This window comes from Nitrospirae bacterium CG2_30_53_67 (genome assembly GCA_001873285.1).
Classification (GTDB): Bacteria; CG2-30-53-67; CG2-30-53-67; order CG2-30-53-67; family CG2-30-53-67; genus CG2-30-53-67.
Window position 1 is genome coordinate 1 of record MNYV01000104.1, and the last position, 44,024, is coordinate 44,024.

General features: G+C 51.8%; 37 protein-coding genes, 1 tRNA gene and 1 pseudogene. 14 read left to right on the plus strand and 25 right to left on the minus strand.

What is annotated here, in order from left to right; translation table 11 throughout:
* Together AUK29_06465 and AUK29_06470 are read left to right on the plus strand one after the other, a co-directional pair.
* Positions 1-872 (plus strand): annotated as a pseudogene (locus tag AUK29_06465) (deoxyribonuclease HsdR).
* 2 nt (positions 873-874) lie between these two features.
* Complete coding sequence (locus AUK29_06470; GenBank protein OIP63464.1) at positions 875-1,201, plus strand: hypothetical protein; 327 nt, start codon at positions 875-877, stop codon at positions 1,199-1,201.
* Between the two features lie 64 nt (positions 1,202-1,265).
* Here AUK29_06470 and AUK29_06475 read toward each other — a convergent pair whose 3' ends face one another.
* Together AUK29_06475 and AUK29_06480 are read right to left on the minus strand one after the other, a co-directional pair.
* Positions 1,266-2,453 (minus strand): 23S rRNA methyltransferase, encoded by a 1,188-nt coding sequence (locus AUK29_06475; protein OIP63496.1) that lies wholly within the window; start codon positions 2,451-2,453, stop codon positions 1,266-1,268.
* A gap of 85 nt (positions 2,454-2,538) precedes the next feature.
* The gene (locus tag AUK29_06480; protein OIP63465.1) at positions 2,539-3,714 is read right to left on the minus strand and encodes a hypothetical protein; all 1,176 of its coding nucleotides are present in this window, start codon (positions 3,712-3,714) and stop codon (positions 2,539-2,541) included.
* A gap of 489 nt (positions 3,715-4,203) precedes the next feature.
* Between AUK29_06480 and AUK29_06485 the strand changes: the two genes are divergently transcribed.
* The 5 genes from AUK29_06485 (at position 4,204) to AUK29_06505 (ending at position 9,005) form a co-directional block, all read left to right on the plus strand.
* Positions 4,204-4,698 carry a molybdopterin-guanine dinucleotide biosynthesis protein B gene (locus tag AUK29_06485; protein ID OIP63466.1) on the plus strand — a complete coding sequence of 165 codons (495 nt, stop codon included), beginning with the start codon at positions 4,204-4,206 and terminating at the stop codon, positions 4,696-4,698.
* 71 nt (positions 4,699-4,769) lie between these two features.
* Entirely contained in the window at positions 4,770-5,978 is a 1,209-nt protein-coding gene (locus tag AUK29_06490) for a glycosyl transferase (GenBank protein OIP63467.1), read from the plus strand.
* Positions 5,979-6,239: 261 nt separating this feature from the next.
* Complete coding sequence (locus tag AUK29_06495; GenBank protein OIP63497.1) at positions 6,240-7,475, plus strand: glycosyl transferase family 2; 1,236 nt, start codon at positions 6,240-6,242, stop codon at positions 7,473-7,475.
* Positions 7,476-7,497: 22 nt separating this feature from the next.
* Complete coding sequence (locus AUK29_06500) at positions 7,498-8,301, plus strand: hypothetical protein (GenBank protein ID OIP63498.1); 804 nt, start codon at positions 7,498-7,500, stop codon at positions 8,299-8,301.
* Positions 8,302-8,660: 359 nt separating this feature from the next.
* A complete protein-coding gene (locus AUK29_06505; protein ID OIP63468.1) occupies positions 8,661-9,005 on the plus strand; it encodes a hypothetical protein in 345 nt (114 codons plus the stop codon).
* A 32-nt stretch (positions 9,006-9,037) separates the two neighbouring features.
* Here AUK29_06505 and AUK29_06510 read toward each other — a convergent pair whose 3' ends face one another.
* The 11 genes from AUK29_06510 to AUK29_06560 all read right to left on the minus strand — a co-directional run bounded on the left by AUK29_06510 (position 9,038) and on the right by AUK29_06560 (position 26,112).
* Positions 9,038-9,844: a hypothetical protein gene (locus tag AUK29_06510; protein OIP63469.1), complete on the minus strand. Its 807-nt coding sequence runs from the start codon at positions 9,842-9,844 to the stop codon at positions 9,038-9,040.
* Between the two features lie 12 nt (positions 9,845-9,856).
* Positions 9,857-11,605 carry a hypothetical protein gene (locus AUK29_06515; protein ID OIP63470.1) on the minus strand — a complete coding sequence of 583 codons (1,749 nt, stop codon included), beginning with the start codon at positions 11,603-11,605 and terminating at the stop codon, positions 9,857-9,859.
* A gap of 42 nt (positions 11,606-11,647) precedes the next feature.
* Positions 11,648-13,279, minus strand: coding sequence for a hypothetical protein (locus tag AUK29_06520; GenBank protein ID OIP63471.1), 1,632 nt, complete (start codon positions 13,277-13,279; stop codon positions 11,648-11,650).
* Positions 13,280-13,382: 103 nt separating this feature from the next.
* On the minus strand, positions 13,383-15,443 hold the full coding sequence (locus tag AUK29_06525; GenBank protein OIP63472.1) for a hypothetical protein: 2,061 nt from the start codon (positions 15,441-15,443) through the stop codon (positions 13,383-13,385).
* Positions 15,444-15,471: 28 nt separating this feature from the next.
* Positions 15,472-17,001: a hypothetical protein gene (locus tag AUK29_06530; protein OIP63473.1), complete on the minus strand. Its 1,530-nt coding sequence runs from the start codon at positions 16,999-17,001 to the stop codon at positions 15,472-15,474.
* A 365-nt stretch (positions 17,002-17,366) separates the two neighbouring features.
* Positions 17,367-19,403, minus strand: coding sequence for a hypothetical protein (locus AUK29_06535; GenBank protein ID OIP63474.1), 2,037 nt, complete (start codon positions 19,401-19,403; stop codon positions 17,367-17,369).
* Positions 19,404-19,771: 368 nt separating this feature from the next.
* Entirely contained in the window at positions 19,772-21,145 is a 1,374-nt protein-coding gene (locus AUK29_06540; GenBank protein ID OIP63475.1) for a radical SAM protein, read from the minus strand.
* The gene (locus AUK29_06545; GenBank protein OIP63476.1) at positions 21,145-23,064 is read right to left on the minus strand and encodes a methionine--tRNA ligase; all 1,920 of its coding nucleotides are present in this window, start codon (positions 23,062-23,064) and stop codon (positions 21,145-21,147) included. The genes AUK29_06540 and AUK29_06545 overlap by 1 nt, the downstream gene beginning before the upstream one ends.
* A 38-nt stretch (positions 23,065-23,102) precedes the next feature.
* A complete protein-coding gene (locus AUK29_06550; protein OIP63499.1) occupies positions 23,103-24,230 on the minus strand; it encodes a hypothetical protein in 1,128 nt (375 codons plus the stop codon).
* A 115-nt stretch (positions 24,231-24,345) separates the two neighbouring features.
* Entirely contained in the window at positions 24,346-25,350 is a 1,005-nt protein-coding gene (locus AUK29_06555) for a DNA polymerase III subunit delta' (GenBank protein OIP63477.1), read from the minus strand.
* 123 nt (positions 25,351-25,473) lie between these two features.
* Positions 25,474-26,112 (minus strand): dTMP kinase, encoded by a 639-nt coding sequence (locus AUK29_06560; protein OIP63478.1) that lies wholly within the window; start codon positions 26,110-26,112, stop codon positions 25,474-25,476.
* A 214-nt stretch (positions 26,113-26,326) separates the two neighbouring features.
* On the opposite strand from AUK29_06560, the gene AUK29_06565 reads away from it, so the two are divergent.
* Positions 26,327-26,509: a hypothetical protein gene (locus AUK29_06565; protein ID OIP63479.1), complete on the plus strand. Its 183-nt coding sequence runs from the start codon at positions 26,327-26,329 to the stop codon at positions 26,507-26,509.
* Between the two features lie 69 nt (positions 26,510-26,578).
* A complete protein-coding gene (locus AUK29_06570; GenBank protein OIP63480.1) occupies positions 26,579-26,833 on the plus strand; it encodes a hypothetical protein in 255 nt (84 codons plus the stop codon).
* A 207-nt stretch (positions 26,834-27,040) separates the two neighbouring features.
* Here the strand turns inward: AUK29_06570 and AUK29_06575 are convergent, their stop codons facing one another.
* The 6 genes from AUK29_06575 to AUK29_06600 all read right to left on the minus strand — a co-directional run bounded on the left by AUK29_06575 (position 27,041) and on the right by AUK29_06600 (position 33,278).
* Entirely contained in the window at positions 27,041-29,032 is a 1,992-nt protein-coding gene (locus tag AUK29_06575) for a hypothetical protein (GenBank protein OIP63481.1), read from the minus strand.
* An 18-nt stretch (positions 29,033-29,050) separates the two neighbouring features.
* Positions 29,051-29,677: a hypothetical protein gene (locus AUK29_06580; GenBank protein OIP63482.1), complete on the minus strand. Its 627-nt coding sequence runs from the start codon at positions 29,675-29,677 to the stop codon at positions 29,051-29,053.
* A 76-nt stretch (positions 29,678-29,753) separates the two neighbouring features.
* Positions 29,754-31,310, minus strand: coding sequence for a hypothetical protein (locus AUK29_06585; GenBank protein OIP63483.1), 1,557 nt, complete (start codon positions 31,308-31,310; stop codon positions 29,754-29,756).
* A 36-nt stretch (positions 31,311-31,346) separates the two neighbouring features.
* Complete coding sequence (locus tag AUK29_06590) at positions 31,347-31,793, minus strand: hypothetical protein (GenBank protein ID OIP63484.1); 447 nt, start codon at positions 31,791-31,793, stop codon at positions 31,347-31,349.
* 469 nt (positions 31,794-32,262) lie between these two features.
* A complete protein-coding gene (locus AUK29_06595) occupies positions 32,263-32,853 on the minus strand; it encodes a hypothetical protein (GenBank protein ID OIP63485.1) in 591 nt (196 codons plus the stop codon).
* A 104-nt stretch (positions 32,854-32,957) separates the two neighbouring features.
* Entirely contained in the window at positions 32,958-33,278 is a 321-nt protein-coding gene (locus AUK29_06600; protein ID OIP63486.1) for a hypothetical protein, read from the minus strand.
* Positions 33,279-33,555: 277 nt separating this feature from the next.
* On the opposite strand from AUK29_06600, the gene AUK29_06605 reads away from it, so the two are divergent.
* From AUK29_06605 to AUK29_06620, 4 genes are all read left to right on the plus strand, one after another.
* Positions 33,556-33,780: a hypothetical protein gene (locus tag AUK29_06605; GenBank protein OIP63487.1), complete on the plus strand. Its 225-nt coding sequence runs from the start codon at positions 33,556-33,558 to the stop codon at positions 33,778-33,780.
* Positions 33,781-33,810: 30 nt separating this feature from the next.
* On the plus strand, positions 33,811-34,443 hold the full coding sequence (locus tag AUK29_06610; protein ID OIP63488.1) for a hypothetical protein: 633 nt from the start codon (positions 33,811-33,813) through the stop codon (positions 34,441-34,443).
* A gap of 72 nt (positions 34,444-34,515) precedes the next feature.
* Complete coding sequence (locus tag AUK29_06615; protein ID OIP63500.1) at positions 34,516-35,862, plus strand: UDP-N-acetylglucosamine diphosphorylase/glucosamine-1-phosphate N-acetyltransferase; 1,347 nt, start codon at positions 34,516-34,518, stop codon at positions 35,860-35,862.
* A 166-nt stretch (positions 35,863-36,028) separates the two neighbouring features.
* The gene (locus tag AUK29_06620) at positions 36,029-37,861 is read left to right on the plus strand and encodes a glutamine--fructose-6-phosphate aminotransferase (GenBank protein OIP63489.1); all 1,833 of its coding nucleotides are present in this window, start codon (positions 36,029-36,031) and stop codon (positions 37,859-37,861) included.
* A 60-nt stretch (positions 37,862-37,921) separates the two neighbouring features.
* On the opposite strand, the gene AUK29_06625 is transcribed toward AUK29_06620, so the two are convergent.
* The 6 genes from AUK29_06625 to AUK29_06650 form a co-directional block, all read right to left on the minus strand.
* Positions 37,922-38,350: a hypothetical protein gene (locus AUK29_06625; GenBank protein ID OIP63490.1), complete on the minus strand. Its 429-nt coding sequence runs from the start codon at positions 38,348-38,350 to the stop codon at positions 37,922-37,924.
* Positions 38,351-38,354: 4 nt separating this feature from the next.
* Positions 38,355-39,065 (minus strand): hypothetical protein, encoded by a 711-nt coding sequence (locus tag AUK29_06630; GenBank protein ID OIP63491.1) that lies wholly within the window; start codon positions 39,063-39,065, stop codon positions 38,355-38,357.
* A gap of 111 nt (positions 39,066-39,176) precedes the next feature.
* Positions 39,177-39,253, minus strand: a tRNA-Met gene (locus AUK29_06635).
* A 263-nt stretch (positions 39,254-39,516) separates the two neighbouring features.
* The gene (locus AUK29_06640; GenBank protein ID OIP63492.1) at positions 39,517-39,708 is read right to left on the minus strand and encodes a hypothetical protein; all 192 of its coding nucleotides are present in this window, start codon (positions 39,706-39,708) and stop codon (positions 39,517-39,519) included.
* A complete protein-coding gene (locus AUK29_06645) occupies positions 39,695-40,696 on the minus strand; it encodes a hypothetical protein (GenBank protein ID OIP63493.1) in 1,002 nt (333 codons plus the stop codon). The genes AUK29_06640 and AUK29_06645 overlap by 14 nt, the downstream gene beginning before the upstream one ends.
* Complete coding sequence (locus AUK29_06650; GenBank protein ID OIP63494.1) at positions 40,693-41,754, minus strand: hypothetical protein; 1,062 nt, start codon at positions 41,752-41,754, stop codon at positions 40,693-40,695. Before AUK29_06650 ends, AUK29_06645 begins: the two co-directional genes overlap by 4 nt.
* A gap of 188 nt (positions 41,755-41,942) precedes the next feature.
* Here AUK29_06650 and AUK29_06655 point away from each other — a divergent pair.
* Positions 41,943-44,024, plus strand: a 2,082-nt coding sequence (locus AUK29_06655; protein ID OIP63495.1) for a primosomal protein N', incomplete at its 3' end; no start/stop codon positions are given.

A 44,024-nucleotide genomic window follows, 5' to 3' on the forward strand; every position in this document is an offset into this window, starting at 1 on the left:
AGAACATCGAAGTTCTCAAGGGACGCTTCAAGACCCTTATGACAGAACAAGCGTCTGCCTATCTCAAACTTTGCCAAGGATCTATTGACGACAAAGCCGTCGAGCGAGCCATTGACGCTTTTGACGATAAGGATAAACGGGAAGCCTTCTTCAAATTCTTCAAGGAACTCGAAGTGCTTTATGAGATCATTTCGCCGGATGTTTTTCTCCGCGACTATCTGGACAACTACCGAAATCTTTCGATTCTCCACCAGATTGTTCGAAATGCTTTCGGCAAATATATTGTCCCTTGTGCGGATATTGCAAAAAAGACGGAGTCGCTGGTTCGTGAGAGCGTGACGGCCTATGGGCTTACAAACACGATGCCGCTGGTGAAGATCGATGAAAAAACGCTGGATGTCTTGAAAAGCTCGAAATCGTCCACCTCCTCCAAGATCATCAATCTCGGAAAAGGCTTGATCCAGACGGTCATCGACCAGGGGGAGGAGCAACCCTTTTTAGTTCCGATCGGGGAGCGCGCAGAGGCCATTCTGGAAGCCTACGACGACCGACAGATCGAAACCCAGGCTGCTCTCAGGCAGCTTGAATCGTTGCTGAACGAATATTTGCAATCGCGAAGGGAATCTGAGAAGAGCGGTCTTGACATGAACACCTTCACGATTTTGTGGATATTAAAACAGGTGGGTGCAAAGCAACCTGAGCAAGCGGCTCCCCTGATCGACGATGCCTTGAAGCGATTCCCATACCATGCCTATAATGCCGCAGACCGGCGTCGCCTGAAGGCAGAACTTTATAAGATTCTCCTGCCGGCGGTCGGTAAGGAGCGGATGGTGGATTTGGCTGATCGAATCCTCAAACTTCCGAGGAAATGAAGATGTCCAGAAAGACGAGTTTCAACAAGGCTACGGCTTTGAAAGAGAATGTGGGGAAGTGGGCAACTCGAATCGGTGTGCATCCGAATCGTGTTCAAATCCAGCGTATGACAAAAAAGTGGGCTTCCTGCTCGACGGGTGGGCGGATCTGCTTCAGCACAGATCTATTGAAGGAAGATAGAGCTTTCCAGGAGGTTGTTATCGTCCATGAACTTCTTCATCTCCGTGTACCTAACCATGGAAAACTATTTAAGAGTATGATGAATGCGTATCTGCCCCACTGGGAAACAGCAGTAAATGGGCGTGTGGCTCGCATGTGCGGCTATTGAATCCTTTTATTGATTCGATAGAGTTTCGGGAATGAAGACAGCAAGCACAAAATCGGGCCGCACTTTATAACGCCCTGCAGACCAGGCCCTTGAGGTAGCTTCCTTCCGGGAAACTGAGCAGCGTGGGGTGGTCGGGAGCCTGGGTGAGCCTTTGGATAATCTGGGCCTCCCGCCCTGCGTCCAATGCCGCTCCGGCCACAATCTTCTGGAACAGATCCGGCGCCAAGAGTCCTGAGCAGGAGAAGGTGAAGAGCACGCCGTTTGGTCTTAGCAGTTTGAATGCCAGCAGGTTGATGTCCTTGTATCCGCGGCCTGCGCGCTCGATCTGGCTTAGGGACTCGGCAAACTTCGGCGGGTCCAGGACGATGAGATCGAACTCACGGCGTGAATCGCGGTATTGCCGCAGGACCTGGAACACGTCCCCGGCTACATTCTCAACTTGAGCAGCATTCAGACCATTCAGCTCGACGTTTCTCATGGCCAATGTCAGGGCATCGGAGGAGGACTCGACATTGGTCACCCGGGCCGCGCCGCCCTTGAGTGCGCATACACCGAACCCTCCGGTATAGGCGAATCCGTTCAGGACCTCCCTGCCCCTGGCATATTCGGCTGCCAAGGCGCGGTTGTCACGCTGGTCAAGGTAAAAGCCTGTTTTATGGCCGTGCAGGATATCCACCAGGAAGCGGCACTCCCCCTCCTGAATCTCGATCAGGTCGGGCGGCGCATCCCCTGCGAGGACCCCTGTGGATCGAGGCAGACCTTCCTTCTCCCGGACATCGAGATCCGAACGCTCGTAGATGCCTGCACAGGGGATCAGATCCTTGATCTGGGCAACGATCTCCTGCTTCCAGTATTCTGAGCCTGCGGCCATGAACTGGCAGACCAGGAAATTGCCGTAGCGGTCCACAATCAGCCCGGGCAGGCCGTCGGATTCCGAGTGGACCAGCCGGACCGCAGTCAGGTCTTTGGATTCTGTCAGGGTACGCCGGTAGGCGATGGCCCGCTTCAGCCGTTCACGGAAAAAAGCAGGCGTTATCTCTTCATCCGGATTAAACGTCCAGACGCGGACCGTGATCTGGGATCGGGGGGAATAGGCGCCCCGGGCAAGCCTGGTGCGTTCCTGAGCCAGGATTTCCACGGTTTCTCCGGATTTGGGCGAGCCTTCAACCGCTGCAATGGCGCCGGAGAAGATCCACGGATGGCGGCGGCGCAGGGCTTTTTCACGCCCGGATTTAAGAATGACCGAAGCCATGCCCATTCAGACACCCATTGAAAGATCCGATAGAAAAACCGTGACCTCCGGGATACTATAATAAGGGATGATTTGAAATCAAGGGTTAAACGAATTGCCCTGCACAGTAGCCTGAGGACCAGGCCCACTGCAGGTTGAAACCCCCGAGGTCACCTGTGACATCGGTCACCTCTCCTATAAAATAGAGGCCTTTGACTTTTTTGGACTCCATGGTCTTAGAGGAGAGATCATGGGTATCGACGCCGCCCAGGGTGACTTCTGCGGTTTCATACCCTTCTGTGCCTTTGGGTTTGACCTCCCATCGATGCAGGATATTGGACAGATGCTTGAGTTCCTTGTCCGGAATCTGATTTATGGGCCGGTTTTTAATCCAGAGATCACAGATCCGCTGGGCAAGTCGGGCAGGGAGGCGTTCCGACAGGATTGTTTTGATAGTGGTCTTGGGCCTGAGGATCTTTTGTTCTCCGAGATGCTCATAGAGATCGAGGCCCGGAAGAAGGTCGATGACCAGGGTATCGCCTGATTTCCAGTAAGAGGATAGTTGCAGGATGGCCGGACCGCTCAACCCATGGTGTGTGAAGAGGAGGCTTTCCCGGGCCTCCCTTTTGTTGCATGTCACCATCACATCCATGGACAGGCCTGCGAACCCTTTGAAGCGGTCCGCATCCTCACGGCTGAATATCAGCGGCGCCAGGCCGGGCCTCGGTTCTACCATATTTAACCCAAACTGTCTGGCGATCCTGTGCCCCAGGTCCGAGGCGCCCAGTCCGGGATAGGATAACCCTCCGGCGGCCACGACCAGGGATTCGCACTCGAAGTCTCCGAGGCTGGATCGGACCTGGAAGAAACGGCCTTTTTTGATCCTTCGAATGCGGCATCCCAATCGGATGGTGACGCCGGCATCTTTGCATTCTTTCAGTAACATGGTCACAATCTCTCTTGCCGATTTATCGCAGAAGAGCTGCCCGGATGTTTTTTCATGGTAGTGTATGCCGTGTCGTTGGACCAGTGCCATGAAGTCGTGCTGGGTATACCGCGCCAAGGCGGACTTGCAGAAATGTTCGTTACCGGATAGATAGTGTTCCGCAGAGATGTTCAGGTTGGTAAAATTACAATGCCCGCCGCCGGAAATAAGGATTTTCTTCGCGGCCCTGTCTGCGTGGTCCAGACACAGGACATTTCGCCCCCGTTTGCCTGCTTCCATGGCGCACATGAGCCCTGCAGCGCCTGCGCCGATAATGATGACGTCAACATCTGTCATAGGATGACAGCAACTTATTAAGGTTCTCATCATAGAAACGACATCATATCGAATTCCACAAGCGTCCATGTTTCACCTGTCTGCCATAGCCTGTCTGCCGCGCTCGCGGCGCAGGCAGGCACAGGCAGGTAGGTGACGCCGCCGCTCTTCTTGTTGTGACGACGCAGATCCATGTCGCCATTATGCCAAGGTGTGCTCTCCGGTGCAAGGGGGTTTTCTGAACTAACTGGATTTAAAAAGCGGATCGTGTCTGCGACAAATTTATGGGTAAATATTTCTCTAAGAGCGTCATTCCCCGATCCCCCGATCAGGCCTGTCCTCCGATCCCCCGATCAAGCTTGCCCTCCGACTTGATCGGAGGGTCGGAAGGCAAGCTTGATCGGGGGATCGGAGGACAGGCATTTTTGCCGCACACCCAGAGGATCTCTTGCCCTTGACATTGCCCGCCGATCCACCTAAGATACCTTCCGCCCATCAAAAGGAGCTTCTATGATCCCCGCTGTTTCCATCGTGGCCCGGAGCGGCACGGGCAAAACCACTTTCCTGGAAAAACTCATCCCGGTCCTCACGGGCCGCGGCTACCGCGTGGGTGTGGTCAAACATGCCCACCACCGCATCGATATTGATCAGTCCGGCAAGGATTCATTCCGCCTGCGGAAGGCCGGAGCGGACGTGGTGATCATCAATGCCCCCAACCAGATGGCCCTGATCCGGCGACAAAGGCACGAACTCCCCCTCCGTGAGGTTCTCGATTATTTTCGTGACGTGGATTTGATATTGATTGAGGGGTATAAAGGAGAAGACCTTCCGAGAATCGAGATCTTCCGGACCGGGGCAGGGCGCCCCGAACCCTTCTTTATCAAGGGGATGTCTCCCTTTGCCCTGGTCACGGACGGATCGTTTCCCAAAACACCGTTCTCAGTCTTTACCATGGACAATGTCCAAGGGGTTGCCGACCTGATTGAAAAGGAATTTTTAATGTAAGTTCCTTGACAGAAGATCGTTTTTCTGTTTTCATACTTAACCATGAGAGACAAAACCGAGGGACATCTTCTATGAGCGATTTTTATCAGACCGGAGCGGTTGCGACCTTCCACCGCCTCGGCAAAAGCGACTTGGTGAGCCTGGAGTCAAAGCTGCTGGAAGCTTCGACAACCAGAGGGGTGACCCTGGTTCTTCCTTCTCTTTTTTCCGAAATTAAAGGAGAGGCGCTCAAAGAAATTTTAAGTGAGCTCTCGAAAGTCGAATATATCAGGGAAATCGTGGTTACGCTCGGTCCTGCAACTCAAGATGAGTTCCGAGAAGCCCGAAATTTTTTTTCCGTACTCCCCCAGTCCACCCGGGTGATCTGGAACAACGGCCCGAACATCCAGGCCCTGTACGAGACCATGCAGGGGTACGGCCTATTTCCCGGAGAGGACGGCAAAGGGAGAAGCGCATGGATGGCCTATGGGTATATCATCGCGGAGGGAGGAAGCAAGATCATCGCCCTTCACGATTGCGACATCCTGACCTATTCCAGGGAACTCCTGGGACGGCTCATATTCCCGGTCCTCTCCCCCCATCTCGACTTCGAATTCTGCAAGGGATTCTACAGCCGTGTGTCCCATAAAATGAACGGCCGCGTCACGCGCCTATTTGTCACGCCTCTGATCCGTGCCCTGATCAAGACGGTCGGGAGGCTGGACATCCTTCATTATTACGACAGTTTCCGTTATCCTCTCGCTGGAGAGTTCTCTATGCTGACGGATCTGGCCCGTATCAACCGGATCCCCGCCGACTGGGGTCTGGAGGTCGGGGTATTGGCCGAGATCTACCGTAACTGTTCAGTCAAGCGGATCTGTCAGGTCGAACTCTGCGAGAATTATGACCACAAACATCAGGGGCTTTCACCGGCCGACCCTGAAAAGGGCCTCAACAAGATGGCCATCGATATTGCGAAGAATATCTTCAGGACCCTCTCGGGCGAGGGAATTATTTTTACACCGGGCTTCTTCAACACCCTGTGCGCGACCTATCTCCGTATCGCCCAGGATACCATTGCCCGATATCACGGAGACGCCATCATCAATGGGCTGGAGTACGACCGGCACGAGGAGGGGACTGCCGTAGAGGTCTTTACTGAAGCCATCCGGAGGGCCGGCGAGATCATCACTCAGGACCCCCTGGGGCCGCCGCAGATCCCGGCCTGGAACAGGGTCTTTGCTGCTATTCCGGATTTTGCGGAACGAATTCTTGAAGCGGTAAGAACGGACAATCCATAAGACCGGATCAAACAATCCGCCGGTTTTATACATAGAGTAATAAATAAATTCGCATATAGGGCGATAGAACAAAGCAGACCGAGGCGCGACGAAGTCGAGGAGTGAGGCGTACTGATCGTACGCCGCAACGACGAGACGAGGAAGCAACAAAGGTATGCAAAGTTCTGTTGCTCTGTATAACCGGCGTTCTGAAACCAAAGGTATAAACGGTATCAAGAAATGAAGTTTGACACATCACTTCGGCCCTACACGGTCAAGCGGATCGAAGAGATCGACCGGGTTGACATTCTTGTGGGCATTCCCTGCTACAACAACGAAGCTACCATCCAGCATGTAATCCGGATGGTCTCCCACGGCATACGGGACCATTACAGGGACAAAAGAGCCCTGATCATGATAGCCGACGGCGGGTCCACGGACGATACCCGGGAGATGGCCAGGGAGTTCGAGATCCAGCCTTGGCAGGAAAAGATCGTCAGTGTATACCGGGGTCCTGCCGGGAAAGGGACGGCCCTGCGGTCCATCTTCGAGGCCGCGGACCGGCTCGATGCCGCGTCCTGTATGGTGGTGGATTCGGACCTTAGAAGCATCACTGTGGAATGGGTAAAATCCCTCCTGGATCCGGTGCTGAACCACGGCTATGACTTCGTCACTCCCATTTATACACGCTACAAATATGACGGGACCATCACCAACAACATCACCTACAACCTGACCCGAGCCCTGTACGGAAAGCGGATCCGCCAGCCCATCGGCGGGGACTTTGCCTTTTCACCGTCTTGTTTCCGTTACCTGCTGGCCCAGGACGTATGGGATACGGACGTGGCCCGGTTCGGGATCGATATCTGGATCACCACCAGCGCCGTCATCAATCCGTTCAAAATCTGCCAGGCACACCTCGGCGTAAAGATCCATGACGCCAAAGACCCTGCCTCACACCTTGCGGTCATGTTTCTCCAGGTCATCGGGACCCTCTTTTCCCTCATGGAGAAGAATGAACACTACTGGAAGCCAATCAAGGGTTCCACACCCACAGAGATCTTCGGCGCCCCCGGGAACGTCAAGCCCGAACCCATCCACGTGGACAAGGAACTTCTGGTCAGCCGTTTCAAGTCCGGATACCGCAACTTCGGCGTGCTTTACGAAAAGATCTTCACACCCGAATGTTTCCAGATGATCCGCAAGGCTGCCCGTCTTTCACCCAACCGATTCATGTTTGGAACCGACACCTGGGTCCGGACCCTTTATGAACTGGCTTCCACCTATCACAAGTGGGGCCACAACCGGCGCCGTCTCCTGGAACTGGCCATCCCTCTTTACTTCGGCCGCGTAGCCTCTTTTATCAACCGCACCTGGGAAATGGACTCTGAAGAAGCCGAACAGGTGGTCGAGGAGCAGGCCCTGCGGTTCGAGGAGTACAAGGGCTACCTGATCCAGCGATGGGAGGAACCCTTTGAAGAGGACGAGGCAGTCAACCACACGCTCCAAAAAATATAAACCGGCCGGCCCCGGCCCTCGGATCGTGATCTTCACAGACCTGGACGGGACCCTCCTTTCCGCCGAAACCTATGAACCCGGCCCATCCCTGGAAGCGCTCCGGCAGTGCAGGAAACTTCAGATCCCCGTGATCTTTGTCTCCAGCAAGACCCGGGCTGAAATGGAACGGCTCCGCAAGGAATTAGACAACTCCGACCCCTTTGTCTCTGAAAACGGAGGGGGCGTTTTTCTACCCAGGGAGACATGGGAAAAACCGCAGGGATTTGTGGAGGGTGGGAACTACTGGAGTCTTTGGATCGGCGTTCCGCACGCGGCCATCTTGAAGGCCCTCGATGCCGCAGTTAAAAGGTGTTCCGCCCGGATCGAGCGATTCTCGTCCATGAGCATAGACCGGATCATGGAACGGACCGGCCTCTCTCCCGATGAGGCCCGTCTCGCCCGGATGCGGGAATTTGATGAGCCTTTCCTGATTCCCGATCAAAGCGACAAGATCATCACCGGCCTCGAACAGGAAATCCGGAAAGCCGGATTCAATTTAACCCGAGGCGGACGCTTTTATCACGTCATGGGAGGGTGCGACAAGGGGAAGGCCGTGCGCCGGATCATGGATCTCTACAGGGGCCTGAATCCCGACGTCTGCTTTGCTGCGGTCGGAGACGCGGAGAACGACCTTCCCATGCTGCTGGAAGCGGATCTTCCGTTTCTGGTCAGGAAACCCGACGGAGAATATGACAAGGCCGCGGTCTTGAACCGCGTGATTATAACGCAGGGGATCGGGCCGCAAGGCTTTTATGAGGCTGTGAGAAACATCATAACTAATTCTTAAGGATTTGCGGCGGCATGCATCTTGCGAACGCCGTGCAGTAGATCAAAAAATCAGAAGGGGAAAAGCCCGGGACTTCCCCGGACTTTTCCCCCCTCCCAAAAAGGCCTTCTCCCAGGGCTTCTCAGGGTTAGATCCTTCTCTAATTTCTGTTTAGAATTCGCTTTTATTCAAATTTCCCAATAAAAAATTCATTATTCAGGAATTCATCACCCATTAACATATTATCTTCTAATATCTTTCTTTTTCACTTGCGTAAAACACGGACAGATGATAATATGTCAAATAATAATGGTGATCAAGATTATAAAATTGTCAAATTATTTTGTTCTGTTTTTATGACGTTTTGAGGCTTGGATATCATGAAGTTAAAAATCCTGACCTGTCTTATGATCCTATGCCTGTTCCTCTTCCCCTCATCCGGAAAGGGAACCGCTGATCTGGATGGAAGAACCGGTATTTTAAATGCTCGACATAGGCCTGAGGTCTCCCTTCAGGAAACCGGTTTACAGCCTTTTAAAAATGATACCCATGTTTCCGATAGATCCAAGGAGTACATTCCTGGATCCGTCCATGAGATGTCAGAGTCCTTGAGACAGAAGGATGCCCAGCCCGGCCGGATCTATGAACCGGTCCTCCTCTTCTTTCTGGGGTTCGGTCTGATTATCATAGCCGGGTTCGGGCGCAGGAAGCCGCCCTCCGGGTAGATTTTCAAAGCTCCCCTGGAAAATCCTTCCGGCTATTTCCCCTCTTTGTCGTAATCTCTGTAGTAGTAATAAGAATCCTGAAGGGACTCTGGTGCGGAAATCATGTTCAGGCAGATCCCAAGAAGCTTCTCCCTTTCTATCTGGGAGATGGCGCGCAGGACATACTCCCTGGGAGTGACCCCGTCCTGGACGACCATCAGGACCCCCTCTACCAGAGGAATAAGGATAGACGCATCGGTAAAAACATTGATGGGAGAGGTATCCAGAATGATAAAACGATCCTCGTACCGGGATTTGATCTCACGGATCAACTGGGACATCCTCTCCGAGCTCAGGAGTTCCGAGGGATTCTCCGGCGGTTGACCGGATGGGAGGAGGATCAACTTGGGAATCTCCGTCTTCACAAGAAGCTCAGGGATCTCCGCCTCACCCCGTAGAAAATCCACAAGGCCCTTCTTGGCTTCAATGCCCAGATAGGTATGAACGCCAGGTTTGCGAAAGTCGGTATCCATCATCAAGACCGTCTCATTCATCCCCTGAGCCACAGAGACGGCCAGATTGAGCGCCGTCGTGGTCTTCCCCTCCCCTCGGGTGGCGCTGGTCACCATCAGGGTGTTCTCCATTCTGCTTCTCATCTTTTTCATGACCTGCGTTCGCAGCCGTTTAAACTGTTCCGCGGCCAGCGATTTTGAATCGAGAATGGTCACCAGGTATGCGCTCAGCTTGGAAAAATCCAGGGACTTGTCGTTCCATTCCTTCTGCAGTTTGAATAGATCCGGGCTGCTCCTGGATTCCCGCTCGCGGATGGCCTTTTCCAGCCCTTTTTCGATACTTCTCATGGACTTCCCCTTTTAACTTTTACGGACGTTTTCCAGGTCCGAAATATTCAGGACCTCTTCATACGTGGTCACACCGCGGATCACTTTCCGAAGGGCATCCTGATAGAGCGATACCGTCCCTTTTCTTAAGATGGCATCCCGGATCTCTTTCCGTGAAGCCTTTTCCAGAATCAACTGCCTGACCTCTTCATTCAGAACGGAGAGTTCAAATATCCCGGAATGACCGTGGTACCCGGTGAATCCGCAGTCCTTGCAGCCGGTCCCCCGATGAAAGGTGATCTCCCCGGTATTCACAAGAGGCTGGATATCCTCCAGGATCTTCTTGGGAGGGATGAAGTCTCCGGAACAGTTTGGACAAATCCTTTGAACAAGCCTCTGGCTTAGAATGGCGGTGATGGCCTGAGAGATCAAAAAAGGCGGAATCCCCATGTCCATCAGATGAAGAACGGCGCCGGCGGCATCATTGTAATTAAGCCTCCCGAATACCAGGGTCCTCGACAGAGAGGCCTGAAGCACGTATTCGATAGGTTTGGCATCATTCATATCTCCGAGCATCACGACATCCGGGTCCTGCGCCAGGAGGGAACGCACACCGTCGGTCAATGTGAGACCGGCCTTCTCATTGGGCTGGCCTTGAAAAATTCCTTCGATCAGATTCTTGATCGGATTTTCAAAGGTATAGATGCTCCTCTCCTTCGTATTCAAATCATTCAGGACCGCATACAGGGTCGATGTCTTCCCGCTGTTGTTCGGCCCCACCAGCAGGATAAAGCCTCGTTTTAGGCTGATCAGACTCTTGAACTCCTGTAAAACCTCGCTCTCCATGCCGAGGGAGTCCAGATTGACGGCCTCCTGGTATTGCTTGTGAAGACTCAGGACCGCGCTCTCCCCATACCGGGTGGGGAAGGTGGAGACCTTGACATCCACGAAACGGCCCTTGGAACGGACCTGGAAATAGCTCTCCTGCGGAATATGATGTTTGGTGATATCCAGCGAACTGAGGATTTTCAGCCGGTTGATGATATTGACATGGTATTTCTTCGGAGGCGTAATCAAAGGAACCAAAATCCCGTCCGTCCTTAAGCGGATCTGCAGGCTCTCCATGAAGGGCTCGATATGCACATGAGAAGCCTGCTTGTCCAATGCGGTCAGAAGCATGAGATTCACCAGCCGGACAATGGGGGTATCCTCCGAAGACGTGATCAGATCCTCTATGTCGGCGCTCTCTTCATCCTCACGCTTTAAAATTTCTATATCCACTTCCTCCTCGGCTGCCAGTTCGGCCTCCCAATCCAGATCCTTTGCTTCCTCTTCCTCTTTCCGATAGTAAGTATCCAGGGCCCTCTGGATGGATATCTCCGCTGTAACCACGGGCGCGATTTTCAACCCGGTGATGAAGGACATCTCATTGGCCACAACAATGTCATGCGGGTTGGCCATGGCCACCGTAAGGAGCTTGTCTTTGCGCTGGACGGCGATCACCTTGTGTTCTCTGCAATATTTTTCCGGGATCAGACGGACGATATTCAGATCCAGCCTGTACTGTTCCAGACTGATGAAGGCGACATTATGCTGTCTGGCCAGAAGATAGTCCAGGTCCTCAGGGGTGAGAAAACCCATCTTGATCAGCACGGAACCCAGCCTCTCCTTGGTCCGCTTCTGCTCATCGAGGGCGAGACTCAACTGCTGGTCATCAACCACTTCGAGCTCTTTTAAAAGCTCCCCGATCTTCTGTCTTGAGGTTTCATCAACCAAATCCATTCCCCTGTTGCCAAAGAAACCCGCGCCTCACGGCGTGGAGTCTCAGTTTTTTTCTATGTCCATTTTCAGCGACATGACGATCAGGTTGGCCAGTGAGACCATCACCTGCATGTCGGGATCTCTCTCTTGGACTTGGGCGGTATCGGCATACCATAACGCCACAATCCTCCCCATGATCTCCACGGGATAAAGGAAATGCCACGCGGGCCTTTTTTCGAGAAACCGGTTCAAAAACTTATTGTACTCGCGCTCTTCAGGCGGCGGGCCGGCAAATATCCCTTTCCCCTCTGTATAGAGACCTTTCAGCAAGGGGATCTGATCAAACTCCACGGAGACACGTTTGACCTTATCTGCAAAATCGGCGCGTAAGGATGACCTCCCGGCATACCCTTCCAGATATTTTTTCTTCCAGATAAAAAGGGCCGTATGGTCGTATCGTCCGGCCATAAAATCCAGAACTTCTTCAATGGCTCGGTCGACATTCCCCTCTTTCACGAGCATGCTGCTGACTTCATAAAGAATTTTTTGAATCTGGGCATCTTCAATGACCTGCCCCCCGAGACGCATGATCTCTGTTTCTCTATGGTAGAGACCCTCGATCAGATCGTCCTCGACAAATTCGGCTCTCTCGATGAAATATTCCTGATAATATTGATGAATACTGATGTCGAGACAATAGACCAGTTCCGCAAGAAACGACTGGAAGATCTGTTCAAAGTTTTGAGATGAAATTACGGAAAGGTCCGGCTTGACCAGACAGAAAATCCCGCCTGAAAAAAGAATCTTTCTTCGCAGGTTGGAAATCGGATACGAGGTGCAGACCAGGATGGGAACTTCGGGATGCTTTTTATGGAGACTCTCCATGAATGACAGGCCCTCCAGTTTCATGGAGGCCTGTTCATGGGGGAACCCGATATCCGTGACCACAATCGGGCTGTATCCCTTCTCAAGCAGCCGATCGATCTCAAACCGCGCCTTTTCGAGGCTGCTCGTCCCCTTCACCTGAAAATTTCTTTTGGCCAGATCGTCCTTGATCATCATCCTCCATTTTGCATCCCCCTCCACCAGCACGATCATCATCTTCGGTTCAAAGACCTTGGCCCTTGAAAGGGTATGCTGAATCTCCTGATATAACCGGTGGTTGATCCTTGGATTCGGATGCGACTCAATCCTGTCCAGCGGGGTCTTGGCCGGCAACGATTTCAGTTCTTTAACCCGCTTTTTCTTCTCTTTCAGGATGGTGTTCGGCCGGATCAGCACCAGAGGCGGCCGTTTGGGGGGTATCCTTTCAAAAGTGAACCGCCCTTTTTCCCACATCATCAGATGAACGACCGCTTCCTCGATCTGCTGCTCTACCACTTGTCTCACCCGTTCCGGGGGGAGCAGATTTTTCTCAAAAAGGATTTCTCCCAGAGAACCATCATTTCCATTCTCCTGGTCGCGAAGAGCCTGCCAGAGATCCGAGGGATGAATAGCGCCTTCCTGAATCAGCCTCTGCCCGAGCCGTTCCCCGGCATAGGGATAGTCTGCAGAATAGATCAGACCGTTCTCGAATAAAACCTCTCCGATCCCCTGTTCGCTTTTCAGAAAAAGGGCCCCCGTCTGCTCTTCGGCCTCGGCCTGCTCCATGAGCGCATCCAAGGGGATATCCTGAATAAAACCTGCGATTTCCATACTGCCTCATGTCATCCGGCCGTTCCCCGTCAGCCGCTCATCCCTCATCCCTTGGAAACAGCCGGTTCCCGATGGGCCATGCCTGGAGAATTTCAAATTTCTTCTAAGATCCCTGCAAGATCTTCCGTATGATCCTGTTGAATCGTCTCCCAAGAGCCTTGTTTTCTCGATGAGAGTCTTCTGATTCCTGACCCGATGATGCTCTCACCATCGCGTGGAAAAAAACGGGGCCTCGGTCCCCTCGAGTCAAGGGCGCGTCCTTCCCTCCAATTCTCAAGATCATGTTCCTCAGTTCGTCAAGCTTTTTTTCGAGAAGCCGTTCTTTTCCCAGCCATGCCCCTGTGCCCGAGTCTTCTGCCGCGGCCTGAACCTCGAACGCCCTGAAACTTTTCTTGGATGCTTCAATATTTTTAAGGAGCTTCTCTTCCTTTTTTTTGAGTTGGACGTAGTTCTTGTCGATCCGTTCCATTCCGGTCGGGAGATCAGCCTCTTCCGCTCGAATGGTCTCCATGATTTGCTTCTGAAAATCAAGGGAGTCCATATCCGATTTCAAACTGTCAATCTGAGAAATCAGATCCAAAAAGAGTTCCTCCTTCAAATCAAAAGAGGCCTGATCTCCTGGTCCTGAAATTCGAACGGCGCCGGCCGCCGGCCGAGGGGTCCCCTTCTCCAGAAGAAGGATCTTCTCCGTGAGTTCTTCCTCTTTTCTTCGCACGGATTGCTGCTGCTTTTCCAGTTCTTTCAGACGATCTTCTATGGATTTGTCCTGACCGATGGCCTCCAGCAGAACCTTTTTGTTCTCCAACTCCTGAATGATCCCTTTCAGGTCCTCCATCTTTCCATCCAGCTCTTCTTCCCTCTCTTTCAGCCTCGCCTGGACCTCCCCCGGTTCTTCTATTCTCTTCTTAAAGATCTCCTTATCTTCAACACCCCCGCCGGCTGCTTCCGGTCTTCCGGAAGCGGGGTCCTCCTGTTCGCCGGATGGCGCGGGACGCAGCTCGGCCTGCTGTATTTTCTCCAGAACCTCGTTCCTCTTCTCCTCAATGCTCTCTTTCAGGGTATTGATTTCATCCAGCCGTTTGGAAACTTCGGATAATTTCTGGTGGATTTCGCTCTCCTTCCTGAAGAGCATCTGTTCACGATCCTGCAGGTTGAAGAGATTTCCCTTGGCCTGCATCTCCTCTTCCATATTCAGGAGCCGCTCGTAAATCAACTGATTTTCTTCCCCCTTCTGGATATAAACCTTCTGCATCTGATCGTACAGGGTCTGAAACTTCTTATTCAGCTCAATGACGTGCAGATCCAGAGGATCCGTCTCCGTGCTTTTACGGGGCAGGACCTGAGCGGCCGAGGGGCTGCCGATCTCCTGCAACTCTTGAATCACGCCGTCCATGATCTCACCGTCAACGATCTTTTTTTCTTCCACGTATCCGAGCCGGAGACCCGCATCGGATATCACATTGATCAACCGGGGGATCCCTTTTGAGTAGGCATAAATTTTCTTCAACGCCTCAGGCGTAAATATCTCGGATGGGCGTCCGATAGCGACCGATAGACGATGGTTCACATACAGGGATGTCTCTTCTTCGCTCAGGGGCGTCATATGGAATTGCACCGTCACCCTCTGCCTTAATTGTTCCAGATCCGGCAGATTCAGCTTGTACTTGAGCTGCGGTTGTCCCACCATCACGATCTGAACCAGTTTTTCCGTGCTGGTCTCCAGATTCGAGATCATTCGAAGCTCTTCCATGGCATCAATGCTCAGGTTCTGAGCCTCGTCTATGACCAGCAGGACCTCTCTCCGCTCCGAGTAGGCCTTGAGAAGAAGCTGCGTCAGCATGGAGATCATTTTGGGCTTGGTCTCGTCACGGGTTTCGATTCCGAACTCGTTGAGGATATGCTCGATCAATTCCTTGGCATTGAAATTCGTATTGATGATCCTGGCCACCAGACTGGTTCGAGGAAGGCCGTTCAAGAGGACGCGAAGAAGTAAAGTCTTCCCGGACCCCAGCTCGCCGGTGATGACCACAAAACCATTCCGGTCTTCCAGTCCGTACTGCAGGTGCGAAATGGCTGCGCGGTGCACTTCACTCATGTAGAGAAAACGAGGATCGGGAACCAGCTTAAACGGTTTTTCCTTGAGACCATAAAATTTCGTATACATAATCGAGTTGACTCACTCCTACTGCTCTTCACCTCAGAAAAACAGCAACGACCGCCGCCCCGATCAATAAGATAAAAAAAAGAACGGACCCGAAGATCCATCGCTTACGATTCATTTTTCTGATCTCTATCTCCCTTTCAGCCGTGATCACCGGAATCGCAGACAGCACCGGAACCTTGTAGATCTCTTCGGCCTCTCGCACGCCTCTTGTGGACGTGTCAAAATAGTCTTTTAAAAAAATCAAACCGATCCCTGCGGCACAACCTGAAGCAAGACCCGCGGCAAGAAAGTGAAGATAATTCGGTTTGATCGGCTTGAGAGGAACAATGGCCGGATCGATCACCTGAAAGCGCGTTCCCCCGCTGCTGAACTCAAGATACTTCGATATCCTCGCCTCTTCATACCGTCTCAGCAGCATGTCATAAATATTCTCGTTGACATTGTAGTCCCGCTGCAAGGCCGCCAGTTGCTGCTCCTGGCTGGGGATACTGACGACTTTCTGCCCGTACTCTGCGATCTTTTTTTCCAAAGCCCCTTTCTTGGCTTCAAGCGTGCCGATCGTAATACTGATGTTGTTGTAGTCTTCCTTTAATTTCTGGTGCAGGGGATTGAGGGTCGTTAAATCCCCGGACTTCGGCGGCGCTGGATCAGAACCTTTGCTCTGTTTGGCATCGGCTTCCTTCCTGAGATGATCGAGTTCCGTCTTGATCCGGACGACGTCCGGGTGTTTCTCCGTGTAATTGGCCAGAAACTGGCTCAACTGAAATTCCAGGATCTTGATCTTGTCTCCGGTGGATGAGGCCTCCCCGGTTGACATCGAGACCACCATCGGACTTTCGCTTGACATCTGTTTCTCAATAAAGCCTTTTCTCCCCATGGCCTCCTGAATGGCCATATTGGTCTCGGCCAGGGTATCCCTGAGCCGGTCCAATTGAACGAGATTGGTATTCTGCTGACCAGGCATCTCCCCGATATGCTCCTGTTTAAACTTCCGGAGCGCATCCTCGCTTTCTTCCAGTTTCGCTTTGTATATATCCAATTGTTTCCGGATGAAATCCACAGACGAAAAGGCCTCCTCCCTCTTGAGAGAAAGGCTTTCATCAATGAAAAGGTTAACAATGGTATTGGTGATTTTCATGGCCCTCTCGGGATCGGAGTCCTGAAACGAGACGGTAAAAAGTTCCGCTCCCTTCTTCATGATGGAAACGCCATCCCGGATGGATTGGATCAGTTTTTCCATCTCCAGATTGCCCTCCATCCCCTTGTCCAGATTCAGTTTCCGGATGGTCTCGATCAGATGGGGCCGGCTGAGGGCCATCTCCTGCAGGGTCTTGAGCTGCCCCTGAAGGTCTTCGTTGACCACTCTCCGGGTTTCAATAGGATTGGGCTGCGGTTTTTGAACCTTGATGACCGTGCTCGACTCATAGATCTTCGGGAAAAAAAGACTGCTCAATGAAACGAGAGAGAACACCAAAATGAACGGGGCAAAAAAGAACCTCTTGTTTCTGAGAAAGAGCGAATAATATTCCATGAAATCCATATTATGATGCTCGATCATATCCTATGCCTTATGTTTTGCAGTAGAGCTGCCGTCAGCCCGATCATCGGAACTTGAGATCCCGTGCGCTGATCCTAAGTGGTCCTGTTCGTAAATATGGTGACGTACCGAAAGGGTCGTAGGACGGGCTATCCGCGCGCGACTCAGCGCGTACCCCTCCGGTACACCGCAAGGAGCGGAACGCCGATGAGACCGCCCTCTTGTACTCGGTTTACCGGTAACGGCACCTGTCTGCCATGGCACAGGCAGGCTCGAATGCCACCGTATTTACGAATAGGGCCACTAAACCGGAGACAAGATCAAACCCCCTGAAAATACTTAAAAAATCATTTTTATTATATCTTGGAACCCTTTAGAAGTTCAAGTTAAATCTCATGACGGTATCTTCTCTGAGCTTTCCCGCCCTTCCGGTCAGCCGGTTCCACCTCCGGATTCCGGATCGGCAGGAAAAGGTTGACCCGGGCGCCTTTCCCCTTGGCGCTTTCGATTCCGACCTCCCCCCCGTGTTCTTTGATGACCTTGTCCACAAAGGAGAGCCCCAGACCGGTCCCTCCCCTACGCGTGGTGTAAAAGGGCTCGAAAATATGAACCATCGCCTCTTTGCCGATGCCCACGCCTGTATCGGAAAAAATGATCTCTATAAACCCCTTTCTCTTTCGCGCCGTTTTTGCGGAAATCTCAAGCTCGCCTCCTTTGGGCATAGCCTGGATGGCATTCAAAATGATGTTGAGAAAAACCTGCTTCATCTGCTTATGGCTGACCGGAATATCGGGAATGGATTTGGAAAACTCCTTCCGGATGATGACGTTCTTTTCTTTGGCCTGATAACGGATAAACCGGAGGACCTGATTGAGCAGGATCCGGATGTCGATCGGGGTGGTGACCAGATGGGGGACATTGCTGTATGAAAGAAATTCCGTGGTCATGTCCGAGAGACGTTCGATTTCCTGTCCCACCACATTCAGTTTCTCGGCAATCTTTTCTTTCTCGGGGGTCTCTTTTTCCAGCTCTTTTTTTAAGAGCTCAAGGTAGATCACGATGGCGTTCAAGGGATTCTTGATTTCATGGGCCACGCCGGCAGCCACGGTTCCCATGACGGAGAACCTCTCCATCTGCATCAGCCTGGTGTGAGCCTTGTGGAGCTGGCGGTTGGAATCCACCAGTTGGAAAATCTTCTCCTGCAGAACGGAGTAGAGCTTGGAATTGGAGATGGCCGTTGCGGCCTGATGCGAAAAGATACTCAGCATCTGCAGGGTGTCTTTTTCTATTTTCTTTCTGGAAAAGCGGTTATCGGCGATGATCACGCCGATGAGGGTTTCATTCTCAATTAGGGGGATGGCGACGAAACTCGTTGTATTTCCCATGGTCTTTCTCAAATCCGGATGGACCCGGTTCTTCTGCTCCCCCCGGTTCGCGACCACAACCGGCCCTTTCTCAAAGAGGGCGGCTACCGGAAATTTTTTCTTTTCCCGGGTCGGAAAGGAAAAAGACCGGGTGAGTTCATCGAACGGGGAGTTTCCTGTCTCGATCGGGATCCCCTGTTTTCGGATCTTCTCAAAGAGGCTCCTTTCGTCTTTTGCCGGCCGCTTCTTCTTCGTCATCAGGGCCTCTTCCTGCGTAGAAGGCCCCACTCCCATTTTCCCTTCCAGATGAGTCATGTTCTCGTTTAAAAGTAGGAGCATGGCCCGGCTGAACCCGAATCCCTGCGGCGCCGTGAGAGAGGTCAGGATGACAAAGAGCTTTTCATCCAGAGAAAGGGGGCTTTGCAGAATTTGATTCAGGTCATAAAGTGTGATCAGCTTTTCATTCTGCCTCTTGATGTGCCTGGTTGCCTCATCAATCTGCTGAAGAGTCCGGAGGTTCTCCGCCGAGGTCTCCGCAATCAGCTTCGCCATGGCCACCAGAAGCTCCATGGTCTTGCTGACCTCTTCTTTGGAAACCGTATGAATCCCTTCTATGATTTTCTGAGGGATCGCCAGATCTAAAATGGCCTGGCGGAACTTTTTCTGAGGAAACGGACTTCCATCATCGAGAAGCTGGCTCGTACAGCCGTTGAGCACCGCCACAATCCGGCTTTCAACCCAGACCGGGGCCGTGACCTTGACCATCCCGGCATGGCAGGAGAAGATGGAGGACTTCCCTTCCTCCATCACGCGCTTGTGCCCCTTGTACAGGCTTTCCCTGCACCGGAAACTCCCTTCCTTGTGGTCCAGGACATACTTGCAGAATGGAGGACGGTCCGGGGGAGGGGACGTAAGAAAATTCCCTTCGGTGTCGAGAAGAAACAGGGTCTGCCCCAGGCCTAAGGATGCTTTTTTCAGGATCCTCTCGAAAGAAAGAAGATCCAAATCGTAGATGCTCCACTCTTCATTGTGCTTTTTCTTTTTCATCAGGGATACCACCCATTCAAACGCCTTGAACGCTTTGAACCTTTCCCCTTTATGGTTTTTCTCCCATTTAGTGAGTAAAAAGGGTTACGCTTCACGTGCACCGCTTTTCTCTATTTTTGTCGTTAGATCCCGGCATCTCCTTGAATCTATTCTTGCCGGGCCGGGACCGTCTGCGACGGATACTACACTGAGGTATCTTGGGGTCGAGGATTCAAGGGGTCAAGGGGTCAAGTGAAATACTGAAACGCAAGCAAAATCTCCAGAGAAAAACACTGGAACCCTTGAACCCTATGACCCTCGGCCCCTTATGTTTTTAGCATTTCACTTGACCCCTGAAACCCTTATGTTTTCACTCACTATTTTGGAGATGATCCTCTATATTATCCCACTTCATCATAATAACGCACACGGAAGCCGGCCTTCAACTCTTCAAGAGCGATTTTCCGGCATGCCGGGATATCCACATCGGGAAGAGCAACAACGGTTACGTTGACCTCCGCCCCCTTTCCGGCCTCCAGAATAAACGCTTTGACCGCCCTGTAGGCGCCCGGTCCGAAAACCGGTTTGCAGATCGCAAGATACTTTTCCTCATTTTCCGCATTCAGGCTTACGGAATAGACGTCCACCAGACCATTGAGTTCAGGAAGGATGTTTCGTTTGTGAATCAGATTTCCCTGGCCGTTGGTGTTGATGCGCACCCGTCCGCCATGCTCCTTGATCCAAAGAGCCACCTCCTTGACCAGGTCGAGCCTCAGGAGCGGCTCCCCATATCCGCAAAAGACGACCTCCCGGTATCTTTTCGGATCGCCGATCGCCCGGATGACCTCGGGAGCAGACGGCTCCGTAGCCATCCTAAGATTGTGCCCCTTGACAAAGTCGCTGTAGAACCGGACACAGAACCCGCAGGTGTTGGTGCACCGGTTGGTCACGTTGAGATACAGGGACTCCCGGATCTGATAGGCGATCTTTCCGGGAGTTTCCATGGAACCCAGGGACAAGATCTGCATGGCGTTGTGACTCGTAATCCGGCTGATATCCTCGAAGCTCAAACCCTTGACCTCGGCAAGGGTCTCGGCCACGAACCTGACATAGGACGGCTCATTGCGCTTTCCGCGGACCTGCTGGGGCGCGAGGTAGGGGGAATCAGTCTCAATCAGGATTCTCTCGATGGGGACGGCCCTTGCCGTCTCGCGCAGGGATGCGGCGTTTCTGAAGGTCAGAGAGCCGGAAAAGGAGATAAAGAATCCCAGGGAGATGGCCGTTCGGGCCGTCTCGATGCCTCCGGAAAAGCAGTGAATCACCCCTCTGACTTCATCCGCTTTTTCCTCCCTCAGAATCTTGAGGATATCCTCATCCGCCTCCCTCCCGTGGACCATGATCGGGAGGCCCGCCTCCCGGGCAATCCGAATCTGCCGGCGGAAGGCCTCCTGCTGTACTGGGACCGGTGAATGCTGGTAGTGATAATCCAGGCCGATCTCCCCGATGGCCGCCACCTTGGGATCATGGCTCAACTCCTGCAATGCCCTGGCAGATTCATCGGAAAAAGAAGAGGCCTCATGGGGATGAACGCCGATGGCAGCAGAGATGCCGTAGTCTTCGTGCCGTCTTACGAACTCAATGACCGAAGGTCCTTCCTCCACGGCGCCCACGGTCAGGATATAACCGACTCCGGCCTCCCGGGCCCGATGGAGCACCTCTTCCCGGTCTTCGTCAAATTGCGGCATGGTCAGATGTGCATGAGAATCAATCAGCATTACCTGATCCTCTTCCCCGGATCCACTTCGCCGTCAAAACCTAAAAGGACCAGTCCCTTTCCCCCTTCAACCGCCAGGACCATGCCGCAGGATTCGACCCCCATGAGCCGGGTCGGTTTCAGGTTGGCCAGCACAACCACCTTTTTGCCCAAGAGAACAGAAGGGGCGTAGGATTGGGCAATTCCGGCGACCACCTGCCGGGGCTCAGCCTCTCCGATATCCACCTGAAGCCTGATCAGGCGGTCTGACTTCGGAACCGCCTCAGCCTGACGGATCACCCCGGCGCGGAGGTCAAGGCGGGCAAAGTCCTGGATCGTGATCTCCTCTCCGGCTTTCTGTTCCGCCTCAGCCTTGTGCGAAGATTCTTTCTTTTCCACCGAGGCCCTTTCCGGTTTTTTAACCTGAGACTTCTGTTCCATCCTTGGGAAGAGCGGTTCAGAAATTCCGATCCGGCGCCCTTTTGGGGTCTTGCCCCAAACCAGAAACTCCCGCCGGCGCCACCCTTGAGCAAGGCCCAGAATGGATGCGGCCTTTTCCCCGGTCTCAGGCATAAAGGGTGAGATCAGCAGGGTGACGATCCGGAGCGTCTCCACAAGATCGTACATGACATCCTGAAGCATCCCTGCCTGAGAGGGCTCCTTGGCCAGGGTCCACGGGGCCTTCCGGTCCACGAAGCGATTGGCGGCATTGATCAGCCCCCAGATCTCCTGCAGGACCCGGCTGAACGCCAGGTCTTCCATGTAACGGTCCACATCCTGAATCACGGCCTCGGCCTTGACTTTAAGTTCGCCGCCGCCGGTCGGCGCAGGGGTGATCCCGCCGCAGTATTTGGCAAGCATGGCGGTCACGCGGCTGAAGAGGTTTCCGAGATCATTGGCCAGATCGCTGTTGAAGCGGACCACCAGGGCGCTCTCGGAAAAATCCCCATCCTGGCCGAAGGGGACCTCACGGAGAAGAAAATACCGGAAGGGATCAGATCCATACCGGTCCGTCATGACCGAAGGATCCACGACATTCCCTTTGGACTTGGACATCTTTTCCCCGTCCATGGTCCACCATCCGTGGCTGAAAACCCTTTTCGGAAGGGGAAGGTCTGCGGCCATGAGAAAGGCGGGCCAATAGACCGCGTGAAACCTCAGGATGTCCTTGCCGATGATATGGATATCCGCCGGCCAGAAGGACCGGAAACGTTCCGAATCCTCCGGGTACCCCAGGGCGGAAAGATAATTGGTCAAAGCATCGAACCAGACATAGACCACATGCCGGGGATTTCCGGGGACCGGAATGCCCCAGGAAAACGTCGTCCGGCTGATGCTGAGGTCCCGGAGCCCGCCCCGGACAAACTGAACAATTTCGTTTCTGCGGCTTGCCGGCTGGATGAAATCAGGATGCTCTTCAATATGTTTCAAGAGCCTATCCCCGTAGCGGGACATCCGGAAGAAATAGCTCTCCTCCTTGAGCCGTTCCGGGGCCCTGCCGCAGTCCGGGCACTTCCCGTTCATGAGCTGCATTTCGGTCAGGAAGGTCTCGCATGGGGTACAGTACCAGTCTTCATATTCTCCCAGGTAGATATCCCCTTTGTCCGCGACCGTGGTCCAAAGCGTCTGCACGGCCTTCTGATGGCGGGACTCGGTGGTTCGGATGAAATCCTGATTGGAGATGTGGAGCTTCTTCCAGAGATTCTGGAACCGGCCCACCACCCGGTCGGCCAGCTCGGAAGGTGTCATCCCTTGCGCCGCGGCGGTCTTCTCCACCTTCTGGCCGTGCTCATCGGTCCCTGTAAGAAAAAAGACCCGGTCTCCCATCATCCTCCGGTACCGGGCTTCTGCATCAGCCGCCACCGTGGTATACGCATGCCCGATATGGGGAACATCATTGACATAATAGATCGGCGTGGTAATGTAAAAACTCTTGGTCATGGCCGATGACTCCTCATCCATGGATCAACGGTTTTATCTTATTTGTTTTCGGAGCCGTTGGGTGATGAACCTGGGGTTTTACCCCTGGAATTCCCATGGCGCCTGCGCCTGCGCCTCCGTCTTCTCTCGGTTCCCTGCGGGCCCTGGGCCACACCGGCGATCTTTTTGATCTTGCTCAAAAGCCCTTCTTTCCGGACTTCCTGTCTCTCCTGCTCTCTGGGCGGCGAGGGCGGCGCGGCGAGAGGACGCTCTTTCTGCCTGGGGGAAAAGAGAGGTTCTCTCCGCATCCCCTTTGCATCCGCCGCATCCTGCGGCAAGGCCTGATCCGATGGTTCCGGCGCAGGCTTCTCCTCAAGCGGGAGCCCCTGCCTCAGCCGGGTCAGGTCCGGCTCAAAAATTTCAATCTGCTTTCCATCCTTCACCTGAACCGTAATCGAATCCTTCTGTAAATTGTGGGAATAAACCCTGCCCGGCCCCTCTCGGATCATGATGGTCTTCCCGATCTTGGGAAGACCTTTTCTGAAACGGCAATAGCCCGCGTTTTCATAACTCAGACAGCACATCAGACGTCCGCAGGCGCCGGAGATCTTGGCCGGGTTCAGGGTCAGATTCTGCTGTTTGGCCATCTTGATGGAAACAGGATCGAACTCCCTCACAAAGGTCTTGCAGCAGAACTCCCTGCCGCAGGTCCCCAACCCTCCGATCATCTTGGCTTCATCGCGCACCCCGATCTGGCGCATTTCAATTCGTGTACGGACTCGGGATGCAAGGTCCTTGACCAGATCCCTGAAGTCCACCCGGCCGTCCGCGGTAAAGTAGAAGATCACCTTGGACCGGTCAAAAAGGTATTCCACGTCCACCAGCTTCATCTGCATGCCTCGGGACTCAATCCTCTCGTAACAGAATTTTTTGATTTCCTGTTCCAGGACGCGGTTTTTTCGCAAGGTTTCAAGATCCTCTTGGGTCACCGACCGAAGCACCTTTTTCAACGGCTCCTTGAGATAATCCAGGCTCACCTGCTGGCGGCTTCCGGCGACCATGCCGCAGACCAGCCCGCTTGCGGTCTCGACAATCACCAGATCCCCAACCCGGAGATCCAGATCTCCCGGATCAAAGTTATAAAGCTTGCCTCCGCTTCTGAACCTGATCCCGATAAATTTCGCCATATACTCCTGAGAAGGCCCTGCCTGCGGCTGGTTCTCTTCCATGTCTTTATTCCTTATCAGATTTGTTCGATGTTCCTTTATACTGAAGGAACATCGTATTTACGAACAGGACCACTCAGCCCGCGGTCTCTTTGCCCATCCCGATCAGGGCCGCTTCCAGGGCGAACCTCTGGTTGACATTCATTCGGAGCCTCCGGATGGCCTCCTCCAGAATGTCCGCATGATTCAGGAGTGCAGCTATATCCTTGTGCCGGGATTCCTCGAGCAGCTCCGTTATCTTATCCGCATGGGTCAGCATCCCTTTTTCCCCTCTCAATTTTATGGAAATAAGATCCCGGTTCCACGATGCAAGGAACTCCAAAAATTCGATGGAATCATCGGTGTTCTTTGAAAAACTCTCGGAAACCTCAAAGATAGACCCTATGTTCCCAAGGTCCCACTTTTGAATCCTCTCCATGAAACGGTCTCTTTGAGAAAGAAGGTCCTTCTCTGCGACGTTCAATACCCTCCCCAGGCTCCCCTGCGAAACCCTTGCCATGACCTTGGCCTTGTCTTTGGACAGGCCCATCTTCCGGATCAGGATCTCCTCCACGGAATCGGTGGACAAGGGTTTGAAGCGAACCGTTCTGCATCGGGATAGAACCGTGGAGGGAAGAAGGTCCGGAAATGAGGTGATCAGGATCAGGAACGAGTCCGGAGGAGGCTCTTCCAGGGTTTTCAGGAGGGCATTGGCCGCCTGGTCCACCATCCGGTCCGCATCATCTATCATAAAGACCTTCTTCTCCCCTTCCATGGGGCGCAGGGAGATCCCGGCCTGGAGGTCACGGATCTGATCAATATAAATTTTCTCTGTAGCCCCCTTGGTCCTGGCCTCAGGAACATAGAGCCGGACATCCGGGTGTACTCCGTGACTGATCTTCCGGCAGGAAAGACATTCACCGCAGGAGTCGCCGCGGACCCGGCCGCATTCAACCGCCATGGCGAAGGCAAGGGCCGTCTGTTTCTTGCCGATGCATCCCATGCCGCTGAAGAGATAGGCATGTGAGATCCGGCCATTCGACAGCTCTCGTCCTAAAATCTCCACCGCGCCTTCCTGACCGATGATATCTGAAAACGGCATCTCCTGCTCCTTCAACCCATCTATTCAAAACAGATCGGCCGCTAAGACACGAATAAATTGAAAATTAAAGATCAAAGATAAAAAATCAAAATGGCAAATCAAAACATAAAAGATGATTCTCTCTTACAGAAGCGGCTCCATCAGGGAAAGGATCTGCCGGTGGGATGCCTCCGGACTCAGGCGCCCGTCAATCACCTTGAAGCGCTCCGGCTCCAGTTCGGCCAGATGCAGATAGCCCGTCCGGACACGGTTGTGAAAATCAACAGCCTCTTCTTCGAACCGCCCCTCTGAATGACCGATGCCCTGGTCCTTGTTTCTCTTCCTTGCCCTTTCAAGACCGATCTCGACAGGGATATCGATCAGGAGGGTCAGATCCGGCTTGAGCCCATCCGTCGCAATCTGATTCAGTCTTAGAATATGGGACCGATTGAGCCCCCTGCCATCCCCCTGATAGGCAACCGTTGCATCCATAAACCGGTCGCAGACAACGAGAAGGCCTTGATTCAGGGCGGGAAGGATCCGGCGGGCAACGTGCTGGGCCCGGTCCGCAATATACAGGAGAAGTTCCGCCATATCCGAAAGATCGGTATTTTGCGGGTCCATGAGGATCTTCCGGATCTGCTCGCCGATCCGGGTCCCTCCGGGCTCACGGGTCCGGATGTATGCCTTTCCCCGGGAGTCCAGCTCATGACAGATCAGATTCATCTGAGTGGTCTTGCCGCACCCCTCGACCCCTTCAAACGTGATCAACTTCCCTTTCATAGACCTTTTCATGTCCTGTCCCTCACGGGCAGTATAAGCAAAACACCGGGAAAATTCAAGGGAAATGGTTCGATCGAAGGGGTCTGCGACAAGACTGATGGTTCTTTGCCTGGGAAATCCAGATAATTTTTCTTGATACTTTATCCCTGCTGAGGTAGGATTGCTCATCCTTTCGTGGGCGGACGTGTGCATAAAGCGAACGCTGGACTTAGGTATGAAATACATAAACGGACAGAAGGAATTTGTTGTTCTGTCTTGGGATGATTACATGAGGATTCAAGAAATGCTTGAGGATTATGAAGATTTGAAGGAGCTCAGAAGAGCGAAGGAAGAAGCCAAGGGACAAAAGTCCATCGCCTTTGAAAAGGCGGTCAAATCTCTGAAGCTAAAGAAATAGGCTGAGCACCGCGCTGCACCTGCCCTGTGGGTTCGTTTTGCATCCCGCAGGGGAGCGATGACGTTGTGATTGAAGAACAAGTGGAATATGGAAACTGCCCAGAGGGGGCTCATGAGAAAGAACGCGTGGAGAGAGAACAAGCGTAATTGGTATTTGAAGATGACCCTCGGAAGTTTCCTTGGACTTAAACTTTTTACTACCGACGGTCACTATCGGAACATACCCAAGATTATCGTCCACTGGTGCAACCCGTTAGAGCGCCCTCCGTGTCCCGTCTTCACTATGTTTCGAAGCACTCAAGTTCATCAAATGCAAACAAAATAGACCCTCGTCGGCTCCCCACATCGCCGTGCTGCGCGGTACCGACGTGAACCAGCCCAGGAACATGGCCAAGAGCGTGATCGTGGAGTGATTATTCCGCCTCAAAGATCTCATGTTTCTGTAAAATAGAGTCGTATACTGGAAAATACTGACTACTATACCTGGTGAATAACGTTGGAAACTCATCAGAAATCAGGATTCTCTTATCTTTTACTTCGTAGCACACCCTGGCCTGGTGCACATCGTGACCAGCTTACGGGCATCCAAGGCCGTAATCATGCCGTCCCCATCAAGATCTCTCGGGTCATTAGACCCATTTGCGGGCTGATTTCTTGCTGCAAGGATTATATTCAGGTCATTTCGGTCCACATCGCCGTCTTTGTCCAGATCTCCTGGAAGCACCGTAACAGTTACGGATGCCGTGGCAATTGCTGACAAGCCGCCATTGTCTGTTACTCGCAACCCCACGGTTCCACTGAACTCCACGTGCCATGTGTGAGTTATTGTGTCTGATGTGGTACTCTCATCATAGGTTCCATCATGATCCCAATCCCATTCGTAGGAAACTATCGCACCATCCGAATCATAGGAGCCACTGGCATTAAAGGTGATAGGTAAGCCAACGGTGCTATTGTATGGCCCGTTAGCGTCGGCAACAGGCGGCTGGCTCGCACCTTCAAAATCACGAAATAAATAGGGTTGTGTGGTATATACCGTGTTTGCAACCAACGACTTATTTCCTCTCCAGATTAACAGATTTCTCACATAATAGGGGCCGTCAACAGCATTCATTCCTATCATCTTCCCGTCAAAAGTCATTGCAATTCTGTTATTCCCCACACTCATCAAGTTTGCTCCAGAGATAAATTCTATCTCTTTGCTGTTCTTATCTACCAACCGAGCGCTCCATTGATAAGTGCCTGCTTCAAGCATGGCGACTTCAATCGATACAACAAGAGTATCGAATTTACCGTTGTTATCTGTATCGTAGGCTGCATCCGAATTGTTTCCGGTTAACGCTATCTGCATTTGCTCGAACTTGCTTAAGGAATAAGCCTGGGTTTGCCATTGATTCACTGTTTTATCCGCCAGATACCATTCATTATTTTCCAATAATTGAATCAGTGCTTTAGTAACGGTATAAGGCCCATCAACGCCGATTGCATAGACATCTTCTTTGAAAAAGTTGATCGGAATTAATTGATTGGCTCCTTGGGTCAAGTCCAGTATTGAGCTGACAGTTCTTGAAACGTTATTGCTTCCCTCCAAAGTGAGCGAGATTTTGTATTTCCCAGATGTATACACATCGATTCCCAAATTCAAAACAATGTATTCATAAAAGCCGTTTGCATTCGCATCGATTCCTTGATCATTGAAAGAACCATTAAAATCGGCCAAAGGAGACCGCACACCGAAAGAAGAAAAGACGTCTCGACTAAACGGTGTGCCGCTCCCGGTTACTCCATTTACTTCTGCCATAACTGCATAGTCGCCTGGGTTTGTTGGTATATAGCCTCCTGAATACATGCCATCTCCGGCCATGTGATCTGGACTGTTGCCGTCATCACTTAGAATGATCTTGTCTTCCCCACCAGATGTGAGGTTCTTCAGAGTGGCAAGGGCAGAGGCGCCAGTTATGGGACTAGAGCCATCGAAAACAGTTGCCATTATTAGAACCGGGGCATTCACAATGTATTGAGTTTCATTAGTGAGCAGTCCAACCTTTAACCTGTTTTGAGCAATAATGTTTACCAACGCCACTTCTCCAGCAGCCGGAAGATTAATACCGTTAATTTTGACTTTCCAGCTCCCGGAAGGCGGAGTCTGGAAAGAATAGGTGTAATGATATCCCCCTAAGAAAAGGGGATTGCCCAACGAGAGTGCGGATGTCTGAAGTGTGTATGAATTATAGGCCCCGTTAAAGTTTCCAACATTGCTTGGGGTAATTGTCTGTCCATCAGGGGCAACGAGCGTAACAGAAAATAAGTCTGAAGGACTGGCGACATCAACCAACAGAGATGGGCTGACGTCAACCTCAAAGGGAATCTCGGCCGCAGGATTTCCCGGATCAAGAAAAATTGGAGTCACACGGTAAGAAGATAATGGAACTTTCTCCGCAACGGCTTTTGAATTGATCGTGATGACTGACAAAAATATTGCCAAATAAAAGATCCTCCCCAATGCTCTCATATTGGTTAACATCGCGTCCCTCCAATCCGTTTAATAGTTGATAGTCATTAAAGATTTGTCGTATTCATTGGAAAATATCATCAGTCTCCGATCTTCCAGCCAGAACAACAGCTGCGGCCAGTAGCCATTCGAAAATGAAAGTCTCTTGGTCAGAAACAATCGTTCCCTTGTCTTGAGGTTAAATATCTCAAAACAATTCATTCCCATTTTGCGGGTTGAACCAGCAATCCAGCCAATCCCTCGTCCTCTCTTGTAATAACCTGAAAGACTATAAACATACATGTGCTGGCCAGAGGGACTGATGGAGTATTCAAGAATATGTTTCCCGAAAGGCTTTATAATCTGCTTGGTGTAGATATTCTTGAGATCTCCATTATCTTCGAGAAAATCTCCTGTCTTATGGTATGTAGCCTCAACTGCCGTTTCATGCTGAGCCTTGTTCCAATCTTCTTCGGAAGCAGCGTTGACTTTCAGGTTCTGGATATCAAGCAAAAAGGGCTTATTCTCTCGGCCTCTTTTTAAATACAGTTTGTCAGGTGAACCCTTCATGCTTCTTAGATAATAGAAAGCATCAGACATGAGCTGCTCAGTATCGATCACCCCGTTCTTATATAGATTCTCTATTGAAACCTCTCTAATTTCAGCACCCGCTGTCAACGGTGCTCTCAATATAAAAGAAGTCAACGTTACTAACAAAACAGGGCCTGAAAAAACCAGAAAATCTGTTCTTTTTCTATTGAGCATATTTTAAAAACCTTATAACAGAGAGCGCCACTTCACCATCCGCAACAGAAGCGTGGTTTTTGCTGAACTGTCCGATGAAGCTGAAGTTAAAGCTTGCACTGTTTATAGTGACCATCATGTCGTTTTCCTGAAAAATTGATGTGGGTGTTTCAACGACCTCCCATATGGGAGTGTAAAACGGCCATCCACTGTCTTGACCCGTTGGCCTAACCGTAACTGAAGAGAAATTTCCTAATGCCTGGTACATAGCGTTCATAGGTCCGTTCGCTATGCTATCCCAGAGATTCGGATGTCCGGCTTCATCCAGCATTTCCTGATATTCATTCCTTTCAAGTGTTCCATTGTCATTAATGTCAGCATCGGCACCAACAGAGTAATATTGAATGTTGCTGGGCAAATGATTGGTTACATTGAACCCTGCAGTCCACGTTGTTGTAAGGTTGAGATTCGCATTGAATTGATTCTGCGTGTAACTTCCGCTTAACCAGCTGGCCATTTTCGTTAGTGCATTTGGGTTATTCAGTCTGAAATTGCTAGTTAGCTCTACCGCTCTAATATAATCGGCACCTACGGAGCCTCGATGGGGAGTGCTTAAAGTTATAAAATTATTAACGCTTAGCATCTTGTTTTGCTCCAACAAGGGGTAATGAGAGTCAAGAAATTCGCGAGTATCAAGCCCCCCTTTGCTGTGGGCTACGATCTGAATATTCTGGACACCGAATCTTCTGGCAGTCGCCATTAGTTCATTCGCAAGAGTCGCACCGTTGTTGGTTACTGTGTCTGTTGGAAGGTTAATACTATTATCGTACGGAATATGATGATTCATCAGTACCTGCGTGAATCCCCGTCTGTCCCAGAAACCTCCATCAGAGTTATTTCCATGAATTAAAACAAGGGGAGGCATTGCATCAAGAGAAAGCTCCGCCCAATCTACTGCTACAGCCCAAAATTCACTAGTCCCATATTTTGGAATGTAATTCCCAATATTGTCTTGATCAATATAAATCGTGATCCGATTCTTTGCCGGCACAGGAGTGCCCGTCGGGCTTGTAACTCTAGCAGGAAATTTTACATAATCAATGGGAATCGTAAATTCGTTCTGTTTCCATGTATTGTCGTCGCCTTGCAGGTAAAATGGAGAAATATCGTAGCCATTAAAATAGATGCGGTCTCTTTCCGGCTTCACACCGTCTGCAATGAGTTGCGTTCTTCCAGATAGGTCATAATCTACGTCCCAGACAGGCATTCGTAATTTCGCCGTCCCGGAGACAACTCCATCTATAATCAGATCTCCAGAATTAATGAGATATCCTTCTGAGTCTACCTCTCCGACGTAACGAGTGACTTCTATATCGAATTCAATTGGTCCACCGCTGCGAAACAGGTATGTGTCCAATTTTGCCGCGGTATCAATCACAAATGTGGTGTCTGATGCTTCGGGGGGATCAAACGGAGATGACCCATTATGAGCCGCAAACACAGATGAAGGAAATAAAAGTATTATTATGAGTGATAGACAAGACAAAACATGAGATTTCTTTCTCATTACAATCCCTCCTTTTTGTGCGGTACATTTCCCGGTCTATTTCAGCGTCTCGTTCAGAATTATTTCGTTTTGTCTCGTATTTCCTTGTTCGTCCACAAATTCAACATGCCATATAAAGCCAAAGGAATCCTTTTGGTTTTCTATAGGAACTGAAACAGTGAAAGAATCTAGACTTTGCTCAGTAGCATAGGGACCCATTGATTTGATTGTGACCTCTGAATCCATAATAGAAAGTTTATCAGAGGCAGATCTGATGAAGGCCCGGATGTTTGTAAGTGTTTCCCCGGTCTTGTTCTGGATAATTAATTGGATTGTGCGAGTAATTTGAGATGCACTGGTGTTTGTGGCTGTAGTTACATAGTCTGAAATAGATAGTTCCTTCATTGAAGAAAGCTCGAGTATCCGAGAAGATGCTCCAGAAGTGAGAGAGAGAAAGAAACAAAAGAAACTTAAGACAACCAATCTATTCTTGAGACTCTTCATAGTGATTCCCCTCCTTGTCCGGTAAACGTGCTGTAAGTCGTTAACCCTTAGTTCGTCTCTTTACAATGACCCAAGTGCTTGATACATGGATCAAACCTGGGTCCAATAATTTTTCACCGCTCCTTCATGGTAAAACTTTAAGAAAACCGTAGCCATTATTCTTAAAACTCTCTCCTGGCAACAAGAAGCGAAATTATACGGAAGGCCCCTCGCTCCACTTGTGGTGCACTGACTGGCGGCCTAAATGATCTGTCCAGTTCTCGCTCCTATCATTTGTCCCCACGAGAAATGCAAAAGAAGTTCGTAGCGGGGTGGTTCTTAATCAAAAATTTGGAAAATTTGCCTAAGCTAATAAAGGCAGAACGCGAAACAACAGGGGCGTAAGCAAAAACTACGCCCTGCAAGCGTATACTTAAGTATTCTGTACTGATGAATAATCTCAGAGCGTGTAATCTTTACCCTCCGGAAATTATTTCCTTTGGCGAAAATATCCCATTCCAGCCAAACTGCTTATGGCGAGCAGTATGGCTGTAGAAGGCTCCGGAACCGGAGCGACACTGGCATTTTGGATGTTAGCACTCAGAGCGTTCCCGGCTGAATCTCCCAAGGCGTTGATGGTCAAACTAAGAGAACTCGTTCCTGTGGTGAGGGTATCAAAGGTCAAAGTAGCCAAAGTGAAGCTGTCCGCCTGAAACAGATCGAGATCCCCCGGCATATCAAGGGATAGTTCAAAGAGATTTAGAACTCCAGGAACAGAGTCATCAACACTTGTAATGCTACCGAGGCCAAAAAGATCCAATTGATCTCCCAATCCCGGATCGCCAAAGGTTGCGTTGTTGAAGTACAATATAGTTGAATCAAAGAGGATATTCAGATCAAATGTACCAAGAGACGGGGGTGTGCCATTACCAAGACCTGAGACATATAGATCTACACTCACAGGATTTCCCACAGGCACTGTTTGAAATGATGGAGTTAAACCAACCGTAAAGGCGTGTAAATTCGAATAAGGAAGTAATAGAAAAAACAACGCAATAACTACCATTACCAGTCTTCTCATTGTCTCCCTCCATTTCAGCAATGTTTAAGCATTTATTGTTTGCTCGAAAAAAAATGTAATGAACTCAAATGGATATATTTCAAGGAGCATGACGCTTTTTTAATCTATAATTTCATCAAGCAATTATTATGCCATAGCCTTATACTAACCAGAACATTTGTTGTAACATATTGATTCTTAGTAAGATAAATATAGCTTTTAAACATAATATATCTTAGTGGCAAGAGAACTTTGTCTTCTATAGTGTAAAAAATCTCGACAGTATTATTCCCATCCCCACCCCTAAGTATTAAAAATATCAGTAAATTCGAACAGTTAGCCATATAAAGATTTTCGACACAAATTATTCCCATTCCTACCCCTAAGATTAAAAATGTAATTAGATTCAAACAGTTAGTCATGTAAAGATTTTCGACGCCATTCAAAAATGCATTCCTTCAAATATGGGGCACATCCTCTTAAGACCTTGGTTCATTGCAAGAACCTATCAATCCGGAGGGATGGCCGCTTCAAATACAGGCAGAGGGTCAAAGCCTCCCGATGTAGAGTAGAGAGTTGGTTGCTGCCGCTAGGCTGGGCCTATCTGTCGCCGCTCCTTTCGTCTCGTATAAGAGATCAGAACAATATTTTAATTCTCATGGGGGGACGCCTCCGATAGACTTAGATAGGGTACAACCATATCCGAGAAAGGAGGCGCACCCCATGAGACTTAAAGATTATGCCAGAGACCAGAAGAAACGTAAAAAATTCGTTCAGCAGCCGGAATTGCTGATGATCGGAGTCGATATGAGCAAAGCCAAGCACGGTGCATCAATAGCCTCGCCGTGGTCGCCTTGGCTAGCCCTTCCTCAACCATGCGTGAGGTTTTCCCCGCATGCGGTTCGTCAGAAAAACCTTGCAAATATCAGGCGCTCTCCCTATAATTGATCTAAAAAATCATCGTGTTCAGGGCCTGAAATGAAAAATAAAATTAAAAGCCTGCTCAAAACCTATTTTATCACCGGACTTTTGGTCCTACTCCCTCTGGCCCTGACCTTCTGGATATTGAATGCCCTTCTCAGGAACATGGAGGCCCTGATCGGAGATCCGATCCAGCAATATCTCGAGATCTACATCCCGGGCATGGGGATTATGCTCCTCATTTGTCTGATCCTGCTGGTCGGGATTTTTGCCAGAAACCTGATCGGGCGCAAACTCGGACACCTGGGCGAGATGATCCTGAACAAAATCCCTCTGGTCCGGAACATCTACACCTCCATCAAGCAGCTGATCAACACCTTATTCCTCCAGGGAAAGGACAATTTCCGCGGCGTGGTCATGGTGGAGTACCCCCGCCTCGGCACCTATTCTTTAGGATTCATCACCGGAGAGTCCCGGGGCGAGGTCCAGCGCATCACCAACGAGATCATAGTCAATGTCTTCATCCCGACCACACCCAACCCTACCTCCGGATTTTTGCTCCTCTTCCCTGAAAAAGATATCATACACCTGCATATGACCGTGGAAGAAGGGCTGAAAATGATCATATCCGGAGGCATGATCACGCCGCCGGACCGTGAAGTCGCTTTGCCACCCGGATCAAAACGGTGAATCGTGGAAGAGTCCCGTCAAGAAAAAAACCCCTGTTCGGTCATCATCCTGGCTGCCGGGCTGGGCACGAGGATGAAGTCGGAACGGGTGAAGGTTTTACATCCCCTCCTGGGAAGGCCCATGATTTTTTTTGCTGCGGACCTGTCCCTTAAGATCGGCGCCGAAAAAACCGTCCTGGTGGTGGGCCATCAGGCCGAAGAGGTGCAGAAGGCCTTGGCGGGGAAGCCCGTGGAGTTCGCCCTTCAGAAGGCGCAGATGGGCACAGGCCACGCGGTCCAGCAGGCCATGCCTCATCTTCAGGAGAGCCGAGGGGCCGTCCTGGTCCTCTGCGGCGACGTCCCTATGCTGAGACCGGAAACCCTCCATGACCTGATCAGACACCATGACGAAACCAGCGCCGCGGTGACGCTTCTCACCACCCATCTCCCTTCACCTGCCGGATACGGCCGTATCGTCCGATCCCACTCGGGGAACATCCTGAAGATCGTTGAGGAAAAGGACGCCACGGAGCAGCAAAAAGCCATCCGGGAGATCAACACGGGAATCTACTGCTTTGACGCCGGGTTTCTCCGAACCTCCATCGCCTCTCTGACCAACCGCAACGTTCAGCACGAATACTACCTCACCGACTTGATCGAGATCGCCCAGTATGAACACAAGCAGGTTTCGGGCCTGACATGCCCGGACCCCGACGAGGTCATGGGGATCAACTCCAGGGACCAGATGGCCGAGGCCGAGGCCATCCTGAGAAAACGGATCAACCTCCGTCATATGAGGGACGGTGTCACCCTGCTCGATCCCTCCCGGACCTATATCGGGATGAACGTCGCCATCGGCCCTGACACCACCCTCTACCCCGGCTGCTATCTTGAAGGAAAAACCCGCATCGGATCCGGATGCGTGATCGGGCCCAATACCCGGATCGTCAACTGCGAGATCGGAAACCAGGTCGAGATCCGTGGGTTTTGCTTTTTGACCGGGTCCAGGGTGTGGGACCGGGCGGTCCTCGGTCCCTTCTCGCACCTCCGTCCCGGAACCGAGATCCATGAGGCGGCCCACATCGGAAACTTTGTCGAGGTCAAGAACTCCGTCATCGGGGCCGGATCCAAGGTCAATCACCTCTCCTATATCGGGGACACGGAGATGGGAGAGGGAGTCAACATCGGGGCCGGGACCATCACCTGCAATTATGACGGCATCCACAAGCACAAGACCGTGATCGGGAATCAGGTTTTCGTGGGAAGCGATACCCAGTTCGTGGCCCCGGTCAGGATCGGGGACCGCTCCATGATCGGGGCCGGCTCCACCATCACCCGGGATGTGCCCGAAGACGCCCTGGGCTTAAGCCGAGTGGAACAGAAAAACGTGGAGCAGGGGGCGAAGAAGCTCTTTGACCGCCTGCGAAACAAGAAAAAATAAGGATTCAAGGGGTCAAGTGAAATGCTAAAAACATAAGGGATCGAGGGTCATAGGGTTCAAGGGTCCCAGTGTTTTTCTCTGGAGATTTTGCTTATGTTTCAGTATTTCACTTGACCCCTTGACCCCTTGAATCCTCGACCCCAAGATTCCTCAGTGGAGTTTAATTATGTGCGGTATCATGGGATATATCGGAGAACAGGATGTGATTACGGTGATTGTGGACGGCCTGAAACGGCTTGAATACCGGGGTTACGATTCCGCCGGCATCGCCTATCTCAAGAACGGAGAGATCCAGGTCAGGCGCTCAGAGGGGAAGCTCCGCAACCTGGAATCCCTGCTCCGGGGCGAATCCACGGACAGCGGGATCGGTATCGGCCACACACGGTGGGCCACCCACGGGAGACCCTCGGAGGAGAACGCCCATCCCCACCGCTCGGGGGATACCGTCATCGTCCACAACGGGATCATCGAAAATTATCTCCCGCTCAAGAAGGCCCTGATTGAAGAAGGGGTCGCCTTTACGTCGGAAACCGACACCGAGGTCATGGCCCATCTGATCGAGAAGAGCCTGAAAGAGCAGGGCGGGGACCTGGTCAAGGCCGTCCGGTCCGCCCTGAAGAAAGTATCGGGGGCCTTTGCGCTCGGCATCATGAACAAAAATGATCCGGACAAGATCATCGCCGTGAAGATGGCGAGCCCCCTGGTCCTCGGACTGGGAAGCGGGGAGAATTTCCTGGCCTCGGACATCCCGGCCATCCTGAACCACACCCGGAAGGTCATCTTCCTCGATGACGGCGAGATGGCGGTCCTGACGCGGGAAGGCGTGACCGTCACCACTCTGGAAGGGAAACCTGTAGACAAGGAAATCCAGCATATCACCTGGAGCGCGGTCATGGCGGAAAAGGGGGGCTACAAGCACTTCATGCAGAAGGAGATCTTCGAACAGCCCCGGGCCATCCTCGACACCTTCCGAGGGAGGATCGGGAGGGAATCGGGAGAGGTTTTTTTCGAACAGTTTGATATCAGCCCGGAAGAGGCAAAGAAGATCCGGAAGATTGTGATGATCGCCTGCGGCACCTCCTACCATGCGGCCCTGGTCGGAAAATTCATGGTCGAAGAGATGGCGAGGATCCCCGTAGAGGTGGACATCGCCTCGGAATTCCGGTATCGTGACCCCCTGGTGGATGAAAAGACCCTGCTCGTCTGCATCTCCCAGTCCGGGGAGACCGCGGACACGCTTGCGGCCCTCCGGGAGGCCAAGGCCAAGGGGGCCAGGACCCTCGGGATCTGCAATGTCCTGGGGAGTTCCATCACCCGGGAGGCGGAATGGGTCCTGTACACCCACGCAGGCCCGGAGATCGGCGTGGCCTCGACCAAGGCGTTTACCACACAGCTTGTGGCCCTCTACCTCTTCTCCCTATATCTCGCGAGAACCCTGGACAGAATCTCTGCCGCTGATTCGGTGTCTCTCATGGAGGATCTGACCCATCTTCCCCATCAGGTGGAAAAGGTCCTGGAAGCGGAGGATACGATCCGGAACCTGGCCGGAATCTATGCGGACCGCACGGACTTCCTCTACCTGGGCCGTGGGATCCACTACCCCATCGCCCTGGAAGGGGCCTTGAAACTCAAGGAGATCTCCTACATCCATGCCGAAGGCTACCCCGCAGGCGAGATGAAGCACGGGCCCATCGCCCTGATCGACGAGAAGATGCCGGTGGTCTGCCTCCTCCCCAGGGACAAGGTCTTTGAAAAGGCCCTCGGGAATATCGAGGAGGTCAAGGCAAGAAGCGGGATCGTCATCGCCCTGGTCACGGGAAAGGAGCCCGAAGTCCGGCAAAAGGCCGATCATGTCATCGAGGTCCCGAACTCCAACCATTACCTCACGCCGGTCCTCATGACCGTACCCTTACAGCTCCTCGCCTATCACATCGCCGTGCTCCGCGGCACGGATGTGGACCAGCCCAGAAATTTAGCCAAATCCGTGACCGTGGAATGATGCCGCACGTTTAAGGAGAGACTTGCCCGAGATTTCGGAAAAGCGGGCTCACCAAGAGCATCAGGGATTCTGATTATTGATCCTGTTTTGCTCTCTGATGGCCCGGTTGGCCAAGGAGTCCGCCTCGGCATTCTTTTCCCTGGGAACGTGGAAAATCTCCACCTGTTCAAAACCGTGAATGAGTTGAAGGGCCTGATCGTAGAGTATTTTCAGGTGCGGTTTTTTTACCTGGTAGCGCCCGTTCATCTGGCGGACCAAAAGTTCGGAGTCCGATGCGATCCGGACCCTCAGCGCCCCCTGTTCCCGGGCTATTTCCAGCCCCTCGATCAAGGCTGTGTATTCGGCCGTATTGTTTGTGGTCTCGCCGATATAGCGGAAGCGTTCAAAGAGCGTGGCGCCCCCCGGGTCCTTGCCGATCAGGCCGATGGCCGCCGGCCCGGGGTTCCCCTTGGCCGCCCCGTCGATATGAATCAGAATCTCTTTCGTCAATGGGTTACTTCTCCGCGTAAAGGATCCGGCCGCAGAAGGAGCAAGTGATAATGGATTTTGCCTTGCGAACGTCGTTGTAGAGCTGGGGAGGAAGGGTCACATGGCACCCCTGACAGTTCCCGTCTATGATACGGACCAGGGCGGGGGGGCCCTTATGCCTAAGAATCTTGTTATAATGATTGAGGTATTTCGGGTTGATCCCGCCTGCGATCCCCTCTCTTTTTAATTTCAGTTCCTTGTGCTCCGAATCAAAATGAATGTTCTGGTTTTCCATCTCCTGTTTTTTCCTGAGGAAGGTCTCCTCTTCCACGCGGCACTGAGACAAGACCTCATCCTTCTCCTTCTGCAGCTCATCGAGGGCGGCCATCTTGCCGAGAAGATCCTCCTCCAGTTTACTTTTCTCCTTCTGCATCGTTTCGATCTCTTTTTGAAGGGCAAAATATTCCTTCTGGGTGGTGATCAGGGGGAGTTTGTCCCTTGACTTCTGAGTTTTGTCGCCGTACTCCTGGATGGATTGTTCCAGGCGGAGCATTTCCTGCCGGAGTTCGGGGATCCTTACGAGCAAATCATCCTTCCTCTCTTCCAGTTGATTCAGGGGGGCCCTCATTTCCTGAACGGTCTTTTGAAGCTCTCCCATTTTTTCTTCCACTTCCTGCAGACGGCTGTCAACCCCCTGGAGGTGGATGAGTCCGCTGATATCTTGGTTGATGTTCATGGCTTCACTCCAAAAAAAATGCACTTTAGATTGCTAAAGTGCATTGGACGTAACCCGGTAAAAACATGCTCTTGAAAAAGAAAATTAAACTCATCCTTTTATCTCTGTAAATGGTGGGCCCACCAGGATTCGAACCTGGGACCAACCGGTTATGAGCCGGTGGCTCTGACCAGCTGAGCTATAGGCCCCGTTGATTTTCCAATGGGATCTTCCGGCCCTATGTCATAAGCCTCTTTATTTACCGGCCGATAAGCCCTCTTCTATCGAAATGTAATAATTTATAAAAAAATCATCATTATGTCAAGAATATTTTCTAATCCGTTTCCTCGTATGCAATCCGCCTGTCCATGTTCAAGACCCGTTCCGAACCTCACGCTTTGCCATACGCGCAGCCCTGCCTGTGCTGCGGCAGACAGGTGAGAATGAAGACAAACTCCCGCTTTTTCAAACCCTATTCTTCAGGAGGCACGAGGAGGCGCTCCTCTGCAAGAGAATGAAGAGGCCGCTCCGAAGTGGTCTTGTACTTTTTAGGCGCCCGTTTACGCTCCAGGATGACCTCGGGTGTCAGCTCCCCCTTTTTAAGGTCGGTCTTCCGAAACGTTGTTTGAAGACTGCCGCTTCCTGTTTTTTTACGCGAGGACATTTTTTATAAGCTCTTTGCCGATTCTCTTCTTCTTTTCCAGGAAGGCTTCCATCAAACTGTTATGGCAGATGCGGTTGATGTCTCTGCAGACACCGCCGGTGCTTTTATAAATTTCCATGAAGGCCTCATCTTCAAATATAGGCTCCTTGCATCCGGCGCTTAAGAGCCTGAACTTGATATACTGCGATGTTTCATCAGGCCCCATGGGCAAAAGCTGAACCTTCAGATACATCCGGTTTCTTAAGGACTCGTAGGACGGGTGGGACAATCGTCTCAAAAAAAGGTCCTCTGCAAACAGGATGCAGGTGGAGAGCTTTTTCTGGGGGGTTTCAAGATTGCTGATGGTTCTAAGGATATGCAGGGACTCCGAACTCAGGAAATGCGCCTCGTCGATCAGGATCACGAGTTTCCGGTTCTGGCTGTATAGGTCGATAATCCGGCTGTGCAGCAGGTCGATGAGCGCCTGCGTCTGCGAAGGAAGATTGTCGTTTTCCTCGATCAGTTCTCTTAAAATCTCCTTCAGGAGGGAGGTCTTGCTCATCCCGGGAGTGACGAGGACCATCACAGTCCGGTACTCAGCAGGATTGAGATGTTTTAAGAGCATCAAACTCATCAGGGTCTTGCCGGTCCCGCTGGCGCCGTGCACCAGACCCAGGGAAATATCCTCCTGAATCGTCATACTCATTTTCTTAAACGCCGTCTCATGAACCGAACTCCCATAAAAAAACTCCGGGTTCACGGAATCGGAAAAGGGATGGGTCTCAAAACCAAAATATTCGAGTTGATTCACGGATGAGTTCTCCCGTGCGCCCTTTTCAGATTCCTGAGCTTTCAAATGGCTTTCCGATATTAATTCAGCGAGATCTTGAGAAGGGGGCGGGTCCTCAACCGGCTGGGCTGGAACCTCGTGCAAGGCATTGGACATTTCTGACATGGTATCTTCTCCTTTTCTTAAGTTGACCGGTCTGGTATAAAATCGATTGATCATAGAAAGGACGCCTCCAAGGGCACAAACAGTTCGAACAATTCGGTTTTCTTCCCTCCTTTCCATACCTTTTTTTTCTGAAGCAGTCTCTGTACGATCTCTTCAATGCAGAGGACGGCAGGGGAATCCGGACAGAGATTCACCAGGGGCGACCGGGACTGGATGGCCTTCTCCACATTGGAATCTTCAAAGATATATCCTCCTCTCTCCACATTTTTTCCCAGAAAGTCGTCCGCGCAGCCGATGACCTTGTTAAAAACCTGGTCCGCCTGAGATCTGCTTCGGACCCGGTTCACGATCAGGTTCATGTTTCCGGCTATTTGCTGCTGCACGGCAATCCGGATCAGTCCGAAGGCATCCAGGGTCGAGGCGATATTGGGCGTCGCAACCGTCAGGATTTCATCCGCAAGGCTGATGAATCGAAGGACATTCCTGGAGACTCCCGCGGAGGTATCGATCACCAGGACATCGGTCATTTTCCCGAGCCTGGTGATCTCATCAATGATGTGGTTCCGCTGCGATTCCTTAAGCTCGGCAAGCTGGAAAAGCCCGGACCCGCCCGGTATCAGTTTCATGCCGCAGGGGCCCTCCGTGAGGATTTCCTCAATGCTTGCACGCCGATTGAGAAGGTCGAGAATGGTATATTTTGGATTGACGCCGAGAAAGAGGTGGGCATTGGCAAGGCCGAGGTCCCCGTCAAAAAGCACGGTCCGGACCCCGTGCCTGGCGAGCATGACGGCCAGATTCACAGAAATGGAAGTCTTTCCCACCCCGCCTTTCCCGCTGGTGACGGCAATGACCCAGACCCCTTTGCCTCGCTCCAGGCAGAGACGCTGAAACTCTGATTTGATTTGGAAGATACTGAGGTCGGGACGATTGAGGAGTTGGTTGATCTTCTTTAAGATATTGATTTGTTTCCGAGTATAAAGCGTCGGGAAAGGAGATAGCCTCGGAAAACCGAAAAAGGCGCCGAACTCCCGTTCGATGAAACGTATCCGGCTTTTCTCCAAAACCAGGAAATGACAAACATCATCAAGAGTATAAAACTCTTTCTCTTCCATTGTATCCTGAATAGAGCCCGTGGTGCGATATGAAGTTAGAGGAACTCTTTCTTTAGGCTTGGATGATGATAGTACTAAATAAAAAAACATGATGCAAGAAAAAAATAAGCAGTCAAGAATATTTTTAGATGACATAATGCTATCGAATCCATGTTGTTTTCTTTATCCGCCTTTGCTAAAATCCGGACATGACGCGGCAGACAGAGGTTACAGAGGCGGGCATTGCAGAGGTCGTGGCGCCCGGTATTGACAGGATCTTTCATTACACGATCCCTGAAAAATTCAAGGTTCTCGCGGTTCCTGGAATCCGGGTGAGGGTCTCCCTGGGCCGCCGGACCGTGACCGGGTATCTCGTGGGAACAAAAGAAGAGAGCGATTATCCGAAGCTCAAACCCCTGAGCGATCTGCTGGATTCCGAACCTCTTTTACCTCCGCAAATGCTCAAACTGACCCGGTGGATATCCGAATATTACCTTGCCCCCTGGGGCTCGGTGATCCGGGCCGTCCTCCCCTCGGGAATGGATGAGGTCCGGACCGTTCGGGTCTCCCTAACCCAGGAAGGGAAGGCCTGCGTCCAGGCGGATCCCCTCTTCGATAAGATCCGAACCTCCCTTTCCGGCCATACGCTGACCACCAAACAGCTTGAAACAAAGACCGGCAAACGGAATATAAAAGCCCATCTCAATCAATATTGCAAACAAGGTCTTCTTCTCCTCCGGAAGGAGATCCGCAAACCGGTTCGGAGCAAGTCCGAGACGATCTACAGGCTCGCTGTAGATCCTCTCTTCCTGGAACAGAACCTTGCCGAGATTCAGAAACGCTCTCCTTCCCAGGCACGGATTCTTCAGGCCCTGCAAGGGAGACCGGGTCCATGGAGCGCCTCGGAAATCCGGGAGCAAACCGGCGCAAAATCCGGCGTGATCCGGACCCTCGTTGAGAAAAGCCTTCTGATCCGAGAAAGCCGGGACGTCTTTCGTGATCCTTTCCCCGGAGAGAAAATCGTCATGGCCGATCCCCCGGATCTTTCCCCCGAACAGGAAGCCGCCGTGGAGCCGGTTGCGGCCTCCCTGAAACATGGGCGTTTTGAGACCTTTCTCCTCTACGGCGTGACCGGCAGCGGAAAGACCGAGATCTATCTTCGTGCCATTGAAATTGCCCTCTCTCAACAAAAGGAGGCCATCGTCATCGTTCCGGAGATCGCCCTGACCCCGCAATTGATTCGCATATTCCACTCCCGATTCGGCAAAGAGATTGCCGTCCTGCACAGCGGGCTCTCGGACGGAGAGCGGTATGACCAGTGGAACCGGATCAGAAAAGGGGAGGTGTCCATAGCCGTGGGCGCCCGCTCAGCGATCTTTGCGCCCTTCACGCATCTCGGCCTCATCGTCGTAGATGAAGAGCACGATGCAACCTACAAGCAGGAAGAAGTGCCGAGATACCATGCCAGGGACCTTGCCGTAGTCCGGGGGAAGATGTCCGGCGCAACGGTGATTCTCGGAAGCGCAACCCCCTCTGTGGAGAGTTTCTACCATGCCCATGCAGGAAAGTACCAAATGCTCACCATGGAAAAGCGCATCGAGGATCGCCCCATGCCCGAGATCTGCCTGATCGACATGAAACAAGAAAGAGGCGCGGGACTTCTCTCCCCGAAACTGGCCGAAGCGGTCAAACAGGGGCTTGAGCGGCATGAACAGGTCCTCCTCTTCCTGAACCGGCGAGGTTATGCCCCCTTCCTTCTGTGCTCGAAATGCGGATATGTCCACCGCTGTCCCAACTGCAGCGTGAGCCTGACCTACCACATGAAAGAGCAGGAAGTCTGCTGTCATCACTGCGGATATACAACCACGCTGACGAACATCTGCCCTGAATGCAAGGCCGAATCATTGGAGTTGAAGGGATCAGGCACGGAACGGATCGAGAAGGAGGTGCAGGATACCTTTGAGGGATCATCGCTCCTCCGCCTGGACCGGGACACCACCAGAACCAAAGGTGCGGCGCAAAAGATCCTGGACCAGTTCCGGTCCGGCCAAGGAAACATCCTGATCGGCACCCAGATGGTGGCCAAAGGGCATCACCTCCCCGGGATCTCCACTGTCGGTGTGCTGAACGCCGACACCTCCCTTAATTTTCCTGACTTCAGGTCCGGGGAGAGGACCTTTCAGATCCTGACCCAGGTGGCGGGCAGGTCCGGAAGAGGAGCGTCCATGGGGAAAGTTTACTTGCAGAGCTATACCCCGGAGCACTACTCTATCCAGGCGGCCAGGAACCAT

Coding starts and splice junctions, on each gene's coding strand:
- AUK29_06630 (OIP63491.1), bottom strand. CDS start 39,065: ATGAACATCAACCAAGATATCAGCGGACTCATCCACCTCCAGGGGGTT.
- AUK29_06555 (OIP63477.1), bottom strand. CDS start 25,350: ATGCCGTTTTCAGATATCATCGGTCAGGAAGGCGCGGTGGAGATTTTA.
- AUK29_06520 (OIP63471.1), bottom strand. CDS start 13,279: ATGGAAATCGCAGGTTTTATTCAGGATATCCCCTTGGATGCGCTCATG.
- AUK29_06480 (OIP63465.1), bottom strand. CDS start 3,714: ATGACAGATGTTGACGTCATCATTATCGGCGCAGGCGCTGCAGGGCTC.
- AUK29_06615 (OIP63500.1), top strand. CDS start 34,516: ATGAAGTCGGAACGGGTGAAGGTTTTACATCCCCTCCTGGGAAGGCCC.
- AUK29_06620 (OIP63489.1), top strand. CDS start 36,029: ATGTGCGGTATCATGGGATATATCGGAGAACAGGATGTGATTACGGTG.
- AUK29_06590 (OIP63484.1), bottom strand. CDS start 31,793: ATGAAGAGTCTCAAGAATAGATTGGTTGTCTTAAGTTTCTTTTGTTTC.
- AUK29_06550 (OIP63499.1), bottom strand. CDS start 24,230: ATGGCGAAATTTATCGGGATCAGGTTCAGAAGCGGAGGCAAGCTTTAT.
- AUK29_06610 (OIP63488.1), top strand. CDS start 33,811: ATGAAAAATAAAATTAAAAGCCTGCTCAAAACCTATTTTATCACCGGA.
- AUK29_06595 (OIP63485.1), bottom strand. CDS start 32,853: ATGAGAAGACTGGTAATGGTAGTTATTGCGTTGTTTTTTCTATTACTT.
- AUK29_06490 (OIP63467.1), top strand. CDS start 4,770: ATGAGCGATTTTTATCAGACCGGAGCGGTTGCGACCTTCCACCGCCTC.
- AUK29_06475 (OIP63496.1), bottom strand. CDS start 2,453: ATGGCTTCGGTCATTCTTAAATCCGGGCGTGAAAAAGCCCTGCGCCGC.
- AUK29_06605 (OIP63487.1), top strand. CDS start 33,556: ATGAGACTTAAAGATTATGCCAGAGACCAGAAGAAACGTAAAAAATTC.
- AUK29_06525 (OIP63472.1), bottom strand. CDS start 15,443: ATGTATACGAAATTTTATGGTCTCAAGGAAAAACCGTTTAAGCTGGTT.
- AUK29_06530 (OIP63473.1), bottom strand. CDS start 17,001: ATGATCGAGCATCATAATATGGATTTCATGGAATATTATTCGCTCTTT.
- AUK29_06510 (OIP63469.1), bottom strand. CDS start 9,844: ATGAGAAGTATCGAAAAAGGGCTGGAAAAGGCCATCCGCGAGCGGGAA.
- AUK29_06505 (OIP63468.1), top strand. CDS start 8,661: ATGAAGTTAAAAATCCTGACCTGTCTTATGATCCTATGCCTGTTCCTC.
- AUK29_06485 (OIP63466.1), top strand. CDS start 4,204: ATGATCCCCGCTGTTTCCATCGTGGCCCGGAGCGGCACGGGCAAAACC.
- AUK29_06565 (OIP63479.1), top strand. CDS start 26,327: ATGAAATACATAAACGGACAGAAGGAATTTGTTGTTCTGTCTTGGGAT.
- AUK29_06585 (OIP63483.1), bottom strand. CDS start 31,310: ATGAGAAAGAAATCTCATGTTTTGTCTTGTCTATCACTCATAATAATA.
- AUK29_06540 (OIP63475.1), bottom strand. CDS start 21,145: ATGCTGATTGATTCTCATGCACATCTGACCATGCCGCAATTTGACGAA.
- AUK29_06515 (OIP63470.1), bottom strand. CDS start 11,605: ATGGATTTGGTTGATGAAACCTCAAGACAGAAGATCGGGGAGCTTTTA.
- AUK29_06575 (OIP63481.1), bottom strand. CDS start 29,032: ATGTTAACCAATATGAGAGCATTGGGGAGGATCTTTTATTTGGCAATA.
- AUK29_06650 (OIP63494.1), bottom strand. CDS start 41,754: ATGGAAGAGAAAGAGTTTTATACTCTTGATGATGTTTGTCATTTCCTG.
- AUK29_06640 (OIP63492.1), bottom strand. CDS start 39,708: ATGTCCTCGCGTAAAAAAACAGGAAGCGGCAGTCTTCAAACAACGTTT.
- AUK29_06560 (OIP63478.1), bottom strand. CDS start 26,112: ATGAAAGGGAAGTTGATCACGTTTGAAGGGGTCGAGGGGTGCGGCAAG.
- AUK29_06545 (OIP63476.1), bottom strand. CDS start 23,064: ATGACCAAGAGTTTTTACATTACCACGCCGATCTATTATGTCAATGAT.
- AUK29_06470 (OIP63464.1), top strand. CDS start 875: ATGTCCAGAAAGACGAGTTTCAACAAGGCTACGGCTTTGAAAGAGAAT.
- AUK29_06645 (OIP63493.1), bottom strand. CDS start 40,696: ATGATCAATCGATTTTATACCAGACCGGTCAACTTAAGAAAAGGAGAA.